This window comes from Stenotrophomonas sp. IS26 (assembly GCF_054188265.1).
This window is the reverse complement of record NZ_JBSZJV010000010.1, coordinates 1-57347: the sequence shown is the minus strand read 5'-3', so window position 1 is coordinate 57347 and position 57347 is coordinate 1. Positions and strand designations below refer to the sequence as shown.

Here is a 57347-nt window from a genome sequence, read left to right as displayed (position 1 = left end):
CCCGATCGCGCAGGCCGATATCGCCACCGCCGACAACAGCGTGGTGCAGTGGACGCTGTTGAGCCGCGACGATGCCGATCAACCGTGGCAGGTGCGCGCCGGCCCGTGGGTGGCCTATCAGCTGCAGGACGCCGCCGACCGTCGCCAATCGCAGACCCAGCCACTGGCACGCAGTACGCGTGATCGTTACTGGAAGCTGGTGGCCGGCCAGCCGCAGTCGATGCCGGCACCGACGCTCAAGCTTGGCTACCAGCCCGAAGCGCTGGTGTTCCTCAGCCAGGGCCAGCCGCCGTTTGCGGTGGCCGCCGGCAGCGTGCGTGCCGAGCGCCAGGATGCGCCGGTGGCCACGGTGATCGCGCAGCTGCGCGAGCAGCATGGCGCGCAGTGGCAACCGGCGCAGGCAAGCGTGCAGGGCGCACCGGAAGTACTCGCCGGCGATGCCGCAGTGGCCCCGCAGCGCGACTGGAAACAGTGGCTGCTGTGGGCGCTGCTGGTGATCGGCGTGCTGATCGTCGGTGGCTTCGCGGTGAGCCTGCTGCGTCAGCCGCGTCTTAACGGGGACGGGGGTAGTTAAGCGCGCTTAACTACCTCCGTCCCTGTTATGGATTTGCGATGCACCCGCTCAGCCGGGACAATGATCGTCTGCGCCGCACGGCGCCCTTCCTTCTTCAGAGCCAAAGAGTTGCTTATGTCCATCGTTCGCATGACCGACCTCGATCTCTCCGGCAAGCGCGTGCTGATCCGCCAGGATCTGAACGTGCCGATCGACAACGGCCAGATCACCTCCGAGCAGCGCATCACCGCGTCGCTGCCGACGCTGAAGCTGGCGCTGGAGAAGGGCGCCGCCGTGATGGTGACCTCGCACCTGGGGCGTCCGAAGGAAGGCGTGTGGAGTGAAGCCGAATCGCTGGCCCCGGTGGCGCTTCGCCTGTCGCAGCTGCTGGGTGTCCAGGTGCCGCTGGTGCGTGATTGGGTCGATGGCGTGGACGTCGCGCCGGGTTCCATCGTGCTGCTGGAAAACTGCCGCATGAATGTCGGCGAAGGCAAGGACGATGAAGCGCTGGCGAAGAAGTACGCCGCGCTGTGCGATGTGTTCGTCATGGATGCCTTCGGCACCGCGCACCGCGCGCAGGCCTCCACCCACGGCGTGATCCGCTTCGCGCCGGTCGCCGCTGGCGGTCCGTTGCTGATGGCCGAACTGGACGCGCTGGCCAAGGCGCTGCTCGCCCCGGCCCCGCCGTTGCTGGCGATCGTGGCCGGCAGCAAGGTCAGCACCAAGCTCGAACTGCTCTCCAGCCTGGTCGGCAAGGTCGACCAGCTGATCGTCGGCGGTGGCATCGCCAACACCTTCATCGCGGCCGCCGGTTACCCGGTCGGCAAGTCGCTGTATGAGCCGGACCTGCTGGACACCGCGAAGAAGATCGTGGCCGATGCCAAGGCGCGTGGCGCGGACATCCCGCTGCCGACCGACGTGGTCGTGGCCAAGCAGTTCCTGCCGGACGCCGACGCCACGGTGAAGGCCGTCGCCGACGTGGCCGAGGATGACCTGATCCTGGATATCGGCCCGGAGACGGCCCAGCACTACGCGGGCCTGATCGCCAAGGCCGGCACCGTGGTCTGGAACGGCCCGGTCGGCGTGTTCGAGTTCGAGGCCTTCAGCCATGGCACCGAAGCGCTGGCCCGTGCCGTCGCGGCCTCGCCGGCGTTCTCGATCGCCGGTGGTGGCGACACCCTGGCCGCGGTGGACAAGTACGACGTCGCCGGCGAGGTGAGCTACATCTCCACCGGTGGCGGCGCGTTCCTGGAGTTCCTGGAAGGCAAGACCCTGCCGGCCGTCGCCGCGCTGGAGGCCCGCGGCTCGTGAGCCGCGCTGTGCTGTTCTTCGATCTCGACGGCACGCTGATCGATTCGGCCGTCGGGATCACCGGGTGCGTGGCGCATGCGCTCACGCAGATGGGCCAACCGGTCCCGCCACAGGCCGAACTGCGGCGCTGGATCGGGCCGTCGTTGCGCACCAGCTTCGCGCCGTTGTTCAACGATCCGGCCCAGGTCGAACAGGCGGTGACGTATTACCGCGAGCGCTTCGACGTGGTCGGCTGGCGCGAGCATGAGGTCTACCCGCGGATCGGCCAGGTCGTGCAGGCCTTGAAGGATCGCGGCCATCGGCTGGCGATCGTCACCGCCAAGAACGAGCCGCACGCCCGGCGCATCGTCGAGCACCTGCCGTTCGGTGACTGCTTCGAGGACGTGATCGGCGCGACCCCGGATGGCAGCCGCAGCGAGAAGCCGCAGCTGGTGGCCGAGGCCCTGCGTCGGCTGTCGCTGACCCCGGCGCAGTGCTGGATGATCGGCGACCGGCGTATGGATATCGAAGGCGCGCGTCATCACGGGCTGCGCAATATCGGCGTTTTGTGGGGCTTCGGCGGTGCCGAAGAGCTCACGGCGGCCGGGGCGGCGCACCTCGCGCAGGCACCGGACGACCTGCTCACGCTGATCGATTGAGGGCCGCGGCGGCGATCCGTACGCCGCCGCATGTCCTGCGCAAAGCCCCGCCGCGATTGGCGCTGGCCGGCGGGCGGTCAGATGACTGTCCGCCCGGTCGTCTCGGGCTGTCTGCAGGACAACGGTGAAACCCAAGCGTGCCAGCGGTGTAATCGTATTCATGGGACGTGATGGGTGTGCTAATTTCACTCCTTTAACGGGAGCCCATTAACCATGATTGAGCGTCAGCGTCGCACCAAGATCCTTGCCACCCTCGGACCGGCGACCGACCCGCCGGGCGTGCTGGAGGATCTCTTCCGCGCCGGCGTGAACGTGGTTCGCCTCAACTTCAGCCACGGTGACCCGTCCGGCCAGGCCAAGCGCGCTGCCGATGTACGTGCCGCCGCCGCCCGCGTGGGCGTGGAAGTGGGCATCCTGGCCGATCTGCCGGGCCCGAAGATCCGTATCGAGCGTTTCGCCGAAGGCAAGATCAAGCTCAAGGCGGGCGACCGCTTCGACCTGGTCGCCTCACCGAACGCACCGGCCGGCGACACCACCCAGGTGGGCGTGAGCTACCTCGGCCTGCCGCAGGACGTGGTGGCCGGTGACATCCTGCTGCTCGACGATGGCCTGATGCAGCTGCAGGTCACCGAAGTGCAGGGCGAGCGCATCATCAACACCGTGCTCAACGATGGCGTGCTGTCCGACCGCAAGGGCCTGAACAAGCAGGGCGGTGGCCTGTCGCTGGGCGCGCTGACCGAGCGCGACAAAGAACTGATCGGCATCGTGGCCAAGATCGGCGTGGATTTCATCGCCGTCTCGTTCTGCCGCAACGCGCAGGACATGAACGACGCGCGCGAGATCGCCGAGTCGCACGGCTGCTACGCCGCGCTGGTCTCCAAGATCGAGCGCACCGAAGCGATTGAGAACCTCGAAGAGATCGTCGACGCCAGCGATGTGGTCATGGTCGCGCGTGGTGATCTAGGCGTGGAAATCGGCGATGCCGAATTGCCGGGCCTGCAGAAGAAGATCATCAAGGCCTCGCTGGCGCAGAACAAGGTGGTGATCACCGCCACCCAGATGCTGCAGTCGATGGTCGAAAGCCCGATCCCGACCCGTGCCGAAGTGCTGGACGTGGCCAACTCGGTCATCGACGGTACCGATGCGGTGATGCTCTCGGCCGAAACCGCCGCCGGCATGTACCCGGTCAAGGCGGTCGAAGCGATGGCGCGTATCTGCCTCGGTGCCGAACGCCAGTTCCAGACCGAGACCGACTTCGGCGCCTCGCCGCGCAACCTGGAACGTGCCGACCAGGCGATCGCCATGGCCACCATGTTCCTGTCCCAGCACGTGGGCGTGCGCGCGATCGTGGCGATGACCGAATCCGGTGGCACCGCGCGGTACCTGTCGCGCTTCCGTGCCTCGGCACCGGTGTTCGCGGTGACCCGCCATGACGGCGCCCGCCGCCAGATGGCGCTGATGCGCGATGTGTTCCCGATCAACTTCGACAGCCGCGGCCTGACCCCGCGCGAAGCCGCGCGCGGCAGCATCCGCCTGCTGTTCGAAGCGAACCAGCTGCAGAGCGGCGACCGCGTCGTCTTCACCAGCGGCGAGCACATGGAAACCCATGGCGCCACCAACACGCTGCGCCTGCTGGAAGTGGGCGAAGACGGCCGTGCGAGCGGCCTGGGCGAACTCTAAGGGGTACGCGTCATCGCATACGCGCTGTCGCCCCACGGTTTGCGCTGCAAACCGTGGGCCCTTCTTACCCTCTCCCAGACCCCCGCCGCTTCGCGGCCGCCCCCTCACTCAGGGGGCTTTCCCCCAGACACATTCGCTCCCCTGGGCCCGTTTAGGGATGGAATCGTTTCCAGATTCCGTGGACGGCCAGTTCACGGGAGGCGGGGTCTATAATTGGCGTTTTCCCGCACCCGCCACAGGAAGTACATGAGCATCGAACAGCTGGCTGAAACCGCACAGGCCATGGTCGCCCCGGGCAAGGGCATCATCGCGATCGACGAATCCACCGGCACCATCGGCAAGCGCTTCGCCAGCGTCGGCCTGGAGAACACCGAGGAGAACCGTCGCGCCTACCGCGAACTGCTGCTCACCACGCCCAAGCTGAACGAGCACATCTCCGGCGCGATCCTGTACGACGAGACCATCCGTCAGTCCACCAAGGACGGCGTCCCGTTCGCCAAGTACATGGCCGCCCAGGGCATCATTCCGGGCATCAAGGTCGACAAGGGCGCCCATGCCCTGGCCGGCTGCCCGGGCGAGCTGGTCACCGAAGGCCTGGACGGCCTGCGCGAGCGCCTGCAGGAGTACTACAAGCTGGGTGCGCGCTTCGCCAAGTGGCGTGCAGTCATCAACATCGGTGAAAGCATCCCGTCGGGCACCTGCATCGAGTCCAACGCCCACGCGCTGGCCCGTTATGCGGCGCTGTGCCAGGAATGCGGCCTGGTGCCGATGGTCGAGCCGGAAGTGATCATGGACGGCGACCACGACATCGAGACCTGCTACGAAGTCACCGAAGCCACCCTGCGTTCGCTGTTCGACGCGCTGTACCAGCAGAACGTGCTGCTGGAAGGCACCATCCTGAAGGCCTCGATGGTCATCTCCGGCAAGGGCTGCGAAGAGCAGGCCGACGTCGAGGAAGTGGCCGAGTCGACCGTGATGTGCCTCAAGAGCACCGTGCCGGCGATCCTGCCGGGCGTGGTGTTCCTGTCCGGTGGCCAGAGCGATGAGCAGTCCACCGCGCATCTGAACGCCATGAACCAGATGGGCAACCTGCCGTGGCCGCTGAGCTTCTCCTACGGCCGCGCCATGCAGCAGGCCGCGCTGAAGCTGTGGGCCAAGGACACCAAGGCCAACGTTGCCAAGGCGCAGCAGACGATCTTCGATCGCGCCAAGGAAAACGGCCAGGCCGCCCTGGGCAAGTGGAACGGCTGATTCACGCCTGACCACCGTCAACGGAAACGCCGGCCTTGTGCCGGCGTTTTTGTTTGCGCGGTGGTCTGCTCAGTGCGCCGCGGCCGGCGGCAACCCGAGCGCCAGTGGCGCGAAGATCGCCGAGGTTGACGGTTCGACCGGCTGACCCAGCGCGGCCAGCGCCGATTGGTAGGCCTTGCACGTCGCCGCGTTGTAGGCCACCAGGATGATCCGGCGCGGCTGGCGATGCGAGCGCTGCCAGGTCAGGGTTTCGGTGGCGGCGATGTGGGCGGCCTGGTGCAGCGGATAGCCGAACACGCCGCAGCTGATCGCCGGGAAGGCGATCGATTCCAGATCCAGCTTTTCGGCCAGCTGCAGCGATTTCCAGTAGCAATTGGCCAGCAGTGCCGGCTCGTCGCGCAGACCGTCCTGCCAGACCGGGCCGACGGTGTGGAACACATGCCTGGCCGGCAGCTCGAAGGCGGGCGTCTGGCGCACCTCACCGGTCGGGCAGCGCATGCCGGGGCGGATCTCCGGCAGGGCGCGGCAGGCGTCGAGCAGCTGCGGACCGGCCGCGCGATGGATCGCGCCGTCCACGCCGCCGCCGCCCAGCAGGGATTCGTTGGCCGCATTGACGATCGCATCCACCGCCAGGGTCGTGATGTCGCCCTGCCACACTTCGATCTTCATGCGTACCGCTCCTTACGTACTGATACCGGGTCCATACAACGAAATGACGTGCCTGACCTGCACCGTAACCTGCAGGACATCTAGGCTGCGTCATCGTCGTCTCAGGCAGTGCGACCCGGCGAGCGCTGGCTGACCTTCACACGATGCCGCCGGATCGCTTCACCGCAGATGAAGCGCCCCATGCAAAACGCCCGCCGATCAGGGCGGGCGCTTCCTTCCTGCGGACCAACGGGCAGATCAGGGCAGACCGGCCAGCCAGTCGTCGTCGGAGCCTTCGTTGATGTCGGCAAACAGCGGGGTGGAGAAGTAGCGCTCACCCGTGTCGGGCAGCATCGCCAGGATCACCGCGCCGGGTGCGGCCTTGGCGGCGATGTCCAGCGCGCTGGCGACCGTGGCACCGGCCGAGATGCCCACGAAGATGCCTTCCTCGGCCGCGAGCCGGCGCGAGGTTTCGATGGCGCGCGCGTCGTCGATGGTCAGCAGTTCATCGTAGACACCGCGGTTGAGCACTTCCGGCACGAAGTCGGGGGTCCAGCCCTGGATCTTGTGCGGCTTCCACTCATCGCCCTTGAGCAGGGCGGCGCCTTCCGGCTCGGTGGCGACGATGCGGGTCTCGGGTCGCGCGACCTTGAGCACTTCGCCGACCCCGGTCAGGGTGCCGCCGGTGCCCCAGCCGGTCACGAAGTAGTCCAGCCGCTTGCCGGCGAAGTCGCGCAGGATTTCCGGGGCGGTGGTGTTGCGGTGATAGGCCGGGTTGGCCGGGTTGGCGAACTGGCTGGCCAGGAACCAGCCGTGTTCCTCGGCCAGTTCCTTCGCACGGCGGACCATGCCCGAGCCGCGCTCGGCGGCCGGGGTCAGGATCACCTTGGCGCCGTAGGCGCGCATGAGCTTGCGGCGCTCGATCGAGAAGGTCTCCACCATCGTGGCCACGAACTTGTAGCCGCGCGCGGCGGCCACCATCGCCAGCGCCACGCCGGTGTTGCCCGAGGTCGCTTCCACGATGGTATCGCCGGGCTTGAGCAGGCCCTTGGCCTCGGCGTCGAGAATGATCGCCAGCGCCAGACGGTCCTTGACCGAGCCGCCGGGATTGAACGACTCGACCTTCGCATACAGGGTGACGTGCTCGGGGGCGAGACGGTGCAGGCGCACCACCGGGGTGTTGCCGATGGTGTCCAGGATGGAGTCGTACAGGGCCATGGGAATGCTCCGCAGAAGTCGTTGCCGCCCGGGGGCCGTGCGGCAGGGGAAAGGGTCGGGCCGGTGGCGGCGCAAGGCGCCCGCGCGCGGCCGGGCCGGGGTCGGTCAGACCGTACCGCTGGCATATGACCGCGCGAAATGACCTGATTACCTTCTTAAACAACGTTTGGTTATAAGCTGGTGACGGCATTTGCCCTACAGTCGGATGGCCCCTCTCCATGCGCCGTATCGCCCGCCCATGACGCTGACCCAACTTCGCTACCTGGTCGCCATTGCCGACGCCGAGCTGAACATCACGCTGGCGGCGTCCCGTGTGCACGCCACCCAGCCCGGCCTGTCCAAACAGCTCAAGCAGTTGGAGGATGAACTCGGGTTCCTGCTGTTCGTGCGCAAGGGCCGCAGCCTGGAAGCGGTGACCCCGGCCGGCGTGGAAGTGATCGGCCGCGCCCGCGCTGTCCTGGGCGAGGCCAACAACATCCGCACCTATGCGGCCAACCAGCGCCGTGAAAGCCAGGGCCAACTGGTGCTCACCACCACGCATACCCAGGCGCGCTTCGTGCTGCCGCCGGCAGTGGCGCGGATCAAGCAGGCCTACCCGCAGGTCAGCGTGCATCTGCAGCAGGCGGCGGAAAGCGATGCGCTGGACCTGCTCAGCCAGGGCGACGCGGACATCGCCATCATCAGCACCGCCGGCGGTGAGCCCACTGCCGGCTTGGCCATTCCGCTGTACCGCTGGCGCCGGCTGGTGCTGGTGCCGCGCGGGCACGCGCTGGACCGCCCGGGCGCCGCGCCGGACCTGCAGGCGCTCGCCAGCCACCCGCTGATCAGCTACGAATCCTCCACCCGCGGCAGCTCCTCGCTGCAGCGCGCCTTCGCCAGCGCCGGGCTGACCCCGGACATCGCCTTGACCGCCCTCGATGCGGACCTGATCAAGACGTATGTGCGCACCGGCCTGGGCGTGGGCCTGCTGGCGGAAATGGCGGTCAACGCCAGCGATGAAGACCTGCGGTCCTGGCCGGCCCCGGCGCCGATCGACGAGTGCATCGCCTGGGCCGTGCTGCCGCGCGATCGCGTACTGCGCGATTACGCGCTCGAACTGGTGCATGTGCTCGCCCCACAGATCGACACCCGCGACCTGCGCCGGGTGATCGACGGCAACCAGGAAGCCAACTGGCCGCTGCCGCCGACCTGGGAATCACTGACGCAGACCATCACCGTCTAGCGACGGTGATGGCTGCCCGCGCATTCCCCCTCTACCCCGAGCCGTTGGCGCGCCCCCTTCAACAGAAGGGGGCTTTTCTCCAGAGGGGTGAGGGGTTCGGTGGGCGCTTCGAATGGGCTGCTGCGACGGTTGGTCGCAGGGCTTCGGGTGGGCCGGCCAACGCTCGGGCGCTACCATGACGGGGTGAACGTCCGCCGTCGCCCGTATGCCGTCCTGTTGCAGCTTGCCTTCGTGGCGACGTTGCTGATGGCGCTGGCGCCGCTGGTCAGCCGCTGGCAGCAGGCGCACGCCGAGGCGCCGGTGATGCTGATGCCGACCGGCATGACCCACGCGATGCCGGTGCCGCCCGATGCCCACGCCGGGCACGACATGCAGCACGACATCGCGCAGCGCGACGTGCACCACCACGACATGCAGCAGCACGACATGGCGCGCCATGACATGGCGATGCAGCCCATGCCGATGCACGCCCTGCCAAGCGCCCACGACACCCCCGCATCGTCGCCACCGATGAGCGAGCATGCCGGGCATGGCGACGCCTGCGAGTACTGCATGATGGCCTCGCGGCTGATGCCGTGGCTGGCGGTGCTGATCCTGCTGTTGCCGGCGATGCCGGTCATTGCACCGCGCGTGCTGCGCGCGGTGCCCACGCCACGCAGCCTGCGCTGGCCCGCCCACGCCGCACGCGGCCCGCCCGCGATCTCCTGAAACCACCGCCTTTTCTGCCTGTGTCGCCGTGATGGCGGCGCGTGCCTGCGTGCTTTTCTGGAGTTCCACCATGAACGTTTCTTCCCGCAGCGCGGGCGCACTGACGCGCCTGTCTGTTTCCCTGTCGCTGGCCCTGGTCGCGCTGCCGCTGCATGCCGCCAACGACGACGCCCACACCCTCGATACGCTGGTGGTCACCGCCACCGCGCCCTCATCGCCGCTGCACTGGGTCACCGATCCGCGCCTGCCGCGGCAGCCGGTGCCGGCCAGCGATGGCGCTGATTATCTGAAGACGGTTCCCGGCTTCTCGGCGATCCGCAACGGCGGCACCAACGGCGATCCGGTGCTGCGCGGCATGTTCGGTTCGCGCCTGAACATCGTCAGCAACGAAGGCAATCTGATCGGTGCCTGCCCTTCGCGCATGGACAACCCGCTGTCCTACATCGCCCCGGAAACCTTCGATCGGTTGACCATCATCAAGGGGCCGCAGAGCGTGCGCTGGGGCGCCGGTGCCTCGGCCGGCACGGTGCGCTTCGAGCGCGATACCCCGCGTTTCGATCAGCCGGGCATGGATATCAACGCCAGCGCCCTGGTCGGCTCGCGCAACCGCAATGACCAGGTGCTGGACCTCACCGCCGGCGCTTCGCCGGGCTATGTGCGCGTCAACGGCAACCGCTCCGAATCGGATGACTACAAGGACGGCAACGGGGATGTGGTGCCCTCCAAGTGGCGCAAGTGGAACAGCGATGTCGCCGTCGGCTGGACACCCGATGCCGATACCGTGCTGGAACTCTCGGCCGGCACCGGCGATGCGATCGCGCGTTACGCCGGCCGCGGCATGGACGGTGCCGCGTTCAAGCGCACCAGCTACGCCGCCCGCTTCGAGAAGGACAACCTGCCCGGTGCATGGGACAAGCTGCAGGCCAACGTTTACTACAACGACGCCGACCACGTGATGGACAACTACACGCTGCGCACGCCGAACCCGGCCAGCAGCATGCCGATGCCGATGGGCTCCAACGTTGATCGCCGCACCACCGGTGGCCGTATCGCCTCGGAATGGCGCTGGCAGGACATCGCCATCGTTGCCGGCGTGGACGCGCAGGACAGCCGCCATCGCAGCCGCAACGCGATGGGTCGCAACGTGTACCGCCAGCAGCCGTGGCGTACCGATGCACGCTTTGAGAACCTCGGGGCGTTCACCGAGATCACGCTGGGCGAGGGCACCGCGCGACGCTGGGTCGGTGGCCTGCGCATCGACCGTGCCGAGGTGAAGGATGAGCGCGCCACCGCCGGCATGATGGCGATGCCGAACCCGACCGCCGGGCAGACCCGTCGCGAGAACCTCGGCAGCGGCTTCGTCCGGTTCGAGCGCGACATCGCACCCGCGTTGACCTGGTACGCCGGCGTCGGCCACAGCGAGCGCATGCCCGACTACTGGGAACTGTTCTCGCCGAATCTCGGCCCGGCCGGCGCGATCAACGCCTTCACCGGCGTGCAGCCGGAAGAAACCACCCAGCTCGATCTGGGCCTGCAGTACCGCACCGACCGCCTCAACGCCTGGGTCTCGGCGTATGCCGGGCGCATCCAGGACTACATCCTGTTCACCTACCGCGACGGCGGCATGATGGGCAGCACCAGCCAGGCCAGCAATGTCGATGCGCGCATTGCCGGCGCCGAGGCGGGCGCGGAGTGGCAGCTGGCGCAGCAGTGGAAACTCGGCGGCACGCTGGCCTATGCCTGGGGCGAGAACCGCAGTGACGGCCGCGCGCTGCCGCAGATGCCGCCGCTGGAAGCCCGGCTCAGCACCGCCTGGGAAGGCGAGCGCTGGAGCGTGGGGGCGCTGGCACGCGCGGTCTCGCGTCAGGGCCGGGTCGCGGCGGGGCAGGGCAACGTGGTCGCCCGCGATCTCGGCCCCAGCGCCGGCTTCGCCACCCTGGCCCTGAACGCCAGCTACCGGGTCAACGAGGCGCTGCTGGTGAGTGCGGGCGTGGACAACCTGTTCGACCGCGCCTACAGCGAGCATCTGAACCTGGCCGGCAGCGCCGATTTCGGCTTCCCGGCCGATCCGGTGCGCATCAACGAACCTGGCCGCACCGCCTGGCTGAAAGTGAACTATCGTTACTGAGCACGTTGGCCGGGCGGGCGACCTGTCTCCCGCCCGGCGCCCGGCGCCGCCGGATCCGACACCCCGGCGCGTGCCGCGCACTTCGACATGCGTCGATACATGGCGATACATCCTGTGCAGGCCCCAGCACGGAAAGGCCTTCGCCCGTCACCGGCAGATGTGAACGGGCCGGTAAACGCTTGGCACATATGCCCCGGCTCGACCCCTCTATACACTCGGCGGTCGAGAAACAACCGGGATTGCATCACATGTTGGGACGCATCGCAGCGCGCTTCGCCGCTGGCATCGCCTTGGTCGCTTTGGCAGGGTGTGGCAGTAAAGACGAGGCCGCTCGCCGGCAGGCAGACGCCGTACCGGTCACCACCCAGGTGGTGAAGGCTTCGGCATGGAGCGACACGCTGCAGGCACTGGGCACGGCGAAGGCGCGCGAGTCGGTGACGGTCACCGCCAAGGTCAGCGAAATCATCGAGACGGTGCACTTCGAAAGTGGCCAGCAGGTCAGTGCCGGCACGCCGCTGGTCACCCTGCGCGGCCAGGCCCAGGAAGCCGCGCTGCTGCAGGCCCAGGCCACGTTCCTGGAGGCGGACCAGCTGTACAAGCGCCAGCGCGAACTCGCCGCCCAGCAACTGGTGGCCAGCTCCACGCTGGACACGCAGCGCGCCATCCGCGACGCCGCTGATGCCCGCGTGCGCGAAATGCAGTCCGACATCGGCGACCGCCGGGTGCGTGCGCCGTTCGCCGGCGTGCTGGGCATCCGCCAGGTCAGCGCCGGTTCGCTGGTCACCCCCAGCACCGCGATCACCACGCTCGATGACATCGAGCGCATGCACGTTGACTTCCAGGTGCCCGAAGCGGAGCTGGCCTCGCTGAGCACCGGCGACAAGGTCAACGCGACCAGCGTGGCGTATCCGGGCCGCAACTTCGAAGGCAAGGTCGCCACCATCGATACCCGCGTGGATCCGGGCACGCGTGCGGTCACCGTGCGTGCGGACTTCATCAATGCCGATCACGCACTGCGGCCGGGCATGCTGCTGGATGTGCGCATGTTCCGCCCCGAGCGCCAGGCGCTGGTCATCCCTGAAATCGCGGTCGTCCAGGTCGGACGCGACTCCTACGTGTTCCGGGTCACGCCGGACCAGAGCGTGGAGCGTGCCGACATCGTCGCCGGAGGGCGCCGCAGCGGTGTGGTGGAAATCCGCGAAGGCCTCGCCGTGGGTGACCGCATCGTGGTGGACGGCACCGGCAAGCTGCGCCCGGGCCTGAAGATCCAGGCCGAGGACGCTGCACCGGTCGCGCCGGCCGCGGCCGCGACGGCCGAACCGGACACCGCCGGATGAAGCTTTCCGACGTTTCCATCCAGCGGCCGGTCTTCGCCGTGGTGATGAGCCTGCTGCTGGTCGTGCTGGGCTTCATGTCATTCACGCGTTTGACCCTGCGCGAACTGCCTGCGATCGATCCGCCGATCGTCTCGGTCTCGGTCGATTACACCGGCGCGTCGGCAGCGGTCATCGAAAGCCGCATCACCCAGGTACTGGAAGATGCGCTGGCCGGCATCGAAGGCATCGATACGATCAACGCGCGCAGCTCCAACGGGCGCTCGCAGGTCAGTATCGAATTCACGTCCAACCGCGATATCGAAGCGGCCGCCAACGATGTGCGCGATGCGGTCAGCCGCGTTGCCGACCGCATGCCCGAAGAGGCGCGGCCGCCGGAAATCGCCAAGGTCGAGAGCGACGCCGACCCCATCATCTGGCTCAACATGAGCTCGACCTCGATGGATACGCTGGAGCTGAGCGACTACGCCGACCGCTACATCGTCGACCGCTTCTCCAGCCTGGATGGCGTGGCCCAGGTCCGCATCGGTGGCCGCCAGCGCTATGCGATGCGGATCTGGCTGGACCGCGACCAGCTCGCCGCGCGCGGCCTCACCGTGGGCGATGTGGAAACCGCGCTGCGCAACGAGAACGTGGAACTGCCGGCTGGCCGCATCGAATCGGCCGACCGCGATTTCACCCTGCGCGTGGAGCGCAACTACGTCAAACCCGAGGACTTCGCCGGCATCCCGCTGGGCAAGGGCACTGATGGGTACGTGGTGCGCATGGGCGATGTGGCCAAGATCGAACTGGCCTCGTCTGAGCGCCGGGCCTACTACCGCAGCAATGGCGAGCCGAACATCGGCCTGGGCATCGTCAAGACCTCCACCGCCAACGCGCTGGATGTCGCCCGTGAAGCGCGCGCGGAAGCCGACCGGATCAGCAGCACGCTGCCGGAAGGCACCCGCATCTTCGTGGCCTTCGACAACACCACCTTCATCGAGGCCGCGGTCGATCGCGTGTACGCCACGCTGGTCGAGGCGATGCTGCTGGTGCTGGCGGTGATCTGGCTGTTCCTCGGCAGTTTCCGTGCCGCATTGATTCCCGCGGTGACGGTGCCGGTCTGTCTGATCGCCGCCTTCATCGCGCTGTATGCGTTCGGTTTCTCGATCAATCTGCTGACCCTGCTCGCGCTGGTGCTGTGTATCGGGTTGGTGGTGGATGACGCCATTGTGGTGGTGGAGAACGTGCAGCGTCGCATCGATCTGGGCGAGCCGCCGCTGGTCGCCTCCAAACGCGGCACCACCCAGGTGGCGTTCGCGGTCATCGCCACCACCGCGGTGCTGGTCGCGGTGTTCCTGCCGGTCGGCTTCCTGGAAGGCAACACCGGTCGCCTGTTCCGCGAGCTGGCCGTCGCACTGGCCGCGGCGGTGGCGCTGTCGGCGTTCGTGTCGCTCACGCTGACCCCGATGATGGCCTCCAAGCTGCTCAAGCCGCATACCGGCCAGGCACCGAAGGGCCTGCACGGGGTGATCAACCGCAATCTGGATCGCCTGTCGGCCGCCTACGGGCGTTTCCTGGAAGCGCATGTGACCCGCACCTGGGTCTACATCGTGGTGATGATCCTCTCGTTGCTGGCCAGCGCGCTGCTGCTCAAGGTGCTGCCCTCCGAACTGGCCCCGGCCGAAGACCGCGGCTCCTTCCAGATCATGATCGATGGCCCGGAAGGTGCGGGCTTCGATTACACCGTCGGCCAGGTCCAGCAGGTCGAGAAGATCGTCTCCGGTTTCGTCGGCGAAGATGAGCCGATCGTGCGTGCCAACCCGCGCGTGCCCGGCGGCTGGGGCTCCAGCGAGGAAATGCATACCGGCCGCATCAGCGTGTTCCTGCAGCCCTGGCGTCAGCGCGATGTCTCCACCCCGGATGTAGCGGCCGAGCTGCAGACCCACCTCAATGACCTGCGGGGCGTGCGCGTGCGTACCCAGGTGGGTGGCGGCTTGGTGCGCAGCCAGGGCCAGCCGTTCCAGATCGTGCTGGGTGGCCCGGAATACGCGGAGATCGCGCAGTGGCGTGACCGCATGCTGCTGCGCATGGCCGACAACCCTGGCCTGGTCGGTGCGGACTCGGATTACAAGGAAACCCGCCCGCAGATGCGCGTGAACATCGATCGCCAGCGTGCGGCCGATCTGGGCGTATCGGTCACCGCGATCGGCAGCGCGCTGGAAACCATGATGGGCTCGCGCCGCGTCACCACCTTCGTCGACAACGGCGAGGAGTACGACGTGCTGGTCCAGGCCGGGCGCGACGGCCGCGCCTCGCCGTCGGATCTGGCCGCGATCCGCGTGCGTGCCAGTGGCGGCGAACTGGTCCCGCTGTCCAACCTGGTCACGCTCAGCGAAGTGGCCGAAGCCGGCAGCCTCAACCGCTTCAACCGGCTGCGCTCGATCACCATCAACGCCGGCCTGGCCCCGGGCTATCCGCTGGGCGAGGCCATCGCCTGGGCCCAGCAGGTGGCCAGTGAAGAGCTGCCGCAGCATGCGCAGATCAGCTGGAAGGGCGAATCGCGCGAGTACCAGAACGCGGGCAGCGCCGTGCTGCTGACCTTCGCGATGGCCCTGCTGGTGGTGTTCCTGGTGCTGGCTGCGCAGTTCGAGAGCTTCATCCACCCGCTGGTGATCATGCTGACGGTGCCGCTGGGCGTGCTCGGCGCGCTGCTGGGGCTATATGTCAGTGGTGGCACGATCAACCTGTTCAGCCAGATCGGCATCGTGATGCTGGTGGGCCTGGCGGCCAAGAACGGCATCCTGATCGTGGAGTTCGCCAACCAGCTGCGCGATGAGGGCCGCAACGTGCACCAGGCCATCGTCGAATCGGCGATGGTGCGCCTGCGCCCGATCCTGATGACCTCCATCGCCACCGTGGTCGGTGCGATCCCGCTGGTGGTGGCCGGTGGCCCGGGTTCGGCCAGCCGCGGCACGATCGGCGTGGTGGTGATCTTCGGCGTGACCGTGTCCACGTTCCTGTCGCTGTTCGTGGTGCCGGCGTTCTACTCGCTGCTGGCCCCGTACACCCGCTCGCCGGAAGCCGTGGCGCGTGAACTGGCCCGCCAGGAAGCGCAAACGCCCTCGGTCGGCGGCCATGCCTGACCCGAATGGGCGGCATTGCCGCCCATTCATCGAAATTGCCACTACGCACTCCGGCGCGGATCGTGGAGAATCGACCGGGTCCCAGCCGACGGGGACGTTCCTTTTGTTTCCGCCGACTGGAGAGAGCGCGTGGAAGAAGTAGTCAGTTTCATCAACGGGATCATCTGGAGCAAAGCTCTGATCTTCCTGTGTCTTGCCGCAGGCCTGTACTTCAGTGCCCGTACCCGGTTCATGCAGATCCGTGGGTTCGTGGAAATGTGCCGGCTCACCGTGCAGGGTGAGAAATCCGACGCGGGCGTGTCTTCGTTCCAGGCGCTGGCCATGTCCATGGCCGGCCGGATGGGCATCGGCAACATCGCCGGTGTGGCCACCGCGATCGCCTTCGGCGGCCCCGGTGCGATCTTCTGGATGTGGGTGATGGGCTTCCTCGGTGCGTCCACCTCGTATGTGGAGTGCACCCTGGCGCAGATCTACAAGACCAAGGATGCCGAAGGCCGCTACCGCGGTGGCCCGGCGTATTACATCGAAAAGGCCATGGGCCTGAAGTGGTACGCCCTGGCCTTCGCCGTGGCGACCATCATCGCCGCCGGCTTCCTGATGCCGGGCGTGCAGGCCAATGCCATCGCCGACAGCATCATCAACGCCTGCCGCGGCGGCGCCCTGTGCGGGCCGCTGGATGGCCAGTTCATGGGCCTGGAATCGGTGCAGGCGCTCAAGCTGGGCATCGGTATCGTGGTCGCGCTGCTGCTGTCGGTGGTGATCTTCGGCGGCGTCAAGCGCATCGCCAACTTCGCCGAGGTGGTCGTTCCGTTCATGGCCGCCGCCTTCATCCTGATGGCCATCACCATCATGATCATCAACTACGACCGCGTGCCGGACATGTTCCGCACGGTGTTCAGCAGCGCCTTCGGTGCGCATGCTGCGTTCGGCGCGATGATGGGTCTGGCGGTGGAGTGGGGCGTCAAGCGTGGCATCTACGCCAACGAGGCCGGCCAGGGCACCGGCCCGCATGCGGCCGCCGCCTCGGAGGTTTCGCACCCGGCCAAGCAGGGTTACGTGCAGGCCTTCGCGATCTACTTCGACACCATGATGGTGTGCACCGCCACCGCGTTCCTGATCCTGGCCGCGGGCACCTACAACGTGTATTCCCCGGTGCCGGGCGGCGCGCCGGTGTTCGCCGGCCTGGCCGGTGTCGCCGAAGGCGCGGGCTACGCGCAGGCGGCGGTGGAAACCGTCATCCCGGGCTTCGGTGCGGCCTTCGTGGCGATCGCGATCTTCTTCTTCGCCTTCACCACGATCATGGCCTATTACTACATGGCCGAGACCAACCTGACCTACGTCAACAACAACGCCAAGCGCCCGCTGACCGTCCTGCTGCTCCGCCTGGGCATCATCGGCATGGTGATCTTCGGTGCCTTCCACAATGCCGGCATGGCGTGGGCGCTGGGCGACATCGGCGTAGGCCTGATGGCGTGGTTGAACATCATCGCGATCCTGATCGTGCAGAAGCCGGCGATGCTGGCCCTGCGCGACTACGAACGCCAAAAGAAGCTCGGCCTGGATCCGACCTTCGACCCCGATGCACTTGGCATCAAGAACGCCGATTTCTGGCGTACCCGCAAGCTGGAGCTGTCCCGTAGTGAATGATCCCTGGAAGAATGCGCGCCGTCCGTCCTCGCGGCCGCCGCGCGCCACGCCGTTGCCGCCCCGCGAAGGTGGCACGCCGCCGCCGCCCGGCCGCGGCAACGACGAGCTGCGCCTGTACGGCTGGAATGCCGTGCAGGCCCTGTTCGAGCATCGCCCGCAGGCGCTGCGCAAGCTGTACCTGACCGAGGCGCTGATCCCGCGCATGCAGCCGGTGCTGAAATGGTGCGTGGCCAACCGCGTCGGTTACCGCGTGGTGGAAGACGGCGATCTGAACAAGCTCGCCGCGACGACCCACCACGAGGGTCTGGTGGCCGACGTGCTGCGTGCGCCGATGCTGACGCTGGACGAATGGCTGGCCACGCTGCCGGCCGACAAGCCGGTGCTGGCGCTGTGGCTGGATGGCGTGGGCAACCCGCACAACTTCGGCGCGATCCTGCGCTCGGCGGCGCACTTCGGTGTGGCCGGGCTGCTGCTGCCGCCGGATTCCACGCTGGCGCTGTCCGGTGCGGCCGCGCGCGTGGCCGAAGGTGGCGCCGAGGCGGTGCCGCTGGTGCGTCTGCCGGAACTGCCCGAGGCGATGGCGCAGCTGCGCGCGGCCGGGTTGAGTCTGGCTGCCACGCTGGTGGAAGGCGGGGATGATCTGTTCGCCACTACGCTGCCGTCGCGGTTGGTCTACGTCATGGGCGCCGAAGGCGAGGGCATGGATCGCGAACTGGCGCAGGACTGCGACCACCAGGTTTCCATCCCGGGCACCGGTGCCGTGGAAAGCCTCAACGTCGCCTCGGCGACGGCCGTATTGTTGGCGCAGTGGTACGGACGCAGTCGCGTTTGACCACTGCGAGCGTTTTCGGGGGGAGCGCGGCGTCATTCGCGCCACCCACGGTGTGATCGGTTTCACCGAAATCGTCGTGACTACATCCGATTCGGATTAATCGCATAGTGCATGCAGTGCAAACTGCGCACAGTGCCGGGCGGGCGCTGTGCTGCGTGGGTGAGGAGAGACACCCCCGCAGCGCGGCGATCCGCTTGTCCGGACCGCGAAGGTCTAGCGGCGCTCACCGCGTGGGGTGTGACGTTATCCCGGTAGCCCGGTCGCATTGCGACCGGGCTTTTTTTTTATTCGCTCGGCGGCGTGGTCGGCTTGGCTTCGCTGCCGAAGCTGCCCTCGGCTTCGGCGGCGAGATAGGCGAATACGGTGTAGGCCGCCACGTTCTGCGCCAGTGCGGCCGGGTCGATCTTGTCGAGCGTGTCGTCTGCGGTGTGGTGCAGGTGGAAGTAGTCGCTGCCGTCCTGCGCCAGCCATGCCCAGGCGCCGCCCTTGGCCGCCAGCGGACCCACGTCCGGGCCCGGGCCACCCTTGTCGGCGGCGTACTCGATGCCGAGCGGCTTGAGCACCTCGGCGATCTGGCGGGTGGCTTCGCGCGAGGTGGCCGGGTTCGGTGAGCCGGTGTTGAAGGCGTAGATGCGGCCCGCGCCGAAATCGCTCTCGGCCGCGAGCTGGTGCAGCACCACATCCTTGGCGTGCGCTTCGGCATACGCTTTGCCGCCGTACAGGCCCTGCTCCTCGTTGGCGAAGGCGATCACGCGGATGGTGCGCTTGGGCGCCTGCTTGAGCTGGCCGATCAGATGGCCGGCCGCCATGGTGATGCCCACGCCGGCGCCGTCATCCACCGCGCCGGTGCCCAGGTCCCAGGAATCGAGGTGACCGCCGATCACCACCACTTCCTTGGGCAGGCTGCGCCCGGTGATCTCGCCGATCACGTTGTACGAGGTCGCCTTGCCGTCCCAGCCGCAATCCAGGCTGAGTTTGAGCGTGGTGCTGCCGAGCGCGACCAGGCGCGCCAGCTGGTTGGCATCGGGCACCGACAGCGCGGCAGCCGGGACCGGGGTCAGGCCGTCATCGAAGCGGGTGATGCCGGTGTGCGGCACGCGGTGCGAATCGGTGCCGGCCGAGCGCATCACGAAGCCGATCGCGCCCTTGCGGATCGCCTCGGACGGGCCCTTGCTGCGCACCGCGCCACCGTTGCCGTAATCACGGCCATCGCGGTAGGCGGTCATCTGGTAATCGACGAAGGCGATCTTGCCCTTCAGCGAGCCGGCCGGCGCGGCCTGCAGCGCGGCCAGATCGGCGAAGCGCACCACCTCGGCCTCCACCGTGCCGCCCGGGCTGCCGCCCAGTGCGGTGATGGTCAGCGGCTGGGCGTGCTTGCCCATCACTTCGGCGTGCTCACTGCGGCGCTCCCACTTGGGGAAGGTGACCGGCTCGGTCCAGACCTTGTCGAAGCCCAGTGATTTGAACTTCGCCACCGCCCAGGCCACGGCGCGTGCGTCGGCTTCACTGCCGGCGATGCGCGGGCCGATCTCGGTGGTCAGCGATTCGACCACCTTCCAGCCGGTGTCGTCCTTGAGGGCCTGCTCGCGCAGCTCGGCGGCGGTGGCCAGCGAGGTCGGCGGCAGCGTGGTGATACCGGTCGCCGCGAACGCGGGCGCGGCCAGCAGGGCGAGGGAAGATGCGATGGCAAGGACGCGGCGACGCATGGACGAACTCCGGGAAACGGGGCGGAAGCGTCCGAGCTTACCAGCCTCTCCCGCACGCACATGGGCGGGACGTCATGCTCCGGCAGATACTGTTTTCCAAAAGCGAAAGCCCCGCCGGGGGGGCTTTCGGCACCACCGGTGGTGCTGCCTCAGTGCTTGAGGTTGTCGCGGATCTCGCGCAGCAGCAGCACTTCTTCACTCGGCGCCGCCGGGGCGGCCGGCTCGGCCTGCTTCTTGCGGGCCAGGCGGTTGATGAACTTGACCACCATGAAGATCGCAAAGGCCACGATCACGAACTGCACCACGGTGTTGAGGAAATCGCCGTAGCCGATCACTACCGCCGGAATCTCTTTGCCATCGGCGGCAATCCGGGCCGGGGCGAGGGTCCAGGCCAGCTCGGAGAAGTCCACCCGGCCGATCATCCAGCCCAACGGCGGCATGATGATCTTGTCCACCAGTGCGGTGACGATCTTGCCGAACGCCGCACCGATGACCACACCCACGGCCAGATCGATGACGTTGCCACGCATGGCGAATTCTTTGAACTCAGTCAGTACACCCATCGGGCTCTCCTGTCGCAGTGGGGAAAAAGACGCAGCAGCGTAACGCAGCGGATGTCATCCAGCGATGATGCCGTGGCGCTCGGCCACGTTTTCCAGGCGCGCGCTGAAACGGTCGCCCGGCTTCAATGCGGCCACGCCCGAGGGCGTGCCCATGAAGACCAGATCGCCCGCGCGCAGTGCCCACAGCTTGGAGAGCTCGTGCAGGATCTCCGGCACGTTCCAGATCATCTGGTCCAGCAGTGATTGCTGACGCACCTCGCCATTGATCTCCAGCGACAGATTGAGGGCGGCCAGATCGCCGACTTCACCGGCCGGCACCAGCTCGCTCACGGGGGCGGACTGGTCAAAACCCTTGGCCGGATCCCACGGGTGGCCCTTGGCTTTGGCCTGCGCCTGCAGATCGCGGCGGGTCAGGTCCAGGCCGACGCCGTAGCCGAACACCAGCGCCTCGGCCTGGTCGACCGGCAACTCGCCGGCAGGCGCGTCCTTGCCGATCGCCACCACCAGCTCCACCTCGTGGTGCAGGTCCTGGGTGGCGAGCGGGTAGGGGATCACATCGTCATGGCCGACCACGATCGCATCGGCCGGCTTGCTGAAGAACATCGGGCGGCCGCGATCGTCGGCTGACGGCACCGCCGCGCCCATTTCGCGCGCGTGATCAGCGAAATTGCGGCCCACACAGTAGATGCGACGCACCGGGAAGGTACCGCCGCCGGCGACCGGAATGCGGGGCTGCTCGGGCGTGGGGATTACATCGGTCATGCGCGCGTCCTGTGGAGAGGTTTCGCCGCAGTCTAGAGCGTTTTCCCGCCGCCACAAACAGAAACGGCCGCGCAGGGCGCGGCCGTCATCAGGAGCAATGCGCGTGGATCAACGCGACATCGGCAAGGCCTGCTTGCGGACCACCCGGTACTCGCCGTCCACGACCTGCGACGGAACGGTGCGCGCACTCTTGCGCTGGGCGAGCAGCTTCCATGCCAGACCGGCGATGATCATCGCCGCGCCCACGAACACACCCACGAACACCAGCGCGGCCAGGATCGCCAGGCCCAACAGACCGACCGCGACGCGCACCAACGGGTGGCGCGGCTTGCGCGGCGCGAACAGGGCACGGAACTGGTTGAACTGGAAGATGCGGCTGTACATGGCACTCTTTTTGGCTGAGGTCAGCAGTGGACGAGTATCCGTGCTGGCTTTTGTCATTGAGTGAAAAAGTCGTTAAACGTACCGCGTGTTCATTTCAAATCAATGACTTGTATTCATCCGGGAGCCAGTGACATGAGTGCGTGAGACACTGTGCTTCCACTGCCTGTTGTAGATGCCATGTCCGTTCCAGAGTCCACCGCCACTGCCCTCATCGTCCTGGATGCCATGGCCGACGGGGGTTTCGCCGAAACCGATGCCACCATTGAGGGCGACAGCGAATCGGTGGTGTTGTACCGCGAGGGTGACCAGGTGCGCGCGTGGCTGAACATCTGCCCGCACGCGGGCCGCCGGTTGGACTGGGCCCCGGGGCAGTTCCTGAAAAGCAAGGACGGCCATCTGGTGTGCGCAGCGCATGGCGCCTCGTTCTCGTTGGACAACGGTGATTGCGTGGCCGGCCCGTGTCGCGGTGATCGCCTGCGCGCGGTGTCCGTGCAGGTGCGCGACGGCCAGGTCTGGCTGGCGTGACAACGACCGGTGGGCCCGGGCCCATCGGTAGGTAGCGACCGTTGGCCGCTACGTCTCAGATGTCGCCCACCGACCGGTAGTGCCGGCCGCTGGCCGGCACGCCCTAGAACATCAGGTTGATCATCAGCACCACCACCGCCGTATAGATCAACGACAGCGGGGCGCCGACCCGCCACAGCTCGCGCGGGGTGTAATTGGCCGGGCCGGTGATCATCGAAATCACCGGGTTGGAGGCCGTCATCAGATTGTTCGAGGCCGACAACGCCACGATCAGCGCAAACGCGGTCGGGCTGCCACCGGCGGCCAGCGCCAGGTTCACCGCGATGGGCACCATCACGATGGTTGCCCCCACGTGGCTGATCACCAGCGAGAACATCGTGGTCAACAGTGCCAGCGCGATTTCCAGCACCCACACCGGGATGCCGGTCGGCAGGCGGTCGATCGTGTGCCCGGCGATCCACGCCGCCGCGCCGCTGCTGTCCATCGCCCAGCCGAGCGGAATCAGCCCGGCCATCATGAATACGGTTTTCCAGTTGATCGAGGCGTAGGCCTCGTCCATGCGCAGCACGCCGGTCAGCAGCATGCCGGCCACGCCGGTCATCAGGGTCAGCGCCACCGGCAGCTTGGAGGTCAGCGCGATCAGGATGGTGATGGCGAAGATGCTCATCGCGATCTTGAATTTGTGCGGCCGCTGCTCACCCTTGGGGTAATCGGTCACCACCACGAAGTCGCGGCTCTTGGCCGCCTGCGCCAGGTCGGTCCAGATGCTGTGGAAGACCAGCATGTCACCCGCGCGCAGGGCCACATTGCGCACGTCCTCGCGGATCACCTGCTTGTCGCGGTTGATCGCCAGCAGGCTGATGCCGCGCTGCTTGCGCAGGCGCAGATCCGAAGCGCTCTTGCCGATCACATCGGAGGTGGGCGGCACCACCGCTTCGGAAATGCCGGCGCGGCTCGGGTTGAACAGATCACCCAGGTGCTTCAGCCGCGAGGACATCCGCAGGAACTGGTTCTGCGCGAAATCGCTGACCTGCTGGCGCGCGCCCATCACGCCCAGCACGCTGCCGACCCAGATCCGCATCTCCGCTGGCGGCGCCAGGCGGGTGTCGTTACCGGTCTTGAGCGCCAGCAGCAGCGGCGCATCGTGCACGTTCTCGGCCTCGCCCAGGGTCATGCCGACCAGCGGGCTCTCGGCGGTGACCACCAGTTCGAACACATCGCCTTCGATGCCGTAGGTCTTGGCGAAGTAGCTCTCGGTGCGCGACGGGGTGACGCCGTCGTTGGCCAGCGTCTCTTCCTCCACCAGCTTGCGATCACCGAAGTAGCGGAAATACAGCAGCGAGGCGATCAGCAGGGCCACGCCGATCGGTAGCGGCGCGAACATGCGCAGCGGCTCGATGGTGGCCAGGCCCGAGGGCAGGTTGTTGTTGGCCGAGGCCAGCAGATCGTTGAGCAGGATCAGTGGCGAGTTGCCGACCATGGTCAGCGCACCGCCCATCACGATGGCCGCGGCGATCGGCAGCAGCAGGCGCTGCAGCGTCAGCCCGGTGCGCGCGGCCAGCCGCGAGGCGACCGGCAGGTACAACGCCATCACCGAGGGGTTCTGCATGAACGAAGAGTTCAAGCCGGCGATCGCGGTGGTCATCATCAGCAGGCGTGTTTCCACGCCATGCCCGCGCCGCAGCAGCCAGGCCGCCAACCGGTTCAGCGCCCCGGTGCGGTCCAGGCCCGCGCCGAGGATGGTGGTGGCGATGATGCTCATCACCGCGTTACCGGAGAAGCCACCGAAGATTTCTTCCGGAGCAATCAGGCCAGTGACGCCGAGCACCACCAGCACCACCAGTGCCACCACGTCGGCGCGGATGCGCTCGAACAGAAACATCGCCATCGTGAAGCCGACCAGCCCCAGAACGAGCTTCATGTCGGTAGTCAGCGTCAGCGCGGTATCCATGGGGTGGCGCGGTTCCTTGTCGGATCAGGTGCGGTCGTACAACAGGTCCCACACGCCATGGCCGAGCTTCTGGCCACGGGTTTCGAAGTGGGTCTGCGGGCGCCATTCCGGCCGCTCGACCTGCCCACGCGGGCCGGCGCGGTTGGTCAGCCCGGCAGTGGCGTCGAGCACGTCCCACATCTGCTCGGCATAGTCTTCCCAGTCCGTGGCGCAGTGCAGGCGCCCACCGACGCGCAGCTTACGCACCAACAGGTCGGCAAAGCCAGGCTGGATCAGGCGACGCTTGTTGTGGCGCTTCTTGTGCCACGGGTCCGGGAAATAGATGCGCACTTCATCCAGCGCGCCATCGGCGATTTCCTTTTCCAGTACCTCCACGGCATCGTGGTGGTACAGGCGCACGTGGCCGGCGTTGTCGTCGGCCAGGGCGTTGAGCAGGCGACCCACGCCGGGCGCGTGCACTTCCAGCCCGATGTAATCGCGGCTGGGGTCCTGCTGCGCGGCGAAACGCAGCGCGGCGCCATTGCCGAAGCCGATTTCCAGCACCTTGTGCGCATCGCGCCCGAAGGTGGCATCCAGATCGCGCGGCTCGCCGGTGAAATCCAGCCCGAAGCGCGGCCAGCGGTCATCGAACGCGCGCTGCTGGGCGGGGGTGAAGCGCCCTTGGCGCAGCACGAAACTGCGGACCTCGCGGCGGCCTTCGGTGATGGTGAAGGGCTTGGGCGGTGCCTTGGCACCGGCGCTGTCGAAAGGATTGGTCATCAGCCGATCAACCCGTCGATCGGTGAGGACGCACTGGCGTAGCGCTTGCGCGGAATGCGCCCGGCCAGGAAAGCCTCGCGGCCGGCTTCCACGGCCTTGCGCATCGCGCTGGCCATCAGGATCGGGTTGCGCGCGCCGGCGATGGCGGTGTTCATCAGCACGCCGTCGCAGCCCAGTTCCATCGCGATGGCCGCATCGGAGGCGGTGCCCACGCCGGCATCGACGATGATCGGCACCTTGGCGTCTTCGATGATCTGCAGCAGGTTGTACTTGTTCTGGATGCCCAGGCCCGAGCCGATCGGCGCGGCCAGCGGCATCACCGCCGCGCAGCCGATCTCTTCCAGGCGCTTGGCCAGGATCGGGTCATCGGAGGTATAGACCATCACCTCGAAGCCGTCCTTGACCAGTTGCTCGGCCGCCTTGAGGGTCTGCACCACATCCGGGTACAGGCTTTTCTGGTCGCCCAGCACTTCCAGCTTGGTCAGGTTGTGGCCGTCCAGCAGTTCGCGGGCCAGCCGGCAGGTGCGCACGGCGTCTTCGGCGGTGTAGCAGCCGGCGGTGTTGGGCAGGATGGTGTAACGGTCCGGCGGCAGCACATCGAGCAGGTTCGGCTCGCCCGGGTTCTGCCCGATGTTGGTGCGGCGGATCGCGACGGTGACGATCCGGGCGCCTGCGGCCTCGGTGGCCAGGCGGGTTTCTTCCAGATCCTTGAACTTGCCGGTGCCGGTGAGCAGGCGGGAAGCATAGGTCTTGCCGGCGATCACCAGCGAATCAGTGGGGGCAGGTGCATTCATGGCCGGAATTATCGCCTATCGCGCGTCACGATGCTGCCTCAGCCGCCGCCCAGCGCATGCACGATCTCGACCACGTCGCCCTCGCGCAGGGGGTGGCTGGCGTGCTGGCTGCGGGTGACGATCTCGCCATTGACCTCGACCGCCACGCGGCGCTCGAGCAGGTCCTCGCTGCGCAGCAGGTCGTGGACGGTGGCGGTGTGCGGAAGCTGGCGGTTCTCGCCGTTGAGCTGGATGTTCATGACGGTATTGTCCCGCAATCACTCCACAGTGCGTACCCTGTGCGCCCCGCGGCAGAGGTGCCGCGAGCGTCAGGCCAATGATGGCCGGGCGGCGGGCTGCCGTGCGTCATGCCGCAGCGCAGCGTGATGCCGGCGAGGTGCAGTGGAAACATGGCACCGTGCGCCGGCGTACGTCCGCCGTCTTCCCCACCCTAAAGGAATTCTCATGTTGCTCAGCAAACGCCCGATCCGTTCCCTCATGGCCGTGGCCATCGCCCTGGCCGCGATGCCGGCCATGGCGCAGTCGCCGTACACCAAGACCGTCTTCATCGGCGACAGCCTGACCGATGCGGGCTACTTCCGCCCGCTGCTGCCGGCCGCGGTGCAGCCGGTGACGGGCCAGTTCACCACCAACCCGGGCTGGACCTGGGCACAGCATGTGGCCAGCTACTACGGCACCAACGGCGCTGCCCACGGCAACGGCCAGAACGGTGACAATTACGCCATCGGCGGCGCTCGTGTCGGTGTGGACACCAGCCAGGTGCTCGCCCCGGGTACCCCGGCCGTGCCGGTGTACTCGCTCAAGACCCAGACCGCGCAGTACCTGGCGGCCAACGGTGGCAAGGCCGACCCGAACGCGCTGTACACCGTGTGGGGCGGTGCCAATGACCTGTTCGCGATCCAGGCCGGTGCGCCGCTGGTCTCCACGCTGACCAATGCCGTCACCGACCAGGTCGGCATCGTCGGCACGCTGAAGGCGGCTGGCGCCGAATACATCGTGGTCCCGACCATTCCGGACGTCGGCCTGACCCCGGGCGCCCGCGCCGGTGGCCCGGCCGGCATGGCCGCCGGTACCGCGCTGGCCAAGGCCTACAACGATGCCCTGTTCGGTGGCCTGAAGGCCGCGGGCCTGCAGGTGATTCCGGTGGATACCTTCCACATCCTGCAGGAAATCGTCGCCAACCCGGGCCAGTACGGCTTCGTCAACGTGACCAGCCCGGCCTGCACCACGGCCTCGTCGCTGACCTGCAACCCGACCAGCTATGTCACCCCGAACGCGGCCAACAGCTACGTGTTCGCCGATGGCGTGCACCCGACCACCGCCACGCACCAGATGCTGGGCGAGTACACCCTGTCGATCCTGGAAGCCCCGCGCAACCAGCAGATCCTGACCCACTCGGCACAGACCATCGGCCGCTCGCGCGCTGACCAGGTCAGCTGGCACGTGGATGGCCGTCCGGCCGACGGCCTGAGCTGGTGGGGCAACCTGCGCGGCGACATGCAGCGCTACGCCCACGCCGATCTGTATGACGGCATGGCCCCGGCCGGCCTGTTCGGTGTGGATTGGGCGCGTGACGGCATGGTGGTCGGCGGCTTCGCCGGCTATGGCCGCATGGACGCCGATTTCGGCAACAACAAGGGCGACTTCACCCAGTCCGATACCACGCTGGGCCTGTTCGCCGGCTGGTATGGCGAGCGCGCCTGGGTCAATGGCCAGCTCAGCTACAGCTGGCTGGATTACGACGTGACCCGCAAGCTGCAGCTCGGCCCGGCAACGCGCATCCACAAGGGCTCGCCGGAAGGCAGCAACCTGACCGCCGCGTTGAACGCCGGCTACGAGTTCGGCACCGAAGGCGGCTTCCGCCACGGTCCGGTCGCCGCCGTGATCTGGCAGAAGGTCAAGCTGGACGGCTACACCGAGTCCAACCTGAGCGCCTCGGCGTTGGGCTATGGCGACCAGGATACGGATTCGACCGTCGGCCGCGTCGGCTGGCAGGCCCGCTTCGATGGCGGCAACGTCAAGCCTTACGTGCAGGTCACCTATGACCACGAGTTCGAGGACAGCAAGCAGGCCAGCGCCTGGCTGCAGACCATGCCGGACGTGGGCATGTACAAGGTGCCGGGCCTGGCGTTCGACAAGAACTACGCCACCGCCGTGCTGGGTGCGCGCCTGAACCTGTGGGGCCTGAGCAGCAACATCGGCATGAGCACCACCACGATGCAGAAGCGTGCACGTGACGTGTCGCTGTTCGCCAGCTTCGGCGGCAGCTTCTGATCCCACGTGCGCAGCGCCCGCCCGCGGGCGCCGTGCATGGCGGCAGAAGAGCGTGAAACAACGGGCGGCGCAGTGCCGCCCGTTGCGTTTGAGGGCCCCGCCCGAATAGACTTACGCCGCGCCTTGCGGGTGTAGCTCAATGGTAGAGCTGTAGCTTCCCAAGCTACTGACGAGGGTTCGATTCCCTTCACCCGCTCCACGCGTCACCTTCCCAGGCCAAGCGTCATCGCACGCGCGATGCCTCGAAGGTGAAAGGGTCGCCCCGATCAGGAAAGCGCAGCAGATAACGCGCAACGCGTGTCTTGCCATCCGACAGCAGATAGTCCACCTGCAGGCCACTTGGGTCGGTTTCCATGCCCGGGCCCAGATAGGTATTGCTCGGATAACTGAATCCATTGCCCGCCGCCTTCTGTAGGGCGACGCAACTGCCAAAGAGCGGGGGCAGGGTGTACAGGTGCTCACCCTGCAACAGCACCACCAGCGTGTAGCGACCGCCTTTACCACTGCTCACATACTGCATGTCCAGGCACACCGACGTGCCGTGCTGCCAGGCGGTGACGTTGGCCAGATTCTCCGGGTCGATAGGGGTGCCGCTGGGCCAGTTCGGTGGTGCAAGACGGACAGCGCTGCGTAATGGCCACCGCCGCGTACCGACCATCAGCGCCTGGCCATCGAAGGCAATGTCGGGTGCGCCATCGGCCGGGTTCATCTGCAAGGTGCCCGGAACGATCCAATCGGTTGCATCGTAGCGCCGCAGGGCCTGCGTCATCGAGGTGGTCCACAGACACTCGCGCGGTGCGTCCGTGCAGGGCTTGTCGAGTGCGGTTCCCTTTCCCTCGAACAGGGGATCGCCCAACGACCTGTAGAAGTCGCTGTAGCCCGTGAAACGGGCAGGCTCGGCATGCGTGCCCGCTGAGAGCAGAACCCCGAGCAGGGCCGCGAAACAATGACGGGTGGGAGGCGTGGTCATCCGTGTTGCCGGGGCATCTGTGTGGGTTCCCATTATTGTGGAACAACCGCTGGATGCGCGCCGCAGCATCGCCAGGGTGGCCCGTCATCGCGGCCAACGCACCGCACGCTATGCTTCGCGCTTTCCTGCCCCCTGCGCCGCGATGAAACTCGCCATCCTGTCCCGCAACAGCAAGTTGTACTCCACGCGTCGCCTGGTGGAGGCCGCGCGTGCGCGGGGCCATACCGTGCGCATCCTCGATCCGTTGCGCTGTTACATGCGCATCGCCGCGGACGGCTTCACCATGCATTACAAGGGGCGGCCGATTACCGGGGTGGACGCGGTGATCCCGCGCATCGGTGCCTCGGTCACCCGCTACGGGACGGCCGTGCTGCGTCAGTTCGAGATGATGGGCGCCCGCACGCCCAACCCCTCCGACGCCATCCTGCGCGCCCGCGACAAGCTGCGCGCCCACCAGATCCTGGCCTCCAAGGGCATCGACATGCCGGTCACGGTGTTCGGCGACAACCCCGATGACACCGTCGATCTGCTCTCGATGCTGGGCCCGCCGCCGCATGTGGTGAAGCTCAACGAGGGCACCCAGGGCCGCGGCGTCATCCTGACCGAGAAAGCCAGCGCCTCGCGCGGCATCGTGGAGGCACTGCGCGGGCTCTACGCCAACTTCCTGATGCAGGAGTTCATCGGCGAGGCGCAGGGCGCCGACCTGCGCTGCCTGGTGGTCGGCGATCAGGTGGTCGGGGCGATGCAACGGCAGGCGCCAGAGGGGGATTTCCGCTCCAATCTGCATGCCGGGGGCAGCGCCCGGGCCGCCAAGGCCAGCCGGGCCGAGCAGCTGGTGGCGGTGCGCTCGGCCAAGGCGCTGGGCTTGGGCGTGGCCGGCGTGGACCTGATCCGCTCCAGCCGCGGCCCGCTGGTGCTGGAGGTCAACTCCACCCCCGGGCTGGAAGGCATCGAGGCGATCTGCCAGGCCGATCTTGCCGGGCGCATCATTGATCATGTCGCTTCCTTGAAAAAACCTGCAAATACAAAGGGTTGATGCGGTATTCCAAGGTGGGGCAGGGCCTTAACATCGGTTTAATCGGCCCCGGCGTAGGCTCTGTCGAACCGCAGCTCTGCCCTCCTCAGCAGGATCGGTAATCGGGAAACACCTTCAGGCCCGGTCAGCGTCAGCTGTCCGGGCCTTTTTCTGGCCGGCAGCTCCGTTTTCCCCTGCCATCGGTAACTTGTAGGAAGCCTTTCATCCTCGTAGAGTTGGCTCTCATTCATTTTCGGATAAGGAAGTCAGGGATGTCTCGATTGACCGTTATTGCCCTGCTGGGCTGCTTGTCCTTCGCCGTCCATGCCAAGCCGACCGCGGAAGCCGCCGTCACGCTGACCGCTGATGCCCCTGCCGCCCAGCAGCTGACCAGCGTCGAAAACGCACTGCGCAGTGAGGAGTACAGCGAGATGACCCTGGAAAACCGGAGCCGCGTGCAGGCGGCCCTGAACCGGATCCGGGTAAAGCTGGGCAGCAATGAGCGCGTGGACCAGCTTCCGCCACTGCAGCGCACGGATGTGTTCAATGACCAGGAACTCATCAACACCTTGATGAGCACCGCCAAGGAAGACAGCCGGATGGTCTGCCGCAGCGAACGGCCGACCGGCAGCAACCGGCCGCAGCGTGTCTGCGCCACAGTTGCCCAGCGACGCATTGCGACGGAAAGCGCCAAGAACATGATGCGTGAGCTTCAGCCCGCGCAGTCGAATCAGCGCTGAGTTTTGACGCTGCGCCAGCATTCGACGGTGTCTAATGTTAAGAATCGACGCTGTATGGTCAGCTTGAGGTCGCGCAGTCCCCTTCCACATGCTGCCCTGCGGCTCCGTTCTTTCCGTTGAACCCCACGAATCAGAGGTCCCAGTGCGAATTCTCGTCATCGAAGACAACAGCGACATTGCCGCCAACCTGGGCGATTACCTCGAAGACCGCGGTCACACCGTGGACTTCGCAGCCGATGGCGTCACCGGCCTGCACCTGGCGGTCGTCCATGAGTTCGACGCGATCGTGCTGGACCTCAACCTGCCCGGCATGGATGGGATCGAGGTCTGCCGCAAGCTGCGCAACGAGGCGCGCAAGCAGACCCCGGTGCTGATGCTGACGGCGCGCGATTCCCTGGACAACAAACTGGCCGGCTTCGATTCCGGCGCCGATGACTACCTGATCAAGCCGTTCGCGCTGCAGGAAGTGGAGGTGCGTCTGAACGCCCTGTCGCGTCGCGGCAAGGGCGTGCAGACCCGCGTGCTGGAAACCGGCGATCTGGAATACAACCTGGACACGCTGGAAGTGCGCCGCCAAGGCAAGCTGCTGCAGCTCAACCCGACCGCACTGAAGATCCTGCAGGCGCTGATGGAGGCCTCGCCGGCCGTCGTCACCCGCCAGGAGCTGGAGACCCGCGTGTGGGGCGAGGAGCTGCCGGATTCGGATTCCCTGCGCGTGCATATCCACGGCCTGCGCGCCGTGGTCGACAAGCCCTTCGAGGTTCCGATGATCCAGACCCGTCATGGCATCGGATACCGCATCGCCGCGCCGGAAGCCTGATCCGGTGACGGGCAGGGGGGGGCGTCGCCGCGCGCCATATCGGCGCCGGCTGCGCAGCCGCATCATCGTCTCGTTCGTGCTGTTGGGCTTCTGCCTGACCACGCTGTTTGCGTTCGCCACCAACTGGACCCGCGCCCGCGTGGAAAACCAGCTGGTCGAAGATGTGATGAATCGCAACATCAACGAGTACGCCAAGCGATTCGCGGCCGATCCCTCGCGCAGTCCCGACCTGCCCGTGCAGCAGATGTACGCGCGGCTGGTCCGCTCGGACAAGTTCGAAGCGCTGCGCCAGGAACAGCCGGACTGGTACGAATTCAACGACGGCATCCACGGCGTCAGCGGCGTGGATGACGGCGGCAAGCCGTTTTCCTACAAGCTTGCGGTGCGTAAAACGCCGGACGTATGGTTCTTCCTCGCCTATGACATGACCGAGAGCATCCGCGGTGAGAGCCAGCTCAACCGCGCGCTGTTCTTCTCGGTGCTGGTGTTCAGCGTGCTGTCGCTGGTGCTGGGCTGGTGGTCCGCCTCCAAGGTGATGAAGCCGGTGTCCGATCTGGCCGCCCGCCTGCGCGCATATCGCGGTGGCACCAGCGAGCCCGAGCCGCTGGCACCGCGCTTCCCGGACGATGAAGTGGGCCAGCTCGCCCAAGCGCTGGATGACTACTCCGCGCGCCTCACCGAGGTCGTACAGCGCGACCGCGAATTCAATGCGGACGTCAGCCACGAACTGCGCACGCCGCTGGCCGTCATTCGCGGCGCCACCGAACTGCTGCTGACCCGCCCCGATCTCGATCCGAAGGTGCTGCAGCGCCTGCAGCGCATCCAGCGTGCCGAGCAGCAATGTACCGATCTGATCGGTGCGCTGCTGTTGCTCTCGCGCAACGAGCGCGGGCAGGGCAGCAGCAATGTCGCCCGCGTCTCCGAGCAGCTGCTGGATTCGCACCGTGCCCAGCTCGGCGGCAAGCCGCTGGAGCTGATCCTGGAAGGCAACCACGACCTGGTGATCGATGCGCCGGAATCGGCCCTCTCGGTCGCGTTGGGCAACCTGATCGGCAATGCCGTGAAGTACTCCAAGGAAGGCGCGGTGCGCGTGCGCGTGGGCAACAACGCCGTCGAGGTGATCGACAGCGGCCCCGGCCTGAGCGAAGAAGATGCCGCCAAGCTGTTCCAGCGCGGCTATCGCGGAACGCACGCGGGTCATTCGCAGGGTGGGGGTATCGGCCTGTCCATCGTCAGCCGCCTGTGCGATCTCTACGGCTGGCAGGTCAACGTGCGGCCAGGGGCCGGGCGCGGCGTGATTGCCACGCTGACGTTCTCCCCCGCCTGACACGGTAGAGCCGGCCGTTGGTCGGCTCCTCCAGATCTACCGCGCCGCCAACGCCCGATAGGCCCGATCCAGCCGCTCCACATGCGCCTGCAGGTGGTCCGGGTGGCCATCATTGACCACCACATCATCGGCCAATGCCAGGCGCGCCTCGCGGCTGGCCTGGGCGGCGATCATGCGGTCTGCCAAGGCGGTATCGATGCCATCGCGCTGCATCAGCCGTGCATGCTGCACGGCCACCGGCACGTCCACCACCAGGATCCGGTCCAGCCAGGGATACTGCTGGCGGCCACCGGCCTCGGTGAGCAGCGGAATCGCCGCGATCGCATACGGCCCCTCGGCCTGTTCGCAGGTTTCGCGCAGCAACTGACGGATGGCTGGATGGGTGATCGCCTCCAGCGCCTGGCGCTCCTGCGCCGACGCGAAGATGCGGGCCCGCAGCGCGGCACGGTCCAGCTGGCCATCGGCCAGCAGGATGTCGGTGCCGAAGTGGGCGGCGATCCGCGCCAGCCCCTCGCTGCCCGGTGCCACCACCGCGCGTGCGGCCAGGTCGGCATCGGCCACGGTGATGCCCAGCGCCTCGAAGCGGCGGCTCACCTCGCTCTTGCCGGCGGCAATGCCGCCGGTCAGCCCGATCACGAAGCGGCTCATCGCGCGGCCCTCAACGCAGGCCGGCGTAGCTCAGGTAGCCGTCAATCAACGGCTCGCCCCACATGAACACGATCCAGCCGGCAATGGCCAGGTACGGCCCGAACGGGATCGGCGTGGCCCGGTCACGGCCGCGCGAGTACAGCCAGATCGAGCCGATGATCGCGCCCACCACGGACGAGAGCAGGATGATCGGCAGGATGCCCTTGAGCCCGCACCACGCGCCCAGGGCCGCCAGCAGCTTGAAATCGCCGTGGCCCATGCCTTCCTTGCCGGTGATCTGCTTGAACAGCCACCACACCGACCACAGCGACAGATAGCCCGCCAGCGCGCCGAGCAGGGCCGGTTTGGCCGGCATATAGAGGTTGTCGCTGGCCGCGATCAGGCCGAGCCACATCAAGGGCAGGGTCAATTGATCCGGTAACAGCTGGGTACGCAGGTCGATCCCGGACAGCGCCACCAGGAAGCAGCTCAGCACGATCGCACCGAAGCCCTGCCAGCCGAAGCCGAACTGCCAGACGCTGGCGGCCACCAGCACGGCGGTCAGCAGCTCCACCAGCGGATACTGGATCGAGATCGGGGCATGGCAATGCCGGCACTTGCCGCGCAGGGCCAGCCAGCTGAACAGCGGGATGTTCTCGTACCAGGAGAGCTTGTGCTTGCAGTGCGGGCAGTGCGAGGGCTCCACCACGATGCCCGGTGGTGGTGGCTCGTAGATGTCCGGCTCTTCCAGCACCTCGCGCGCATCGCGCTTCCACTCCCACTCCAGCCGCTTGGGCAGGCGCAGGATCACCACGTTGAGGAAACTGCCGATCAGCAGTCCCAGTCCGACCGCGGCGGGGTAGCCGAGACCGGGATGCTGGTCGAGAAATGCCATTGATTAGTTATCCAACTACCGCGCCGAGTTTGAAGATGGGCAGGTACATGCCGATCACCATGCCGCCGACGATGGTACCAATGAACACCATGATGATCGGTTCCAGCAGGCTGCTCAGCGCGTCCACCGCATTGTTGACCTCCTGCTCATAATACTCGGCCACCTTGAACAGCATGGTGTCCAGCGCGCCAGCCTCTTCGCCGATGGCGGTCATCTGCACCACCATGTGCGGGAAGAGGTTGACCTGCTTCATGGCCATGTTGACCGGGTAGCCGACCGACACGTCGTCGCGCATGCGCAGCACCTTCTCCTCGTAGACCTTGTTGCCGGTGGCGCCGGCCACGATGCCGAGCGCCTCCACCAGTGGCACGCCGGCCTTGAAGGTCACGGCGGTGGTGCGGGCGAAGCGGGCGATCGCGCTGTTGTTCATGATCTGGCCGATGACCGGCACCTTGAGGATCACGCGATCCATGGTGTGCTGCATCTTCGGCGAACGCTTGTAGGCATATATGAAGCCGAACAAAGACCCCAGCACCACCGCCAGCATCACCCACCAGTACGACACCATGAAGCGTGAGGCCGCCACGATCATCTGCGTGAACGCAGGGAGCTCGGCGCCGAAGCTCTTGAAGACTTCTTCGAACTGCGGCACGACGAAGAGAAGCAGGATCGCGCTGACGATGATGGCGACTGCAACAATCATCACTGGATAGAACAGCGCCTTCTTGATTTTGCCTTTCAGCGCTTCGATGTTCTCTTTGTAATTGGCGATTGTATCCAACACGGTTTCTAGTACGCCGGCACCTTCGCCTGCTCGAACCAGATTTCGATAGAGCTCATCGAACTGAACTGGGTGTCGGCTGATGGCCTCGTGCAGCGAGGAGCCGCCCTCGATGTCGGTCCGAATCGAGTCGACCAGCTTCCGCATCCGCGGGTTCTTGTGTCCGCTGCCAATGATTTCCAGTGAGCTGACGATGGGCACGCCGGATTTCATCATGATCGCCATCTGGCGACTGAAGAATGCGATGTCTTTGGGGCCAACCGGTGAGCCAGCCGCGCCAAACAATGGCTTGGGCTTCGGCTTGACGACGTTGGGTGTGATCCCCTGCCGCCGCAGTTCTGCGCGCAACAGGTTGGCGTTCTTGGCGGGCTGCTCGCCCTTCATCTTGACGCCGCGCTTGTCGGTCCCCTCCCAAACAAACGGCTGCAACTCCATGGCGCTACGCGCCACGGGCTCTTTCTTGATTGCGCTACGGCTGACAGACATACAGGGCTCCCCAGCCACACCATCCCCAGGCGGGCTATCTCGCCGCATGGTAGCCGGTTCCGGGGGGTGTGGGCAGTCCTGCCGAGCGTCCGGCTTGGGCAGCAGCGCGTACCGGGGGCGTCATAAGGTGACGCAACGGGTCACATTGCCGGATGTGTCGCAAATTGTTGTGTGGGGGGTTCCAATCCTCACGATTGGTGCCATCATTGCGCCGGGGAATGCTGGGGAGCATTGCTGGCACTGTTGGCACGCAACCTGCTTCGATCCACCCGCACGGGCGCCCGCCTCGCTCACCCGGTCCGCCGGTCAGGCAACGGCCCAGTGCCCTATCTATATTTCTACCTCTAGGGGATGTACTCATGAAGAAGCAGCAGGGCTTTACCCTGATCGAACTGATGATCGTTGTGGCGATCATTGCCATCCTGGCCGCCATTGCGCTGCCGGCGTATCAGGACTACACCACCCGTGCAAAGGTGTCGGAAGTAATTGTGATGGCGGCTCCTGCCAAACTGGCAGTTGCTGAGACTGCTTCGAGCCTCGGCGGATTGACTAATGTGACGGCTGCCAACAGCGGTTACACGTTCCCGGGTGCAACCAAGTATGTCTCCGGCATCACCGTTACGGACGCTACCGGCGTCGTCACGGCAACCTCAAGTGTTGGCGGTGCGGTCGGCAATATCGTGCTGACTCCGACCGCAGTTGGTACCACTGGCCAGCTCACCTGGGTGTGCACCACTACGATCACCAATAAAGCCCTCGTACCGGCTGATTGCCGCGGCGCAGCCGCCGGCGGTAGCAGTGGCAGTGGCGCTAGCGGCGGCTGAGAGTAGTCGCTAACTGTTTTATCAACGGGGGGGCATTTTGCCCCCCCGTTGCCCTTTATGGGGAGCGGAAATGAAGGCGCCGCCGAAGAGCGCAGTCTCTACGACTACCTGTGCGCTTGGTGCATCAGGAGCGGTTGTTGGATTTTTACTGGCCTGGTTCTTGGGTCTTAGCGCCGTTCCCAGTTGGCTAATGCTGCTCATAGCATCGGCAGTGCCAATGTGGATCTCTGAGTGGCGTCGCCGCGATGCCAAGATTCTGTCAGCCGTCAACAGGGAGCAGACTCTTGCCGGCGCGATAGTCATTTCGCTGTTGTTTTTGGGTGTGATGCATCTGCAAATTAGGTTCGGAGGAAAGGGGGAGGGTGTCAGCCTCTTCCTCCTTCCTATATCACTCGCATGCATTGCGATGATTGCTGTTGCTGCCGCTGCGCCAAGCGCCTTGAGCGATTCAGTTGCCGCCGCGGGCCGGGCGCTCATATCGCTATCGCAAGCAAGACGTCCGCCACTTCAAGATTTAACAGGGTTGCTCGGGTGGCTTGTCAAAGCCTTGTTTCTGCCTCTGATGCTTGCTTGGTCCTTTGTATGGGTCTCCTCAGCAGCATTTGCATGGGAAAGTGATCCAAGGCTTAACTGGTTCTTCGCCACCATGGCGGTCCTGTATGCCGTCGATACTGCATTCGCCACAATTGGCTACTTATCGACTACCGAAAGGATCGGGGCTCAAATCCGTTCAACCGACAGGACATGGCTCGGGTGGATTGCGGCATTGGTTTGCTATCCGCCGCTGAGTGTTCTTGTTCTCGATACTTGGTTGATTTACAAAGGCGCTCAGAACTGGGTTGAATGGTCATCGGGTTCGTCCCTCTTTTCTTTCTTCTGGGGTGCCGGAATTCTCGCGCTAACGGCGATTTACGTTTGGGCCACCGTCGCGTTCGGGCCGCGCTTCTCCAATTTGACGCACCGGGGCATCATCACGAGTGGTCCCTACAAGTGGTGTAAGCATCCTGCTTATCTAGCAAAGAATCTATCCTGGTGGATGATCTCTGTTCCATTCGTTAATGGGGGTGAGCTCCTTGAGGTTGGTGCACATTGTTCGGCACTGGTGGGAATCAACGCGATTTACTGGGTTCGAGCTTTGACCGAGGAGCGGCATCTGCGTTCTGACCCAACATATGTTGCTTATGCTCAGTGGATCTCAGTAAATGGTGTGTTTGCGCGGATCAAGGTTTTTGCTGCCCGTCGATTAATGACAGCAAGGAGCTAAGTAGTATGCGAATCCTTCTGACTTTCCTTGCGGCGTCATTGCTCGTTGCGTGCACTGACCGTAAGGAGGAGCGGGCGCACTGCATTGAAATGGCGCTGGAGATGCCTCCATTATCGGAGGGTGTTGCGGTCTTCGATGATATGAATGGACACGTTGCCGAGGCTCATTCCGGGGGAACTCTGCGCAACGGTCGGTCGCCTATGGTCATGGCAAGTCTTACCAAACCTCTTGTGGCGCAAGAAATTCGTCGCCGAGTTGCTCGTGGCGAGTTTGAACTCACTCAGTCGTTGGGAGACTTCCACGTATTCTCTGGTCTCTCCCAGGCAACGACGAGAGTGACGATTCAGCAGCTCCTTCAGCATAGAGGTGGCTTCGATCGAGGGTCAGGCGATCCTTTATTTGCAACTGGGTCGTCAAGTTGCCATTCTGCAGCGAGATTGGTCCTTTCGCGAAATACAGATTTTCTGCCGGGCACCGCGACTGTCTATAGCAACGCAGGGTACTGCGTGCTAGGTGAGATACTTCTGGAGTCTGATCGCTCTACTCCGATGAATGCGTCTCTCGAGGTTGCTCTCAACTCGCAATTGGGTGCTGCGGGTGGCTGGGTCGGCTCGCTTCGGGATCTACATGCTGAACTGAAGCAGGGGTTTCCTTTGGTGGAGCTAGACTCTTCTCCAGCGCTGCCAGACGGGTCTCACTACGCATATGGATGGAGAAGTTGGCCTGCCAGCTCAACACATGCTCGTTGGACACACTTTGGTCGACTTCCGGGTATCGTTAGCATAGCTCTGACGGATGGAGGGCGAGATCTGCTGGTTGCTCATTTCCTTGGCGATCCGGCGGATGTTGAAGTTGTGAGTGCGCAGGTAGGTCAGGAGCTCTGGCGATGCATTATTGCTTCTCGGCAGTGAAGGCCTCTAGTTGATCGCGACAAAATTTTGCTCAATAGCCTTGAGGTGTAATCCAATGTCGATAGCGAATACTGCGAATCTTGTGGGCATCGCCGGCATAGCACGTCGACTAGTCCAGGATGGAGTGCTTGACGAATCTTCGGCTCGAAGTGCTATGGCCGACGCGACAGTTGCGCGAGTTCCTCTGCCACAGTGGTTTGCTGATAGAAGGTTAGTGACTGCTTCGCAACTCGCTGCCGCAAACGCGGTGGAGTTCGGCATGCCGCTATTGGATGTGTCGGTGTTCGACAACAATCAGAGCGCGATGAGCCTTGTTAGCGAGGAGTTGCTGCGCAAGCACCACGTACTGCCACTGTTCAAGCGCGGTGGCAAGTTGTTCGTCGGCACCAGCAACCCTACCCATTCGCTGGACGAGATCAAGTTTCACACCAATTTGGTGGTGGAGCCGATCTTGGTCGATGAGGACCAGATCCGCCGTACGCTGGAGCAGTGGCAGTCGAAGCAGGACACTCTGGGCTCGGCGCTTGGCAGCGCTGATGATGATATGGGCGATCTGGATGTCTCGGCCGGGGACGAGGAAGGTAGCTCCACCGAGTCAGGAGTCGATGCCAAGAGCGATGACACGCCTGTCGTCAAATTCATCAACAAGGTCCTCGTCGACGCCATCCGCAAAGGCGCCTCGGACATCCACTTCGAACCCTACGAGGACGACTATCGCGTGCGCCTGCGCATCGATGGTCTGCTCAAGAACGTGGCCAAGGCCCCGGTCAAGCTCAACCAGCGCATCGCCGCGCGCCTGAAGGTGATGGCGCAGCTGGATATCGCCGAGAAGCGCGTGCCGCAGGATGGGCGCATCAAGCTCAACCTCTCCAAGACCCGCCAGATCGATTTCCGCGTCAGCACGCTGCCGACCCTGTTCGGCGAGAAGGTGGTGCTTCGTATCCTCGATGGCAGCGCGGCCAAGCTGGGCATCGACAAGCTCGGTTACGAGCCGGCCCAGCAGAAGTTGTTCCTGGATGCGATCCACAAGCCTTACGGTATGGTGCTGGTCACCGGCCCGACCGGCTCGGGTAAGACGGTCTCGCTGTATACCGCGCTGGGCATCCTCAACGATGAAACGCGCAACATCTCCACCGCCGAAGACCCGGTGGAAATCCGCTTGCCCGGCGTCAACCAGGTGCAGCAGAACGTCAAGCGCGGCATGACCTTCGCCGCTGCGCTGCGCTCGTTCCTGCGCCAGGATCCGGACATCATCATGGTCGGCGAAATCCGCGACCTGGAAACGGCCGAGATCGCGATCAAGGCGGCGCAGACGGGCCACATGGTGCTCTCCACGCTGCATACCAACGATGCGCCGCAGACCATTGCGCGCCTGATGAACATGGGCATCGCGCCGTACAACATCACCAGCTCGGTGACGTTGGTGATCGCCCAGCGCCTGGCGCGCCGGCTGTGCAACAACTGCAAGCGCCCGGTGGAGCTGCCGGCCAATGCGCTGCTGGCCGAGGGTTTCACCCAGGCGCAGCTGGATGCCGGGATCAAGCTGTTCGAGCCGGTCGGCTGCGATGAGTGCACCGAAGGCTACAAGGGCCGTACCGGTCTGTACCAGGTGATGCCGATGACCGATGAGATCTCGACCATCGTGCTGGCCGGTGGCAATGCGCTGCAGATCGCCGAGGCCGCGCAGCTGGCCGGGGTGAATGACCTGCGCCAGTCGGCGCTGATCAAGGCCGCGGCCGGGGTGACCGGTCTGGCGGAGATCAATCGTGTGACCAAGGATTGAGCGGCGTCCGCAGATGAGAAAAGGCCCGCGCAAGCGGGCCTTTTTTGTCTCTCTACTCCATGCCGAGCTTTTTCAGCTTGTACCGCAACGCCCGGAAGGTGATGCCCAGCTGTGCGGCGGTACGCGTCTTGTTCCAGCGGTTTTCTTCCAGCGCCTTCTGGATGGCGGTGCGCTCCATCTGTTCGATGTAGGAGGGCAGGGCGCCATTGCCGGCCGGCAGATCGACCACGGCTTCTTCCTGGGTGGGCGGCGCATTGCCGGCGCCGAAGCGTGGGGCGTGCTTGGGCAGGCGCAGGTCGCTGGCACCGATCCGGTCTTCTTCGGCCAGGGCGAGGGCGCGCTCGAGGATGTTCTCCAGTTCGCGCACGTTGCCGGGGAAGTGGTACTGGGCCAGGGCTTCCAGCGCCGAGGGCGCCAGCAGCGGGGTCGGGCGGCCGTGGGTGCGGGCCAGCCGGGCCAGGATCGAGGCGGCCAGCGCGGGCAGGTCGCTGCGGCGTTCGCGCAGGGGCGGCACGCGCAGTTCGATCACGTTGATGCGGTAATACAGATCGTGGCGGAAGCGGCCGTCTTCGACCAGTTCGCCCAGGTCCTTGTGCGTGGCCGAAAGGATGCGCACGTCCACCGGCACTTCGGTGGCGGCACCGACCGGGCGGATCGATTTCTCCTGGATCGCGCGCAGCAGCTTGACCTGCATCTGCAGGGGCAGCTCGGCCACTTCATCCAGGAACAGGGTGCCGCCATGCGCGGCCTGGAACAGGCCGGGCTTGTCCGCATGCGCGCCGCTGAAGCTGCCCTTCTTGTGTCCGAAGAATTCGCTTTCCATCAGTTCGGACGGGATCGCGCCGCAGTTGACCGGCACGAAGGCGCCGGGCGCGCGCGCGCTCTGCGCGTGGATGGTGCGTGCGACCAGTTCCTTGCCGACGCCGGATTCGCCGAGGATGTAGACCGGTGCCTGGCTCCGCGCGACCTTGCCGATGGTGGCACGCAGCACATCCATCGAGGGCGAATCGCCGAGCAGGCGTGCGGCCTGCTCCGGGGCGAGTGGTGCGGGCGCGGCGCGCTCGGTGTTGTTGAGTTCCAGCGCGTGCTTGACCAGGCCGCGCAGCACCGAGATGTCCACCGGCTTGCTGACGAAATCGAAGGCGCCGGCCTTCAGGGCTTCCACCGCCAGATCCATGCTGCCGAACGCGGTGATCATCGCCACCGGCGTGCGCGGGTAGTGCTGTGCGATCTCGGTGACCAGCTCGATGCCGTTGCCATCGGGCAGGCGCATATCGGTGATGCACAGGTCGTACGGATTGCTGGCCAGCAGCTCACGGGCTTCGGCGAGGTTGGCTGCGGTGCTGATGCGCAGGCCCATGCGGCCCAGGGTCAGTACCAGCAGTTCGCGGATGTCGCGTTCGTCGTCGACGACGAGGGCGCTGCGGGTGTCATTCATAAGGAAGGAAGATAGCCGAGGGCGGTCGTTGGCGACAAATGTTTGACGGTGGCGTCCGGGTGTGCGCGCGGCTCATCCGGCCATCATCGTGTGGGGGCCGGCCAGTACGAGCCGGAAACAGGCACCGCCGGCGGGCACCGAGACGTATTCCAGCCGTGCCTGGTTGGCACGGCACAGTTCGCGGGCGATATACAGGCCCAGCCCGGTGCCGTGCTCGGAGGTGGTGAAGAACGGGCGGAACAGCTGGCTGGCAACCGTCTCGGGAATGCCCGGGCCGCGGTCCATCACATCGATGATGGCTGTGCGGTCCTGGCGAGCCACGCGCAGCCGCACGCGCGCCGGCTCTTCGGCCACGCGGCCGTACTTGAGCGCGTTGTGCACCAGCACGGTAAGGATCTGATGAAGGTGGCGCGGATCGACCAGGGCGTGCACCGAGGTCTCGCTGATGATCGGCTCTACGCTGTCGGTTTCCAGCGAGAGGCCCTGTTTGTACTCCAGCACGAAGCGGCGCACGAACGAGGCCAGATCCACGTTCTCCGGATTGGCACGCTCGCGCCGCGCCAGCCCGAGCACGCTTTCGACGATGCCGTTGGTGCGCTGGCATTGCTGGTTGATGATCTGCAGCAGGCGGCGGTCGGTGTCGCCGATATCGGTGGATTCTTCCAGCAGCTGGGCGGCGTAGTTGATCGCCGCCAGCGGGTTGCGGATCTCATGGGCGAGGCTGGCCGAGAAGCGCCCCATCGCCGAGAGCGTCAAGGACTCGGCACGCCGCGAGACCACGGTGGAGTCATCCAGGAACACGAGGGTGAGGTCGCTGCCGGCCAGCAGGCGGGCAAAGCGTGGCTGCACCTCAGGCTGGTCCGGCGAGAGCTGCAGCGGCATTTCTTCGTTGGTCCAGCCGTTGCGCCAGCGCAGCAGCCGGCGGCTCAGCTCGGGTGAGGCACTGCCCAATTCCAGCCGGCCGCTGCCACTGTTGCCATCGGCATCGCCGAGCAGGGTGGAGGCGGCTTCGTTGGCCAGGGTGATGCGGTTGGCGCCGTCCACCACGATCACGCCGGTGCGCATGCGGCGGATGATCAGCTCGTTGATCTGGAACAGGTTGGCCACTTCATCGCCGCGCTGGTTGGCCAGCTGCTGGTTCATGCGGGCACGGTTGCCGACCTGGTAGCTGATGAAGGCGATGGCCAGATAGCTGGTGACGAACATGGCCAGCTCGGCCAGGGTGCGGGTCGGGTCGCCGCCTTCGAGCTGCTTCCAGATGTACTCGCCGGCGGTGGCGGCGCTGGCGGCAGCGGCCAGGCCTAGCCCCATGCTCAGCGGCAGCAGGGTCGCAGCGGCGGCGATGTTGAACAGCAGCGACATCGAGATGCCTGCGCTGGCCCCGGGCAGGGCGTGGGCGAGCAGGGTGGCGGCGATGATGTCGGCGGCCACGCTCCACACCACGATGGTGCGCAGCCAGCGCTCGTTGCGCCCGAACAGCAGCACCAGCACGGCCACCACCAGGTAGCCGCTGGCCACGATGGTCGCCAGCCTGGGGTGGTCAGCGGTGCCGACCAGGCCGCTCAGCGGGCTGAACAGCAGCGCGCCGATGACGGTGGCCATCAGCAGGCGGTACAGCGCGAAGAAATACAGCTCGCGCCGCGGTATCGATTCGATGCGGTCGATCAATGAAGCACTGGGTGACACGCCGGAACTCCCCTTCTGGCATGGGGGCAGTGTAGGGGGTCCGGCCGGGTTTGGGGGCAGGCGGCCGGGGCCGGGCGTGTGAAGGCCAGGCGGTATGCAGGCGCCGGCCAGCTGCGCGGCCATGCCACAGGGGGGCCGGGTGGCGGTTCCCGGGGGCTGCCGCAACTGTCTGAAATTGCGCCGGAAACGGCTCCCCGTGCGTGTCTTGGGACTGACTTCTTTGCGCCCGCGCGCTGGGTCGTCCACAATAGTGGGCCCGCCGCGGTCCTTACCGGCGCCCCCGTGAGGGAGCCTTGGAGATGCGTGCGGTCGTTCCTATTCCCACGGTGACGCATGAATTTCCACGAATACCAGTCAAAACAGCTGCTTGCCGAGTACGGCATTCCCGTTCCGGCCGGCAAGGTCGCGGCTACCCCGGACGAAGCGGTTGAAGCTGCCAACGCCCTGGGCCAGGGCCCCTGGATGGTCAAGGCGCAGATCCACGCTGGCGGCCGCGGCAAGGCTGGCGGCGTCAAGTTCTGCAAGACCACCGACGACGTGAAGGCCGCTGCGGCCAAGATGCTCGGCACCAAGATGGCCACCTACCAGACCGCAGGCGTTGAACTGCCGGTCAACCTGGTGCTGGTGACCACCGCCGGTGAGATCGTCAAGGAACTGTACCTGTCGGTGCTGGTTGACCGTGGCACCAAGACCATCACCTACATCGCTTCTTCGGAAGGCGGCGTGGAGATCGAGCAGGTCGCCGCTGAAACCCCCGAGCTGATCCACTCGCTCAACGTCGATTTCGTTGAAGGCGTGCAGGGTTACCACGGCCGTGATTTCGGCTTCAAGCTGGGCCTGACCGCCAAGCAGGCCGGCCAGTTCGCCAACATCATGGTGAACCTGTACCGCCTGTTCAACGAAAAGGACCTGGCCCTGGTTGAAATCAACCCGCTGGCCATCCTGGACGACGGCAACCTGTACGCGCTGGACGGCAAGTTCGACAGCGACGACAACGCCGCGTTCCGTCAGAAGGCTCTGGTTGCCATGCGCGACAAGACCCAGGAAGACGAAACCGAAGTGACCGCTTCGGAGCTGGACATCAACTACGTCACCATGGACGGCAACATCGGCTGCATGGTCAACGGCGCCGGCCTGGCCATGGCCACCATGGACGTCATCAAGCTCAACGGCGGCGAGCCGGCGAACTTCCTGGACGTGGGCGGCGGTGCGAACAAGCAGCGCGTCATCGAAGCGTTCAAGCTGATCCTGTCCTCGGACAAGGTTGAAGGCATCTTCGTCAACATCTTCGGCGGCATCGTCCGCTGCGACATGATTGCCGAAGGCATCATCGCCGCGGTCAAGGAAGTGGGCGTCAAGGTTCCGGTCGTGGTGCGCCTGGAAGGCACCAACGTGGAAGAAGGCAAGCAGCTGCTGCGTGACAGCGGCATGGCCATCATCCCGGCCGACAACATCAACGACGGTGCCAAGAAGGTCGTCGCTGCTGTCAAAGCCGCCGCCTGATCCGACACCGAAGGAAATCCAATGTCAGTTTTGATCAATAAGAACACCAAGGTGATCGTGCAGGGCTTCACCGGCCAGCAGGGCACCTTCCACGCCACTCAGATGATCGAGTACGGCACCCAGGTTGTTGGCGGCGTGACCCCCGGCAAGGGCGGCACCACCCACATCGATCTGCCGGTCTTCAACACCGTTGCCGACGCCGTGCAGAGCACCGGCGCCAACGCCTCGGTCATCTACGTGCCGCCGCCGTACGCGGCTGACGCGATCCTGGAAGCGGCCGCTGCCGGCATCCAGGTCATCGTGTGCATCACCGAAGGCATCCCGGTGCTGGACATGCTGCGCGTCAAGAACGTGCTGACCCGTGCCCATCCGGACACCGTGCTGGTCGGCCCGAACTGCCCCGGCGTGATCACCCCGGGCGAGTGCAAGATCGGCATCATGCCGGGCCACATCCACATGCCGGGCAAGATCGGCATCGTGTCGCGCTCGGGCACCCTGACCTATGAAGCGGTCAAGCAGACCACCGAAGTCGGCCTGGGCCAGTCCACCTGCATCGGCATCGGTGGTGACCCGATCAACGGCCTGAACTTCGTCGACTGCCTGAAGCTGTTCAACGAAGATCCGCAGACCCTGGGCATCATCATGGTCGGCGAAATCGGCGGCGACGCTGAAGAAGCCGGTGCCGAGTACATCAAGAACCACGTGAAGAAGCCGGTCGTCGGTTTCATCGCGGGCGCCTCGGCTCCGGCCGGCAAGCGCATGGGCCACGCCGGTGCGATCGCATCGGGCGGCAAGGGCACCGCCGAAGGCAAGTTCGCCGCCATGGAAGCTGCCGGTGTGGTCACCGTCCGCTCGCCGGGCGACCTGGGCGCTGCCATCGCCAAGCTGGTGAAATAAGCCGCCCGCCGCGCAAGCGGCGGACGTGCGGTAGAGCCGAGCCATGCTCGGCTGCTCCAAACAGAAAGGCCGCCTCCGGGCGGCCTTTCTGCGTTTCAGGCGATACCCGAAGCGGTAGGTCCCGGCCGCTGGAAGGCAAGCACGCCACGTAGTGCCGGCCGCTGGCCGGCTCCTCATCGTGCTGCCGCCGAATGCGTGGTTGCCGGCCAGCGGCCGGCACTACAATGCGTGTATTGCAACTACAGGCTGGACCCCCATGACGTCGCTCCGCATTGCCCTGGCGCAGTTTGATTTCCCGGTTGGCGCAGTGGCGCAGAACACCGACACCATCATCGCGATGATCGCCGAGGCGCGCGATGAGTACGGTGCCGAGCTGGTGGTATTCCCCGAGCTGGCGATCAGCGGCTATCCGCCGGAGGACCTGCTGTTGCGGCCGGGCTTCCTGTACGACTGCCAGCAGGCGCTGGAGCGCATCGCGGCGGCGACCACCGGCATCGCGGCGGTGGTCGGTTGGCCACAGGCCGCTGGTGCGGTGGTCTACAACGCGGCCAGCGTGCTGCGCGATGGCAAGGTCGAGCACACCTACCGCAAGCGCGAGCTGCCCAATTACGCGGTGTTCGATGAGCGCCGTTACTTCGATGTCGATCCGGACGGCGGCAGCTGCGTGTTCGAGCTGAAGGGCGTGCCGGTGGGCGTGCTGGTCTGCGAAGACCTGTGGTTCGCCGAACCGCTGGCCGATACCGTCCGTGCCGGCGCGCAGCTGGTGGTGGTGCCCAATGCCTCCCCCTACGAGCGTGGCAAGCATGCCCAGCGCGATGCGCTGCTGGCCGAGCGTACCCGCGAGAGCGGGGCGGCGATCGCCTACCTCAACGTGGTGGGCGGCCAGGACGCGCTGGTGTTCGATGGCGCGTCAGTCGTCGCTGACGGCGATGGCACCGTGCATCCGGCCGCGGCGGCCTTCACCGACCAGTGGCTGGTGGTGGATTACGACGCCGGCACCCGCCGTTTCCTGCCACGCGAGTGGATCGACGACGGCGACGAGAGCATGGATGCACTGGCCTGGCGCGCGGTGACCCGCGGGATCCAGGATTACTGCCGCAAGAACGGCTTCAAGAAGGTCTGGCTGGGCCTGTCCGGCGGCATCGATTCGGCCCTGGTGCTGGCGATGGCGGTGGACGCGCTGGGCGCGGCCAATGTCACCGCGGTGCGGCTGCCCTCGCGCTACACAGCGGACATGTCCAACGACCTGGCGGCCGAGCAGTGCCGCGCGCTGGGCGTGACGCTGGAAGCGGTCTCGATCGAGCCGGTGTTCGAGGGGCTGATGGCCGCGCTCGGCCCGATGTTCGAAGGGCAGGCGGCGGATGTGACGGAAGAGAACCTGCAGTCGCGCAGCCGCGGCGTGATCCTGATGGCGCTCTCCAACAAGTTTGGCGGGCTGCTGCTGACCACCGGCAACAAGAGCGAGTATGCGGTGGGCTACGCGACCATCTACGGCGACATGTGTGGCGGCTACGCCCCGCTCAAGGACCTGTACAAGACGGAGGTGTTCGGGCTCTCCAAGTGGCGCAATACCGTGGGCGGCGCCCCGGTGATCCCGCCGGCGGTGATTTCCCGCCCACCCTCGGCCGAGCTGCGCGCCAACCAGACCGACCAGGATTCGCTGCCGGCCTACGACGTGCTGGACGGCATCCTGTACCGCTATGTGGACCAGGAGCAGTCGCGCGAGGAGATCGTGGCCGCCGGCTACGCCGCCGAGGTGGTGGACCGTGTGCTGCGCCTGGTGCGCACCAGCGAGTGGAAGCGTCATCAGGCGGCCCCGGGGCCGAAGGTCTCGCGCCGGGCGTTCGGGCGTGAGCGGCGGTACCCGATCAGCAATGGGTACAAGGGGTAGGCGTCGAGCGCTACCGTAATAAAAAAGGCCCCTTTCGGGGCCTTTTTCATTACTTGCGGTTCATCGTGGCGTTGCGTTCACCGGTACTGGCGGACTTCTCGCCGGCAAACGGGTTCAGCTTGCGCACCATCCACGGGTACTTCGGCCACTTGCCCTGCAGCCACGGGTGGTCAGGCTGGTTCAGCTCGAGCACGCGGCGGGCATCGTCGGCCAGGGTCTTGTTGCCCAGGTGGGTATAGGCCTCGCCCAGGGCGGCCACGGCGTCGTACTGGAACGCGCTCTGCGGGTAGTTTTCCAGCAGGAAGTTGGCGCGGCCAGCGGCCGAGACGTAGGCCTCGCGGCGCAGGTAGTACAGGGCGTTGTCCAGCTCGTACTGGGCGAACACGTCGCGCAGGGCGATCATCCGCTGGCGCGCATCGGCGGCGTAGCGGCTGTTCGGGTAGCGCTCGGTGACGATGGTGAAATCGGCATAGGCCTGGCGCGGGCTCGACAGGTCACGGCGGCTCGGGTCCAGCGACCAGACGCGGCGCAGGAAGACCGTGTCGCGGTTGCCGTTGGCCAGGCCACGCAGGTAGTACAGGTAGGCGATGTTGCGGTGGGTCGGGTAGGTACGGATGAAGCGGTCCACGCTGGACACCGCGTCATCGTGCTTGCCGGCCTTGTACTGCGCGTAGGCGCTTTCGATCATGGCCTGTTCGGTATACGGGCCATACGGGTACTGGGCTACCAGGCGGCGGAAGCTGGCTTCGGCACCGCTCCAGTTCCCCCCTTCCATGAGCTTGTGGCTCTTCTCATAGAGCGTTTCGACCGGCAGGCCTTCATCCGGATTCTTGCCCTTGGTACCGCGGTGACAGCCGGTGGCGACGAAGAGCAGCACCAGCATCAGGGCGGCGAGGCGGACGGGCGCGGACAGCATAACGGAGCGTCGGATCATGGGGTCAGGGCGGGACGCGGCTGGAATACGAAGGGTCGATGATAGCCTAGTGGCCTGTCCCGCGACTGAAACTGGTCGCCCGGACCCAAAATTGTCCCTATTGCGGTGTACCCCCATGTCCGATACCCCTGCTGATTCCGATTCCCCCCGCCAGGCCATCGTGCCCGATACCGCTGCCGGCCGGCGTTTCGACGCCGTCCTGGCCGAGCTCTTCCCCGAATTCTCTCGGTCCAAGCTGACCGAGTGGATCAAGTCCGGCGACGTCCTGCTGGACGGTGACACCGTGCGCGGCCGTGACCCGGTGCGCGGGGGCGAGGTGGCCAGCCTGCATGTCGTTCTCGACACCCAGACCCATGCCGAGCCGGAGGACATCCCGCTGGAGGTCCTGTACGAGGACGAGCATGTCTTCGTGATCAACAAGCCGGTCGGCCTGGTGGTCCACCCCGGCGCGGGCAACCCGACCGGCACCCTGGTCAATGCGCTGCTGTTCCGCGATCCCTCGCTGGCGGTGCTGCCGCGCGCGGGCATCGTGCACCGCCTGGACAAGGACACCAGCGGCGTGATGGTGATCGCCCGTACGATCCAGGCGCAGACCGCGCTGGTCGAGCAGCTCTCCGCGCGTGAAGTGCACCGCCAGTACCTGGCCGTGGTGGTGGGTGCGCTGGTCTCCGGCGGCACCGCCACCGCCGGCATCGACCGCCACCCGCGCGACCGCATCCGCATGGCCGTGCGCGAAGACGGCAAGGAAGCGATCACCCATTACCGCCTGCGCGAGCGTTTCCGTGCGCACACCGCGCTGGAATGCCGCCTGGAAACCGGCCGTACCCACCAGATCCGCGTGCACATGGCGCATCTGCGTCATCCGATCATCGGCGATCAGCTGTATGGCGGCGCGCTGAAACTGCCCAAGGGCGCCAGCGAGGAGCTGGTCGCCGAACTGCGCGGCTTCAAGCGCCAGGCGCTGCACGCTGAAACGCTGGAGTTCGTGCACCCGATCACCGGCGAGAAGATCAGCAACAGCGCGCCGCCGCCGGCCGACATGCAGGCCCTGCTGCACGCCCTGCGCGAAGACAGCAAGCGCTTCGCCGAGCAGGAACGCAACCGCCGCTGATGGACGCCCCCGTGCCCGTGCTGCCCGCCGACTGGCCCGCCCCGACCGGGGTCCATGCGCTGACCACCCTGCGCTATGGCGCGGGCGGTTCGGTGGCGCCGTTCGACCAGTTCAACATGGGCAACCGCTACGCCGCCGACGGGGATGACCCGGCGCAGGTGCAGCGCAACCGCGACCTGCTCGTGCCCGGGTTGGGCCTGCCCTCGGCGCCGCATTGGCTTCGCCAGGTGCATGGCACCGGCGTGCGGCGCTTCACCGCGCCGCCGACGGCCCTCGGCGTGGAGGCTGAACCCACTGCCGATGCCGCCGTGACCTCGGTCGCGGGCGTGGTGCTGGCCATCCTCACCGCCGATTGCCTGCCGGTGGTCTTCGCCGCGCGCGAGGGCGGTGAGATCGGGGCCGCCCATGCCGGTTGGCGTGGGCTGGCCGACGGCATGCTGGAGGCCACCGTGGCCGCCATGCAGACCCCGGCCGCCCAGCTGCAGGCATGGCTGGGCCCGGCGGCCGGGCCCGCGTTGTATGAGATCGGCGAGGATGTGTTCGAGGCCTTCGTCGGGCGCGACGAGGGCGCCGCGGCGGCCTTCGTGGCAACCCGGCCGGGGCACTGGAAGGTGGACCTGTACGCGCTGGCCCGCCGGCGCCTGCAATCGGCAGGGCTGGACCCGGCACACATCAGCGGCGGGCAGTACTGCACGCTGGCGGACCCGCAGCGGTTCTACTCGCATCGGCGCGACCGCCGCACCGGGCGCATGGCGACCCTGGCGTGGATCGCGCCCTGACCGTTGGACGGTAGCAGGGAGCCGGCCAGCGGCCGGCACTACCGCATGCGCTCCCCGTAGCCTGGCTGCATCACTCCCGCCATCACCAGTAGTGCCGGCCGCTGGCCGGCATCACCCTTCCAGCGCCTGCAGATACGTCTGCCGCCAATGATTGATGTCGTAGGTGCGCAGGTGATCCATCATCGCCTGCCAGCGCTCCACGCGCTTCTTCAGCGGCATCGTCGCCGCGGTGGCGATGGCGTCCGCCACGCCATCCAGGTCATGCGGATTGACCAGCAGCGCCTGCTTCAACTCATCGGCGGCACCGGCCAGCAATGACAGCACCAGCACGCCCGGGTTCTCCGGGTCCTGCGAGGCCACGTACTCCTTGGCGACCAGGTTCATGCCGTCGCGCAGCGGCGTCACCAGGCCCACCGCCGCTGCCCGGTAGAAGCCGGTGAGCGTGGCATGGGTGAAGTTCTGGTTGACGTAGCGCAGCGGGGTCCAGTCGGGCGCGGCATGCCCGCCGTTGATGTGCCCGGCGATCTGTTCCAGCTGGCTGCGCAGCTGGCGGTACTCGGTGACATCCCCGCGCGAGACCGGGGCGATCTGCAGATAGGTCAACGAGCCGTGCTGGTCCGGATGACGTTCCAGATACCGTTCGAACCCCTGGAAGCGCTCGGGCAGGCCCTTGGAGTAGTCCAGCCGATCCACGCCGATCGCGAGCTGACGATTGCGCAGGCTCCCGCGCAGGTCCTTGACCGCGGGTTTGTTCGCCCCCGCCTTGGCCTGGCGGGCGATGAAGTCGGTATCGATACCGATCGGGAAGGCGGCAGCGCGGAAACGCCGGCCGCCGGGTGCCTCCAGTTCGCCATCGGGCAGCACGCGGCCACCACCGAACAGACGCACATAGGACTGGAATCGGTCCGCATCGCGCTGGGTCTGGAAGCCGACCAGGTCGTAGGCATACAGGCTGGAGAACAGCCGCAGGTGGTCTGGCATCGCCTGCAGCAGATCGGCCGAGGGCATCGGCACGTGCAGGAAGAACCCGATCCGGCAGCCGATGCCACGCTCGCGCAGCAGCGAAGCCAGCGGGATCAGGTGGTAATCGTGGATCCAGACAATGTCGTCCTCGCGCAGCAGCGGCGCGAGCTTCTCGGCGAACAGCGCGTTGACGCGGCGATAGGTCTCGCGCGTGGCGCGGTCGTAGTCGACCAGGTCCAGCCGGAAGTGCAGCAGCGGCCACAGCGTGCGGTTGGCGAAGCCGTTGTAGTAGCCATCCACGTCGCGCTTGTTGAGGTCCATGGTGACGTAGCGGATGTCTCCGTCCACCTGCTCATGCAGGGTGCCGCTGTTGTCGCGCACGGATTTGCCGCTCCAGCCGAACCACAGGCCGCCACGCTCCTTCAGCGCGGCGAGCAGGCCGACCGCCAGGCCGCCGGCGCGGGATTCACCGGGGACGGCCACCCGGTTGGAGACGACGACCAGGCGGCTCATGACGCCTCCTGCCAGCTGCGCGACAGGCGCATGGCGGCGGTGATCAGGCCCACGTGCGAATAGGTCTGCGGGAAGTTGCCCCACGCTTCGCCGTTGTCGAACGCCAGATCCTCGGAAAGCAGGCCCAGATGGTTGCGGCGCTCCAGCAGGGTTTCAAACATCTCGCGTGCTTCGTCCAGGCGACCGATCGCGGCGAGCGCGTCGATGTACCAGAACGTGCAGATGGTGAAGCTGGTTTCCGGCTCGCCGAAATCATCCGGCGCGACGTAGCGATACAGCGCGTTGCCGTGCTTGAGATCGCGGCCGATCGCCTCGACCGTGGCGACGAAGCGCGCATCGGTGGCCTCGATGAAGCCGATATCGGCCAGCAGCAGCAACGACGCATCCAGGCGATGGCCGCCGAAGGTATCGGTGAAGTGGCCGAGTGCTTCGCTCCACGAGTCGCGCATGATGCGCGCATGGATGATGTCGGCGCGCTCGCGCCAATAGGTGGCGCGGTCATCCAGTTTCAATCGCACGGCGATCTTGCACAGGCGGTCACACGCGGCCCAGCACATCGCACTGGTGTAGGTGTGCACTTCGGTGCGGCCGCGGAATTCCCACAGCCCGGCATCGGGTACGTCGTGCAGGGTGAAGGCCTGCTCGCCGAGCGGCTCCAGCCGCGCGAAGGTGTGCGCATCGCCCGGGTCCTGCAGGCGGCGATCGAAGAACAGCTGGGTGGAGGCGAGCACCACGCTGCCATACACATCGTGCTGGCGCTGCACCCAGGCCAGGTTGCCGCGCCGCACCGGGCCCATCCCGCGGTAGCCGGAGAGCGAGGGCACTTCGCTCTCTTCCAGCTTGGCCTCGAAGCTGATGCCATACAGCGGCTGCAGACTGCCATCGGCGGTGGCCAGGTTGAAGATGTAGCCCAGGAACTGCTCCATCGTGCGGGTCGCACCGAGGCGGTTGAGCGTACGCACCACGAAGGCGGCATCGCGCAGCCAGCAGTAGCGGTAATCCCAGTTGCGGATGCTGCCGGGCGCTTCCGGAATGGAGGTGGTCATCGCGGCGATGATCGCGCCGCTGTCCTCGTACTGGCACAGCTTCAGCGTGATCGCGCTGCGGATCACCGCGTCCTGCCATTCCAGCGGGATCGACAGATAGCGCACCCATTCGCGCCAATAGTCACGCGTGCGCTGCAAGGACTCCTGCACGTAGCCGCTGAGCGAACGGTTCAGCGATTCGTCCACGCCGAGCACCAGGTGCACCGGGTGGTTGAGCACGAACGGCAGGCCATCGCGGACGAAACGCAGCGGCACATCGGTGGTCAGGCGCAGCACATGGTCGGGCAGTACCCAGCGGATGTGGTTGCTGCCCCACGTGGCATCCGGGACGCGGGCACCCCAGTCGGCCAGCGGCCGCGCGCGCACGATGATGCGTGGGTTGCCGGACAGTGGCCGCACCTGGCGGATCAGGCTGACCGGCCGGTAGAAGCGGTCGTTCTGGCGCCAGCGCGGCGCGAAATCGATGATTTCCAGCGCACCGCCGTGCTTGTCGCGCAGCACGGTGCGCAGGATGGCGGTGTTGGTCAGGTAGCTCTGTTCGCTGTCGACCATGTCCTCCAGCTCGATGCCGAAGTCACCGCCGTCCTGTTGATTGGGGCCGAGCAGGGCGCAGAAGGTCGGGTCGCCGTCGAAGGTCGGCAGGCAGCTCCAGACGACGCGCGCGTGTTTGTCGATCAGCGCGCCGAAGCTGCCATTGCCGACCACGCCCAGATTCAGATCGGGTTCGCTCATGATGCAGGAAGTCTCGTGTCATGCCGCGGCGGCACACCGGTGGGGGAGACCTGCGCGCGGCGTCAGGGGGCCTTGGGGTCAAGGCATCAGTAGGCATTCTCGCGAAGCCAGGCGTGCACGCTGCGTATCGTCGGCAGCGCGAACACCGCATCGCTGGGCTCGCGCGCACCGACCAGCACGCTCCAGCCGTGCAGGTCGTTGGCCGCGCCGAAGCCGAATTCATCGGTGAGGTCATCGCCGACGAACACCGGCATGCGATCGCGGAACGGCGGCTGCAGCATCAGCTGCCGCATCGCACGGCCTTTGTCGCTGCCTTCGGGGAGGAACTCGATGACATGGTCACCGGGCTGCAGCCGGTAGCCGCCATGGCCCCGGATATGCCGTTCAGCGAAGGCACGCACGTCGTTGGCGGCGTGCGGTGCCCCGCGCCAGTGCAGGGCCAGGCTGCGGCCTTTGTCCTCCACCAGTACGCCGGGATAGCCATGCGCGAAACGCATCGCCTGCTGGTGCAGGGCATACAGCCACTCGCTGGTATCGGCGGAAGGATCGCTGCTCTGCGCGCGCTGCTCATGGTTGCGCAGCTCGTGGCCGTGCAGGCCGGCCGCGGGCAGGCTCAAGGGGGCGAAGAGTTTGTCCAGCTGTGCCAGGGGGCGCCCGCTGATCAGCGCGACCGCGCCATCCAGCCGGTCGCTGATGCGCCCGATCGCTTCACGCACATCGGGCAGCAGCGCGACCGACTCGGGGTCGTCCGCGAATTCGATAAGGGTGCCATCCACGTCCAGGAACAGCGCACAGGCATCGTCCAGCAGCGGCGGCGGCGGACGTTGGGGGAAGTCGTTGGCCATGGTGACCAACATGCCAGCGTGGGTGTGATCGTCAGGTCATGGCATCACGCCAGCGTCTTCCCCGTTCACCGCCGGTAGAGCCGACCATGGGTCGGCTGCACCCCCCGTCAGAACGTATACCGCACGCGCCCGTAGTAGTACGCACCATTGCTGCCGATCGGTGACAGCACGTCGTACGGCAGGTTGCCGAAGTAGTAGATGTCATCGTTGGACAGATCCGAATAGTTGTCGGTCAGGTTCTGCCCACCCAGCGCCACGCTCCACTGCGGGGTGATCTTGTACTCCACTTCGGCATCCAGCTGCCACTCGGCGCCGTAGGTCTGGCGCGGGATGTAGCCATCACCGAAGTTGAACACACGGGTCACGCTGCCGTAGCGGCTCAGGCGGCTGCTCAGCGACCACTGGTCATTGGCCCAGCTGGCGGCCAGCGCGGCGCGGGTGCGCGGGGTGGCATCGGTCAGCGTATTGGTCTCTTCCACGCCGAACAGCACGTAGTCCGGATCCAGCGCGAGCAGGCCCGGTGGCGTGGCGAGCACGTTCTTCAACGTGGTCTTGGTATAGGCGTAGGTGCCGGTCAGTACCAGCTCGCCATCCCCCAGCGACTGCCGCCAGTTGCTCACCAGTTCCGCGCCGCGGGTGCGGGTGTCGGCGGCATTGACGAAGAAGCTGGCGCTCTGCAGGCCGGCCACGCCGAACTGCTGCTGCACGTAGTCGGTCAGCGCATCACCGGTGATGCTTTCCGACAGCGCGATGCGGTCATCGATATCGATCTGGAAGAAGTCCAGCGAGACATCGAAATGCTCACCGATGCGGCTGGTGAAGCCCAGGCTGGTGTTGAGCGACTTCTCCGGCTTCAGATCGGTGGCGCCGAGGCCGCGCGCGATCGGATTGTTGACCGACAGCACGCGGCCCTGCACCAGTTGGCCGGCGGCGTTGTAACCGGTTGAGGTGGACTCGTAGCCGATCTGCGCCAGCGACGGGGCACGGAAGTTGTTGGAGATCGCACCGCGCAGCGCGAAGGCCGGGGTGAATTCATAGCGCAGGCCGAGCTTGCCGGTGAGCTCGCCGCCGAAGTCGTCGCTGTGCTCGTAGCGCGCCGCCAGATCGCTGGAGAAATGCTCGCCGAACTGGCTGGACAGGCTGGCGTAGGCGCTGGCCACATCGCGCGACAGCGAGGTGGCATCCTGCGGAATCAGGCCGCCGCCGGCCTGCGAGCCGGTCGGGCGATCCGTGAACGGGCCGGCAGCATAGCTGCTCGGGTCGCCCGGGCGGGTCTGGTAATGGTCGCGGCGCGCTTCCAGACCCAGGCCCAGGCTGTGGGTGATGCTGTCGCCCTGCGAGAACACGCGGCCGAGGTCGACGTTCGCCACCGTCAGCTCGTTGCGGTAATCACCGGTCTTGAACCGGGTCGGGCTGGTCGGGCCCAGCGAGGCGTTCAGCGAGTTGCGCAGGCGGTAGGTGAACGTGTTGACGCCGTAATCCAGGCTGGCATCGTAGTTCCACTCGCCCCACTGGCCCTTCGCGCCGGCCACGGCCTGCACGTCGCGGTTCTCGCCTTCGGAAATCGGGCGGTAGCCGTTCGGGTAGATCTGCGCCCAGTTGGCGTCGCTGTCCGGGTAGCGGAAGTAGTTCGCGCCTTCGCTGTCGCGCTGGTTGAAGGTGGCGAAGCTGTAGAACGTGGAGGTCTCACCGAACGGCAGCTGCGCGTTGTACCAGGCGTTGAGATCCTTGGTCTTGCCATCGCCGAGCTCGTAGTTGCGCTTGCCTTGCAGGGCCAGGTTGGTCGGGGTCTGGTCCCACGGCGGGATCTGGTCGAAGCCGGCGCGGTTGGTGCCCTCGTGGTTCTTCAGTTCCAGGCCGACACGCAGGAAGCCGCCGTTGTCGCCCAGCGCAGTGCCGACCTTGGCGCTGGCGTAGCTGGTCTGGCCATCGGTGAGGGTGCGGTCGATCGGCTTGAGATCGGTGTGGTTGGCGCCGAAGCTGGCTTCGAACGCGCCACCTTCCGGGGCGTCATCGAGGATCACGTTGATCACGCCGGCCACCGCATCGGAGCCATACAACGCGCCGGCGCCATCGCGCAGCACCTCGATGCGCTTGATCGCGCTGACCGGGATCGCGTTGAAGTCGACCGGGGTGGTGCCCTTGCCGATCTTGCTGTCGGTGTTGACCAGCGCGCTGCTGTGGCGGCGCTTGCCGTTGACCAGCACCAGCACCTGATCGGGCGAGAGCCCGCGCAGCTGGGCGGCACGGATGTGGTCGGCACCGCCGGAGTTGGACTGGCGCGGGAAGTTGAACGAGGGCAGCAGCGCCTGCAGCGCGCTGCCCAGTTCGCCATTGGCCACACCGGCCTTGCGGATGTCCTCGGCGGTGAGCACGTCCACCGGCGAGGTGGATTCCAGCACGGTCCGGTCCACGGCGCGGGTGCCGGTGACGATCACGGTGTCCAGCGTTTTGGCGGTGGTCGGCGCGTCCTGCGCAAGTACGTCCTGGGCCAGCAGGGGGGAGGAGAGGACGAGCGCGATGGCAAGGCCAAGGCGCGACGCGGACGGACGG

At 66.2% G+C, this 57347-nt stretch carries 48 protein-coding genes and 1 tRNA gene (1 of these 49 running past the window's edge); 28 read left to right on the top strand and 21 right to left on the bottom strand.

Features of this window, described 5'->3' with window-relative positions:
- The 5 genes from ACW6W5_RS10645 to ACW6W5_RS10625 all read left to right on the top strand — a co-directional run.
- Positions 1-574, top strand: partial view of a DUF3999 domain-containing protein gene (locus tag ACW6W5_RS10645; RefSeq protein ID WP_152152518.1) — the 3' portion only. It extends 797 nt beyond the left edge of the window; only the last 574 of its 1371 coding nucleotides appear in the window; the start codon falls outside the window, past its left edge; the stop codon is at positions 572-574.
- A 114-nt stretch (positions 575-688) separates the two neighbouring features.
- Entirely contained in the window at positions 689-1864 is a 1176-nt protein-coding gene (locus ACW6W5_RS10640; RefSeq protein ID WP_152152516.1) for a phosphoglycerate kinase, read from the top strand.
- A complete protein-coding gene (locus ACW6W5_RS10635) occupies positions 1861-2502 on the top strand; it encodes an HAD-IA family hydrolase (RefSeq protein ID WP_152152514.1) in 642 nt (213 codons plus the stop codon). The genes ACW6W5_RS10640 and ACW6W5_RS10635 overlap by 4 nt, the downstream gene beginning before the upstream one ends.
- Before the next feature lie 213 nt (positions 2503-2715).
- Positions 2716-4182 carry a pyruvate kinase gene (gene pyk / locus ACW6W5_RS10630; RefSeq protein WP_152152512.1) on the top strand — a complete coding sequence of 489 codons (1467 nt, stop codon included), beginning with the start codon at positions 2716-2718 and terminating at the stop codon, positions 4180-4182.
- Between the two features lie 246 nt (positions 4183-4428).
- Positions 4429-5433: a class I fructose-bisphosphate aldolase gene (locus ACW6W5_RS10625; protein WP_121039354.1), complete on the top strand. Its 1005-nt coding sequence runs from the start codon at positions 4429-4431 to the stop codon at positions 5431-5433.
- A 69-nt stretch (positions 5434-5502) separates the two neighbouring features.
- On the opposite strand, the gene ACW6W5_RS10620 is transcribed toward ACW6W5_RS10625, so the two are convergent.
- On the bottom strand, positions 5503-6102 hold the full coding sequence (locus tag ACW6W5_RS10620) for an O-acetyl-ADP-ribose deacetylase (RefSeq protein ID WP_152152510.1): 600 nt from the start codon (positions 6100-6102) through the stop codon (positions 5503-5505).
- Positions 6103-6339: 237 nt separating this feature from the next.
- Entirely contained in the window at positions 6340-7299 is a 960-nt protein-coding gene (gene cysK, locus ACW6W5_RS10615) for a cysteine synthase A (RefSeq protein WP_121039348.1), read from the bottom strand.
- Between the two features lie 238 nt (positions 7300-7537).
- On the opposite strand from cysK, the gene ACW6W5_RS10610 reads away from it, so the two are divergent.
- From ACW6W5_RS10610 to ACW6W5_RS10580, 7 genes are all read left to right on the top strand, one after another.
- On the top strand, positions 7538-8521 hold the full coding sequence (locus ACW6W5_RS10610; RefSeq protein ID WP_121039345.1) for a LysR family transcriptional regulator: 984 nt from the start codon (positions 7538-7540) through the stop codon (positions 8519-8521).
- A 246-nt stretch (positions 8522-8767) separates the two neighbouring features.
- Complete coding sequence (locus ACW6W5_RS10605) at positions 8768-9229, top strand: hypothetical protein (RefSeq protein WP_428999833.1); 462 nt, start codon at positions 8768-8770, stop codon at positions 9227-9229.
- A gap of 70 nt (positions 9230-9299) precedes the next feature.
- Positions 9300-11357 (top strand): TonB-dependent copper receptor, encoded by a 2058-nt coding sequence (locus ACW6W5_RS10600; protein ID WP_152152507.1) that lies wholly within the window; start codon positions 9300-9302, stop codon positions 11355-11357.
- 248 nt (positions 11358-11605) lie between these two features.
- A complete protein-coding gene (locus ACW6W5_RS10595; RefSeq protein WP_152152505.1) occupies positions 11606-12694 on the top strand; it encodes an efflux RND transporter periplasmic adaptor subunit in 1089 nt (362 codons plus the stop codon).
- Positions 12691-15816 carry an efflux RND transporter permease subunit gene (locus ACW6W5_RS10590; protein WP_152152503.1) on the top strand — a complete coding sequence of 1042 codons (3126 nt, stop codon included), beginning with the start codon at positions 12691-12693 and terminating at the stop codon, positions 15814-15816. Before ACW6W5_RS10595 ends, ACW6W5_RS10590 begins: the two co-directional genes overlap by 4 nt.
- Before the next feature lie 129 nt (positions 15817-15945).
- On the top strand, positions 15946-17463 hold the full coding sequence (locus ACW6W5_RS10585) for an alanine/glycine:cation symporter family protein (RefSeq protein WP_121039334.1): 1518 nt from the start codon (positions 15946-15948) through the stop codon (positions 17461-17463).
- A complete protein-coding gene (locus ACW6W5_RS10580) occupies positions 17456-18295 on the top strand; it encodes a TrmH family RNA methyltransferase (RefSeq protein ID WP_152152501.1) in 840 nt (279 codons plus the stop codon). Before ACW6W5_RS10585 ends, ACW6W5_RS10580 begins: the two co-directional genes overlap by 8 nt.
- Positions 18296-18579: 284 nt before the next feature.
- Here ACW6W5_RS10580 and ACW6W5_RS10575 read toward each other — a convergent pair whose 3' ends face one another.
- The 4 genes from ACW6W5_RS10575 to ACW6W5_RS10560 form a co-directional block, all read right to left on the bottom strand.
- Positions 18580-20001 carry a M28 family peptidase gene (locus ACW6W5_RS10575; protein ID WP_152152499.1) on the bottom strand — a complete coding sequence of 474 codons (1422 nt, stop codon included), beginning with the start codon at positions 19999-20001 and terminating at the stop codon, positions 18580-18582.
- 149 nt (positions 20002-20150) lie between these two features.
- Positions 20151-20564, bottom strand: a complete 414-nt coding sequence (gene mscL / locus ACW6W5_RS10570; RefSeq protein WP_121039325.1) for a large-conductance mechanosensitive channel protein MscL — start codon at positions 20562-20564, stop codon at positions 20151-20153.
- A 54-nt stretch (positions 20565-20618) separates the two neighbouring features.
- Positions 20619-21326 (bottom strand): fumarylacetoacetate hydrolase family protein, encoded by a 708-nt coding sequence (locus ACW6W5_RS10565; protein WP_121039322.1) that lies wholly within the window; start codon positions 21324-21326, stop codon positions 20619-20621.
- A 108-nt stretch (positions 21327-21434) separates the two neighbouring features.
- Positions 21435-21710, bottom strand: a complete 276-nt coding sequence (locus ACW6W5_RS10560) for a hypothetical protein (protein WP_121039319.1) — start codon at positions 21708-21710, stop codon at positions 21435-21437.
- 177 nt (positions 21711-21887) lie between these two features.
- Between ACW6W5_RS10560 and ACW6W5_RS10555 the strand changes: the two genes are divergently transcribed.
- A complete protein-coding gene (locus tag ACW6W5_RS10555; RefSeq protein WP_152152497.1) occupies positions 21888-22235 on the top strand; it encodes a Rieske (2Fe-2S) protein in 348 nt (115 codons plus the stop codon).
- 103 nt (positions 22236-22338) lie between these two features.
- Here ACW6W5_RS10555 and ACW6W5_RS10550 read toward each other — a convergent pair whose 3' ends face one another.
- The 4 genes from ACW6W5_RS10550 to thiS are packed head-to-tail and all read right to left on the bottom strand — an operon-like array spanning position 22339 to position 25978.
- Complete coding sequence (locus tag ACW6W5_RS10550) at positions 22339-24186, bottom strand: SLC13 family permease (RefSeq protein WP_121039313.1); 1848 nt, start codon at positions 24184-24186, stop codon at positions 22339-22341.
- A gap of 24 nt (positions 24187-24210) precedes the next feature.
- Positions 24211-24945: a tRNA (guanosine(46)-N7)-methyltransferase TrmB gene (gene trmB / locus ACW6W5_RS10545; protein ID WP_152152495.1), complete on the bottom strand. Its 735-nt coding sequence runs from the start codon at positions 24943-24945 to the stop codon at positions 24211-24213.
- The gene (locus ACW6W5_RS10540) at positions 24945-25739 is read right to left on the bottom strand and encodes a thiazole synthase (protein WP_121039307.1); all 795 of its coding nucleotides are present in this window, start codon (positions 25737-25739) and stop codon (positions 24945-24947) included. Before ACW6W5_RS10540 ends, trmB begins: the two co-directional genes overlap by 1 nt.
- 38 nt (positions 25740-25777) lie before the next feature.
- A complete protein-coding gene (gene thiS, locus ACW6W5_RS10535) occupies positions 25778-25978 on the bottom strand; it encodes a sulfur carrier protein ThiS (protein ID WP_121039303.1) in 201 nt (66 codons plus the stop codon).
- A 205-nt stretch (positions 25979-26183) separates the two neighbouring features.
- On the opposite strand from thiS, the gene ACW6W5_RS10530 reads away from it, so the two are divergent.
- Both ACW6W5_RS10530 and ACW6W5_RS10525 read left to right on the top strand, forming a co-directional pair.
- Positions 26184-28013 (top strand): autotransporter outer membrane beta-barrel domain-containing protein, encoded by a 1830-nt coding sequence (locus ACW6W5_RS10530; protein WP_121039301.1) that lies wholly within the window; start codon positions 26184-26186, stop codon positions 28011-28013.
- Positions 28014-28138: 125 nt separating this feature from the next.
- Positions 28139-28212: transfer RNA gene (locus tag ACW6W5_RS10525), tRNA-Gly, on the top strand.
- 24 nt (positions 28213-28236) lie between these two features.
- Here ACW6W5_RS10525 and ACW6W5_RS10520 read toward each other — a convergent pair.
- Positions 28237-28983 carry a hypothetical protein gene (locus ACW6W5_RS10520; RefSeq protein WP_152152493.1) on the bottom strand — a complete coding sequence of 249 codons (747 nt, stop codon included), beginning with the start codon at positions 28981-28983 and terminating at the stop codon, positions 28237-28239.
- 142 nt (positions 28984-29125) lie between these two features.
- Here ACW6W5_RS10520 and rimK point away from each other — a divergent pair, with 142 nt between their 5' ends.
- The 4 genes from rimK to ACW6W5_RS10500 all read left to right on the top strand — a co-directional run bounded on the left by rimK (position 29126) and on the right by ACW6W5_RS10500 (position 32885).
- Positions 29126-30019 (top strand): 30S ribosomal protein S6--L-glutamate ligase, encoded by an 894-nt coding sequence (rimK, locus tag ACW6W5_RS10515; RefSeq protein ID WP_121039296.1) that lies wholly within the window; start codon positions 29126-29128, stop codon positions 30017-30019.
- Positions 30020-30270: 251 nt separating this feature from the next.
- A complete protein-coding gene (locus ACW6W5_RS10510; protein ID WP_121039293.1) occupies positions 30271-30738 on the top strand; it encodes a cell division protein FtsQ/DivIB in 468 nt (155 codons plus the stop codon).
- Positions 30739-30880: 142 nt separating this feature from the next.
- The gene (locus ACW6W5_RS10505; RefSeq protein WP_019183933.1) at positions 30881-31558 is read left to right on the top strand and encodes a response regulator transcription factor; all 678 of its coding nucleotides are present in this window, start codon (positions 30881-30883) and stop codon (positions 31556-31558) included.
- The gene (locus ACW6W5_RS10500; RefSeq protein ID WP_121039289.1) at positions 31521-32885 is read left to right on the top strand and encodes a sensor histidine kinase; all 1365 of its coding nucleotides are present in this window, start codon (positions 31521-31523) and stop codon (positions 32883-32885) included. The genes ACW6W5_RS10505 and ACW6W5_RS10500 overlap by 38 nt, the downstream gene beginning before the upstream one ends.
- A 36-nt stretch (positions 32886-32921) precedes the next feature.
- On the opposite strand, the gene coaE is transcribed toward ACW6W5_RS10500, so the two are convergent.
- Genes coaE through ACW6W5_RS10485 form a run of 3 tightly spaced genes read right to left on the bottom strand, consistent with a single transcriptional unit; the run spans position 32922 to position 35674 of the window.
- On the bottom strand, positions 32922-33533 hold the full coding sequence (gene coaE / locus ACW6W5_RS10495; RefSeq protein ID WP_152152491.1) for a dephospho-CoA kinase: 612 nt from the start codon (positions 33531-33533) through the stop codon (positions 32922-32924).
- Between the two features lie 10 nt (positions 33534-33543).
- Positions 33544-34407: a prepilin peptidase gene (locus ACW6W5_RS10490; protein ID WP_121039283.1), complete on the bottom strand. Its 864-nt coding sequence runs from the start codon at positions 34405-34407 to the stop codon at positions 33544-33546.
- A gap of 7 nt (positions 34408-34414) precedes the next feature.
- Positions 34415-35674, bottom strand: a complete 1260-nt coding sequence (locus tag ACW6W5_RS10485; RefSeq protein ID WP_152152489.1) for a type II secretion system F family protein — start codon at positions 35672-35674, stop codon at positions 34415-34417.
- Positions 35675-36033: 359 nt separating this feature from the next.
- Here ACW6W5_RS10485 and ACW6W5_RS10480 point away from each other — a divergent pair, with 359 nt between their 5' ends.
- From ACW6W5_RS10480 to pilB, 4 genes are all read left to right on the top strand, one after another.
- Complete coding sequence (locus tag ACW6W5_RS10480) at positions 36034-36498, top strand: pilin (RefSeq protein ID WP_152152486.1); 465 nt, start codon at positions 36034-36036, stop codon at positions 36496-36498.
- Positions 36499-36568: 70 nt separating this feature from the next.
- Complete coding sequence (locus tag ACW6W5_RS10475) at positions 36569-37762, top strand: DUF1295 domain-containing protein (RefSeq protein WP_152152485.1); 1194 nt, start codon at positions 36569-36571, stop codon at positions 37760-37762.
- A 5-nt stretch (positions 37763-37767) separates the two neighbouring features.
- A complete protein-coding gene (locus ACW6W5_RS10470) occupies positions 37768-38673 on the top strand; it encodes a serine hydrolase (protein WP_152152482.1) in 906 nt (301 codons plus the stop codon).
- A 55-nt stretch (positions 38674-38728) separates the two neighbouring features.
- The gene (gene pilB, locus ACW6W5_RS10465) at positions 38729-40456 is read left to right on the top strand and encodes a type IV-A pilus assembly ATPase PilB (RefSeq protein WP_152152480.1); all 1728 of its coding nucleotides are present in this window, start codon (positions 38729-38731) and stop codon (positions 40454-40456) included.
- A 52-nt stretch (positions 40457-40508) separates the two neighbouring features.
- On the opposite strand, the gene ACW6W5_RS10460 is transcribed toward pilB, so the two are convergent.
- On the bottom strand, positions 40509-41894 hold the full coding sequence (locus tag ACW6W5_RS10460) for a sigma-54-dependent transcriptional regulator (RefSeq protein ID WP_152152478.1): 1386 nt from the start codon (positions 41892-41894) through the stop codon (positions 40509-40511).
- A 72-nt stretch (positions 41895-41966) separates the two neighbouring features.
- Complete coding sequence (locus tag ACW6W5_RS10455) at positions 41967-43580, bottom strand: sensor histidine kinase (protein ID WP_121039243.1); 1614 nt, start codon at positions 43578-43580, stop codon at positions 41967-41969.
- Between the two features lie 333 nt (positions 43581-43913).
- Here ACW6W5_RS10455 and sucC point away from each other — a divergent pair, with 333 nt between their 5' ends.
- The 3 genes from sucC to ACW6W5_RS10440 all read left to right on the top strand — a co-directional run bounded on the left by sucC (position 43914) and on the right by ACW6W5_RS10440 (position 47871).
- The gene (gene sucC, locus ACW6W5_RS10450; RefSeq protein ID WP_121039240.1) at positions 43914-45083 is read left to right on the top strand and encodes an ADP-forming succinate--CoA ligase subunit beta; all 1170 of its coding nucleotides are present in this window, start codon (positions 43914-43916) and stop codon (positions 45081-45083) included.
- Positions 45084-45104: 21 nt separating this feature from the next.
- Entirely contained in the window at positions 45105-45980 is an 876-nt protein-coding gene (gene sucD, locus ACW6W5_RS10445; protein ID WP_137190155.1) for a succinate--CoA ligase subunit alpha, read from the top strand.
- A gap of 256 nt (positions 45981-46236) precedes the next feature.
- Positions 46237-47871: an NAD+ synthase gene (locus tag ACW6W5_RS10440; RefSeq protein WP_121039234.1), complete on the top strand. Its 1635-nt coding sequence runs from the start codon at positions 46237-46239 to the stop codon at positions 47869-47871.
- A 49-nt stretch (positions 47872-47920) separates the two neighbouring features.
- Here ACW6W5_RS10440 and ACW6W5_RS10435 read toward each other — a convergent pair whose 3' ends face one another.
- Positions 47921-48805, bottom strand: a complete 885-nt coding sequence (locus tag ACW6W5_RS10435) for an outer membrane protein assembly factor BamD (RefSeq protein ID WP_121039231.1) — start codon at positions 48803-48805, stop codon at positions 47921-47923.
- A gap of 115 nt (positions 48806-48920) precedes the next feature.
- On the opposite strand from ACW6W5_RS10435, the gene rluD reads away from it, so the two are divergent.
- Together rluD and pgeF are read left to right on the top strand one after the other, a co-directional pair.
- A complete protein-coding gene (gene rluD, locus ACW6W5_RS10430; protein WP_121039228.1) occupies positions 48921-49916 on the top strand; it encodes a 23S rRNA pseudouridine(1911/1915/1917) synthase RluD in 996 nt (331 codons plus the stop codon).
- The gene (gene pgeF, locus ACW6W5_RS10425; RefSeq protein ID WP_152152476.1) at positions 49916-50695 is read left to right on the top strand and encodes a peptidoglycan editing factor PgeF; all 780 of its coding nucleotides are present in this window, start codon (positions 49916-49918) and stop codon (positions 50693-50695) included. Before rluD ends, pgeF begins: the two co-directional genes overlap by 1 nt.
- Positions 50696-50806: 111 nt before the next feature.
- On the opposite strand, the gene otsA is transcribed toward pgeF, so the two are convergent.
- The 4 genes from otsA to ACW6W5_RS10405 all read right to left on the bottom strand — a co-directional run.
- Entirely contained in the window at positions 50807-52171 is a 1365-nt protein-coding gene (gene otsA, locus ACW6W5_RS10420; protein ID WP_152152474.1) for an alpha,alpha-trehalose-phosphate synthase (UDP-forming), read from the bottom strand.
- Positions 52168-53949: a glycoside hydrolase family 15 protein gene (locus tag ACW6W5_RS10415; protein ID WP_152152472.1), complete on the bottom strand. Its 1782-nt coding sequence runs from the start codon at positions 53947-53949 to the stop codon at positions 52168-52170. Before ACW6W5_RS10415 ends, otsA begins: the two co-directional genes overlap by 4 nt.
- A gap of 86 nt (positions 53950-54035) precedes the next feature.
- Positions 54036-54794, bottom strand: a complete 759-nt coding sequence (gene otsB / locus ACW6W5_RS10410; protein ID WP_152152470.1) for a trehalose-phosphatase — start codon at positions 54792-54794, stop codon at positions 54036-54038.
- A gap of 107 nt (positions 54795-54901) precedes the next feature.
- A partial coding sequence (locus ACW6W5_RS10405; RefSeq protein ID WP_458233644.1) for a TonB-dependent receptor plug domain-containing protein occupies positions 54902-57347 on the bottom strand: 2446 nt, incomplete at its 5' end.

Excerpts from the sequence above, each read along its gene's own strand:
- sucD (WP_137190155.1), top strand. The coding sequence starts at position 45,105 with ATGTCAGTTTTGATCAATAAGAACACCAAGGTGATCGTGCAGGGCTTC.
- pyk (WP_152152512.1), top strand. The coding sequence starts at position 2,716 with ATGATTGAGCGTCAGCGTCGCACCAAGATCCTTGCCACCCTCGGACCG.
- ACW6W5_RS10470 (WP_152152482.1), top strand. The coding sequence starts at position 37,768 with ATGCGAATCCTTCTGACTTTCCTTGCGGCGTCATTGCTCGTTGCGTGC.
- ACW6W5_RS10540 (WP_121039307.1), bottom strand. The coding sequence starts at position 25,739 with ATGAATGCACCTGCCCCCACTGATTCGCTGGTGATCGCCGGCAAGACC.
- ACW6W5_RS10640 (WP_152152516.1), top strand. The coding sequence starts at position 689 with ATGTCCATCGTTCGCATGACCGACCTCGATCTCTCCGGCAAGCGCGTG.
- ACW6W5_RS10460 (WP_152152478.1), bottom strand. The coding sequence starts at position 41,894 with ATGAATGACACCCGCAGCGCCCTCGTCGTCGACGACGAACGCGACATC.
- pilB (WP_152152480.1), top strand. The coding sequence starts at position 38,729 with ATGTCGATAGCGAATACTGCGAATCTTGTGGGCATCGCCGGCATAGCA.
- ACW6W5_RS10620 (WP_152152510.1), bottom strand. The coding sequence starts at position 6,102 with ATGAAGATCGAAGTGTGGCAGGGCGACATCACGACCCTGGCGGTGGAT.
- ACW6W5_RS10510 (WP_121039293.1), top strand. The coding sequence starts at position 30,271 with ATGTCTCGATTGACCGTTATTGCCCTGCTGGGCTGCTTGTCCTTCGCC.
- cysK (WP_121039348.1), bottom strand. The coding sequence starts at position 7,299 with ATGGCCCTGTACGACTCCATCCTGGACACCATCGGCAACACCCCGGTG.
- ACW6W5_RS10520 (WP_152152493.1), bottom strand. The coding sequence starts at position 28,983 with ATGACCACGCCTCCCACCCGTCATTGTTTCGCGGCCCTGCTCGGGGTT.
- ACW6W5_RS10530 (WP_121039301.1), top strand. The coding sequence starts at position 26,184 with ATGTTGCTCAGCAAACGCCCGATCCGTTCCCTCATGGCCGTGGCCATC.
- sucC (WP_121039240.1), top strand. The coding sequence starts at position 43,914 with ATGAATTTCCACGAATACCAGTCAAAACAGCTGCTTGCCGAGTACGGC.
- rluD (WP_121039228.1), top strand. The coding sequence starts at position 48,921 with ATGTCCGATACCCCTGCTGATTCCGATTCCCCCCGCCAGGCCATCGTG.
- ACW6W5_RS10595 (WP_152152505.1), top strand. The coding sequence starts at position 11,606 with ATGTTGGGACGCATCGCAGCGCGCTTCGCCGCTGGCATCGCCTTGGTC.
- ACW6W5_RS10550 (WP_121039313.1), bottom strand. The coding sequence starts at position 24,186 with ATGGATACCGCGCTGACGCTGACTACCGACATGAAGCTCGTTCTGGGG.
- otsA (WP_152152474.1), bottom strand. The coding sequence starts at position 52,171 with ATGAGCCGCCTGGTCGTCGTCTCCAACCGGGTGGCCGTCCCCGGTGAA.
- trmB (WP_152152495.1), bottom strand. The coding sequence starts at position 24,945 with ATGACCAATCCTTTCGACAGCGCCGGTGCCAAGGCACCGCCCAAGCCC.
- ACW6W5_RS10500 (WP_121039289.1), top strand. The coding sequence starts at position 31,521 with ATGGCATCGGATACCGCATCGCCGCGCCGGAAGCCTGATCCGGTGACG.
- ACW6W5_RS10590 (WP_152152503.1), top strand. The coding sequence starts at position 12,691 with ATGAAGCTTTCCGACGTTTCCATCCAGCGGCCGGTCTTCGCCGTGGTG.
- ACW6W5_RS10440 (WP_121039234.1), top strand. The coding sequence starts at position 46,237 with ATGACGTCGCTCCGCATTGCCCTGGCGCAGTTTGATTTCCCGGTTGGC.
- ACW6W5_RS10485 (WP_152152489.1), bottom strand. The coding sequence starts at position 35,674 with ATGTCTGTCAGCCGTAGCGCAATCAAGAAAGAGCCCGTGGCGCGTAGC.
- ACW6W5_RS10600 (WP_152152507.1), top strand. The coding sequence starts at position 9,300 with ATGAACGTTTCTTCCCGCAGCGCGGGCGCACTGACGCGCCTGTCTGTT.
- thiS (WP_121039303.1), bottom strand. The coding sequence starts at position 25,978 with ATGAACATCCAGCTCAACGGCGAGAACCGCCAGCTTCCGCACACCGCC.
- ACW6W5_RS10475 (WP_152152485.1), top strand. The coding sequence starts at position 36,569 with ATGAAGGCGCCGCCGAAGAGCGCAGTCTCTACGACTACCTGTGCGCTT.
- pgeF (WP_152152476.1), top strand. The coding sequence starts at position 49,916 with ATGGACGCCCCCGTGCCCGTGCTGCCCGCCGACTGGCCCGCCCCGACC.
- ACW6W5_RS10605 (WP_428999833.1), top strand. The coding sequence starts at position 8,768 with ATGGCGCTGGCGCCGCTGGTCAGCCGCTGGCAGCAGGCGCACGCCGAG.
- coaE (WP_152152491.1), bottom strand. The coding sequence starts at position 33,533 with ATGAGCCGCTTCGTGATCGGGCTGACCGGCGGCATTGCCGCCGGCAAG.
- ACW6W5_RS10435 (WP_121039231.1), bottom strand. The coding sequence starts at position 48,805 with ATGATCCGACGCTCCGTTATGCTGTCCGCGCCCGTCCGCCTCGCCGCC.
- ACW6W5_RS10625 (WP_121039354.1), top strand. The coding sequence starts at position 4,429 with ATGAGCATCGAACAGCTGGCTGAAACCGCACAGGCCATGGTCGCCCCG.
- ACW6W5_RS10575 (WP_152152499.1), bottom strand. The coding sequence starts at position 20,001 with ATGCGTCGCCGCGTCCTTGCCATCGCATCTTCCCTCGCCCTGCTGGCC.
- ACW6W5_RS10610 (WP_121039345.1), top strand. The coding sequence starts at position 7,538 with ATGACGCTGACCCAACTTCGCTACCTGGTCGCCATTGCCGACGCCGAG.
- otsB (WP_152152470.1), bottom strand. The coding sequence starts at position 54,794 with ATGGCCAACGACTTCCCCCAACGTCCGCCGCCGCCGCTGCTGGACGAT.
- ACW6W5_RS10555 (WP_152152497.1), top strand. The coding sequence starts at position 21,888 with ATGTCCGTTCCAGAGTCCACCGCCACTGCCCTCATCGTCCTGGATGCC.
- ACW6W5_RS10415 (WP_152152472.1), bottom strand. The coding sequence starts at position 53,949 with ATGAGCGAACCCGATCTGAATCTGGGCGTGGTCGGCAATGGCAGCTTC.
- ACW6W5_RS10480 (WP_152152486.1), top strand. The coding sequence starts at position 36,034 with ATGAAGAAGCAGCAGGGCTTTACCCTGATCGAACTGATGATCGTTGTG.
- ACW6W5_RS10565 (WP_121039322.1), bottom strand. The coding sequence starts at position 21,326 with ATGACCGATGTAATCCCCACGCCCGAGCAGCCCCGCATTCCGGTCGCC.
- ACW6W5_RS10490 (WP_121039283.1), bottom strand. The coding sequence starts at position 34,407 with ATGGCATTTCTCGACCAGCATCCCGGTCTCGGCTACCCCGCCGCGGTC.
- ACW6W5_RS10560 (WP_121039319.1), bottom strand. The coding sequence starts at position 21,710 with ATGTACAGCCGCATCTTCCAGTTCAACCAGTTCCGTGCCCTGTTCGCG.
- rimK (WP_121039296.1), top strand. The coding sequence starts at position 29,126 with ATGAAACTCGCCATCCTGTCCCGCAACAGCAAGTTGTACTCCACGCGT.
- mscL (WP_121039325.1), bottom strand. The coding sequence starts at position 20,564 with ATGGGTGTACTGACTGAGTTCAAAGAATTCGCCATGCGTGGCAACGTC.